The organism is Oscillibacter sp. MSJ-31 (genome assembly GCF_018918025.1).
Lineage (GTDB): Bacteria > Bacillota > Clostridia > Oscillospirales > Oscillospiraceae > Hominicoprocola.
Window position 1 is genome coordinate 1 of sequence record NZ_JAHLPT010000016.1, and the last position, 53,228, is coordinate 53,228.

48 protein-coding genes, 1 tRNA gene and 1 other RNA gene are annotated in these 53,228 nt (G+C 60.6%); 34 read left to right on the forward strand and 16 right to left on the reverse strand.

The genetic code is table 11. The features are described 5' to 3' along the window. From KQI17_RS10060 to KQI17_RS10090, 7 genes are all read left to right on the forward strand, one after another. Positions 1 to 288, forward strand: a 288-nt coding sequence (locus tag KQI17_RS10060) for a tyrosine-type recombinase/integrase (protein ID WP_216496053.1), incomplete at its 5' end; no start/stop codon positions are given. Positions 289 to 600: 312 nt separating this feature from the next. Then, positions 601 to 1,068, forward strand: coding sequence for a zinc-ribbon domain-containing protein (locus KQI17_RS13920; RefSeq protein ID WP_216496054.1), 468 nt, complete (start codon positions 601 to 603; stop codon positions 1,066 to 1,068). Further along, positions 962 to 1,972: a zinc-ribbon domain-containing protein gene (locus KQI17_RS10070; RefSeq protein ID WP_253285776.1), complete on the forward strand. Its 1,011-nt coding sequence runs from the start codon at positions 962 to 964 to the stop codon at positions 1,970 to 1,972. Before KQI17_RS13920 ends, KQI17_RS10070 begins: the two co-directional genes overlap by 107 nt. 52 nt (positions 1,973 to 2,024) lie before the next feature. Beyond that, the gene (locus KQI17_RS10075; RefSeq protein WP_216496058.1) at positions 2,025 to 2,213 is read left to right on the forward strand and encodes a hypothetical protein; all 189 of its coding nucleotides are present in this window, start codon (positions 2,025 to 2,027) and stop codon (positions 2,211 to 2,213) included. After that, positions 2,194 to 2,487 carry a sporulation initiation factor Spo0A C-terminal domain-containing protein gene (locus KQI17_RS10080; RefSeq protein WP_253285777.1) on the forward strand — a complete coding sequence of 98 codons (294 nt, stop codon included), beginning with the start codon at positions 2,194 to 2,196 and terminating at the stop codon, positions 2,485 to 2,487. Before KQI17_RS10075 ends, KQI17_RS10080 begins: the two co-directional genes overlap by 20 nt. A gap of 524 nt (positions 2,488 to 3,011) precedes the next feature. Then, complete coding sequence (locus tag KQI17_RS10085) at positions 3,012 to 3,194, forward strand: hypothetical protein (protein WP_216496061.1); 183 nt, start codon at positions 3,012 to 3,014, stop codon at positions 3,192 to 3,194. Between the two features lie 94 nt (positions 3,195 to 3,288). Continuing rightward, a complete protein-coding gene (locus tag KQI17_RS10090) occupies positions 3,289 to 4,935 on the forward strand; it encodes a recombinase family protein (protein ID WP_216496063.1) in 1,647 nt (548 codons plus the stop codon). On the opposite strand, the gene KQI17_RS10095 is transcribed toward KQI17_RS10090, so the two are convergent. Continuing rightward, positions 4,936 to 5,011: transfer RNA gene (locus KQI17_RS10095), tRNA-Ala, on the reverse strand. 373 nt (positions 5,012 to 5,384) lie between these two features. Here KQI17_RS10095 and ffs point away from each other — a divergent pair. The 3 genes from ffs (at position 5,385) to KQI17_RS10110 (ending at position 7,637) form a co-directional block, all read left to right on the forward strand. Beyond that, positions 5,385 to 5,484, forward strand: an RNA gene (gene ffs, locus KQI17_RS10100) — signal recognition particle sRNA small type. A 49-nt stretch (positions 5,485 to 5,533) separates the two neighbouring features. After that, positions 5,534 to 7,252 carry a DNA polymerase III subunit gamma/tau gene (gene dnaX / locus KQI17_RS10105; RefSeq protein ID WP_216496065.1) on the forward strand — a complete coding sequence of 573 codons (1,719 nt, stop codon included), beginning with the start codon at positions 5,534 to 5,536 and terminating at the stop codon, positions 7,250 to 7,252. 19 nt (positions 7,253 to 7,271) lie between these two features. After that, on the forward strand, positions 7,272 to 7,637 hold the full coding sequence (locus tag KQI17_RS10110; protein ID WP_216496067.1) for a YbaB/EbfC family nucleoid-associated protein: 366 nt from the start codon (positions 7,272 to 7,274) through the stop codon (positions 7,635 to 7,637). A 51-nt stretch (positions 7,638 to 7,688) separates the two neighbouring features. On the opposite strand, the gene KQI17_RS10115 is transcribed toward KQI17_RS10110, so the two are convergent. Together KQI17_RS10115 and prfB are read right to left on the reverse strand one after the other, a co-directional pair. Further along, entirely contained in the window at positions 7,689 to 9,068 is a 1,380-nt protein-coding gene (locus KQI17_RS10115) for an MATE family efflux transporter (RefSeq protein ID WP_216496069.1), read from the reverse strand. Positions 9,069 to 9,126: 58 nt separating this feature from the next. Then, on the reverse strand, positions 9,127 to 10,251 hold the full coding sequence (gene prfB / locus KQI17_RS10120; RefSeq protein WP_022019236.1) for a peptide chain release factor 2: 1,125 nt from the start codon (positions 10,249 to 10,251) through the stop codon (positions 9,127 to 9,129). A gap of 463 nt (positions 10,252 to 10,714) precedes the next feature. Between prfB and mnmG the strand changes: the two genes are divergently transcribed. After that, positions 10,715 to 12,601, forward strand: coding sequence for a tRNA uridine-5-carboxymethylaminomethyl(34) synthesis enzyme MnmG (gene mnmG / locus KQI17_RS10125; protein WP_216496071.1), 1,887 nt, complete (start codon positions 10,715 to 10,717; stop codon positions 12,599 to 12,601). Continuing rightward, positions 12,588 to 13,229 (forward strand): cyclase family protein, encoded by a 642-nt coding sequence (locus KQI17_RS10130; protein WP_216496073.1) that lies wholly within the window; start codon positions 12,588 to 12,590, stop codon positions 13,227 to 13,229. The genes mnmG and KQI17_RS10130 overlap by 14 nt, the downstream gene beginning before the upstream one ends. A gap of 137 nt (positions 13,230 to 13,366) precedes the next feature. Here the strand turns inward: KQI17_RS10130 and argF are convergent, their stop codons facing one another. Continuing rightward, positions 13,367 to 14,362, reverse strand: coding sequence for an ornithine carbamoyltransferase (gene argF, locus KQI17_RS10135; protein WP_216496074.1), 996 nt, complete (start codon positions 14,360 to 14,362; stop codon positions 13,367 to 13,369). Between the two features lie 274 nt (positions 14,363 to 14,636). Here argF and KQI17_RS10140 point away from each other — a divergent pair, with 274 nt between their 5' ends. The 8 genes from KQI17_RS10140 to KQI17_RS10175 all read left to right on the forward strand — a co-directional run bounded on the left by KQI17_RS10140 (position 14,637) and on the right by KQI17_RS10175 (position 23,628). Further along, on the forward strand, positions 14,637 to 15,893 hold the full coding sequence (locus tag KQI17_RS10140) for an AraC family transcriptional regulator (RefSeq protein ID WP_216496075.1): 1,257 nt from the start codon (positions 14,637 to 14,639) through the stop codon (positions 15,891 to 15,893). 330 nt (positions 15,894 to 16,223) lie between these two features. After that, positions 16,224 to 17,405, forward strand: a complete 1,182-nt coding sequence (locus KQI17_RS10145; RefSeq protein WP_253285779.1) for an ABC transporter substrate-binding protein — start codon at positions 16,224 to 16,226, stop codon at positions 17,403 to 17,405. A gap of 94 nt (positions 17,406 to 17,499) precedes the next feature. Then, positions 17,500 to 18,378: a branched-chain amino acid ABC transporter permease gene (locus KQI17_RS10150; protein WP_253285780.1), complete on the forward strand. Its 879-nt coding sequence runs from the start codon at positions 17,500 to 17,502 to the stop codon at positions 18,376 to 18,378. 15 nt (positions 18,379 to 18,393) lie between these two features. Further along, positions 18,394 to 19,404: a branched-chain amino acid ABC transporter permease gene (locus tag KQI17_RS10155; RefSeq protein ID WP_216496076.1), complete on the forward strand. Its 1,011-nt coding sequence runs from the start codon at positions 18,394 to 18,396 to the stop codon at positions 19,402 to 19,404. Further along, on the forward strand, positions 19,401 to 20,291 hold the full coding sequence (locus KQI17_RS10160) for an ABC transporter ATP-binding protein (RefSeq protein WP_216496077.1): 891 nt from the start codon (positions 19,401 to 19,403) through the stop codon (positions 20,289 to 20,291). The genes KQI17_RS10155 and KQI17_RS10160 overlap by 4 nt, the downstream gene beginning before the upstream one ends. Then, positions 20,284 to 20,994 carry an ABC transporter ATP-binding protein gene (locus tag KQI17_RS10165; RefSeq protein ID WP_371821987.1) on the forward strand — a complete coding sequence of 237 codons (711 nt, stop codon included), beginning with the start codon at positions 20,284 to 20,286 and terminating at the stop codon, positions 20,992 to 20,994. Before KQI17_RS10160 ends, KQI17_RS10165 begins: the two co-directional genes overlap by 8 nt. Positions 20,995 to 21,025: 31 nt before the next feature. Further along, entirely contained in the window at positions 21,026 to 22,450 is a 1,425-nt protein-coding gene (gene glnA / locus KQI17_RS10170; RefSeq protein ID WP_216496082.1) for a type I glutamate--ammonia ligase, read from the forward strand. Positions 22,451 to 22,551: 101 nt separating this feature from the next. After that, entirely contained in the window at positions 22,552 to 23,628 is a 1,077-nt protein-coding gene (locus tag KQI17_RS10175) for a M20/M25/M40 family metallo-hydrolase (protein WP_216496084.1), read from the forward strand. A gap of 119 nt (positions 23,629 to 23,747) precedes the next feature. On the opposite strand, the gene KQI17_RS10180 is transcribed toward KQI17_RS10175, so the two are convergent. From KQI17_RS10180 to nifJ, 4 genes are all read right to left on the reverse strand, one after another. Beyond that, the gene (locus KQI17_RS10180) at positions 23,748 to 24,452 is read right to left on the reverse strand and encodes a F420-0--gamma-glutamyl ligase (protein WP_216496086.1); all 705 of its coding nucleotides are present in this window, start codon (positions 24,450 to 24,452) and stop codon (positions 23,748 to 23,750) included. A 132-nt stretch (positions 24,453 to 24,584) separates the two neighbouring features. Then, positions 24,585 to 26,339: an NADH-dependent [FeFe] hydrogenase, group A6 gene (locus KQI17_RS10185; RefSeq protein ID WP_216496088.1), complete on the reverse strand. Its 1,755-nt coding sequence runs from the start codon at positions 26,337 to 26,339 to the stop codon at positions 24,585 to 24,587. After that, positions 26,333 to 28,168 (reverse strand): NAD(P)-binding protein, encoded by a 1,836-nt coding sequence (locus KQI17_RS10190; RefSeq protein WP_216496090.1) that lies wholly within the window; start codon positions 28,166 to 28,168, stop codon positions 26,333 to 26,335. The genes KQI17_RS10185 and KQI17_RS10190 overlap by 7 nt, the downstream gene beginning before the upstream one ends. Positions 28,169 to 28,365: 197 nt before the next feature. Further along, positions 28,366 to 31,989, reverse strand: a complete 3,624-nt coding sequence (gene nifJ / locus KQI17_RS10195; RefSeq protein WP_216496091.1) for a pyruvate:ferredoxin (flavodoxin) oxidoreductase — start codon at positions 31,987 to 31,989, stop codon at positions 28,366 to 28,368. A gap of 323 nt (positions 31,990 to 32,312) precedes the next feature. On the opposite strand from nifJ, the gene KQI17_RS10200 reads away from it, so the two are divergent. From KQI17_RS10200 to KQI17_RS10220, 7 genes are all read left to right on the forward strand, one after another. Next, on the forward strand, positions 32,313 to 33,836 hold the full coding sequence (locus tag KQI17_RS10200; protein ID WP_216496093.1) for a YifB family Mg chelatase-like AAA ATPase: 1,524 nt from the start codon (positions 32,313 to 32,315) through the stop codon (positions 33,834 to 33,836). Beyond that, positions 33,836 to 34,381, forward strand: coding sequence for a hypothetical protein (locus tag KQI17_RS10205; protein WP_216496095.1), 546 nt, complete (start codon positions 33,836 to 33,838; stop codon positions 34,379 to 34,381). Before KQI17_RS10200 ends, KQI17_RS10205 begins: the two co-directional genes overlap by 1 nt. After that, the gene (thiI, locus tag KQI17_RS10210) at positions 34,374 to 35,546 is read left to right on the forward strand and encodes a tRNA uracil 4-sulfurtransferase ThiI (protein WP_216496097.1); all 1,173 of its coding nucleotides are present in this window, start codon (positions 34,374 to 34,376) and stop codon (positions 35,544 to 35,546) included. The genes KQI17_RS10205 and thiI overlap by 8 nt, the downstream gene beginning before the upstream one ends. A gap of 11 nt (positions 35,547 to 35,557) precedes the next feature. Then, positions 35,558 to 35,683 (forward strand): hypothetical protein, encoded by a 126-nt coding sequence (locus KQI17_RS13800; RefSeq protein ID WP_256445995.1) that lies wholly within the window; start codon positions 35,558 to 35,560, stop codon positions 35,681 to 35,683. Positions 35,684 to 35,772: 89 nt separating this feature from the next. Then, positions 35,773 to 35,898: a hypothetical protein gene (locus KQI17_RS13805; RefSeq protein WP_256445995.1), complete on the forward strand. Its 126-nt coding sequence runs from the start codon at positions 35,773 to 35,775 to the stop codon at positions 35,896 to 35,898. 89 nt (positions 35,899 to 35,987) lie between these two features. Then, a complete protein-coding gene (locus KQI17_RS10215) occupies positions 35,988 to 37,229 on the forward strand; it encodes a competence/damage-inducible protein A (protein ID WP_216496098.1) in 1,242 nt (413 codons plus the stop codon). Between the two features lie 153 nt (positions 37,230 to 37,382). After that, the gene (locus tag KQI17_RS10220) at positions 37,383 to 37,793 is read left to right on the forward strand and encodes an ATP-binding protein (RefSeq protein WP_022018399.1); all 411 of its coding nucleotides are present in this window, start codon (positions 37,383 to 37,385) and stop codon (positions 37,791 to 37,793) included. Between the two features lie 45 nt (positions 37,794 to 37,838). Here KQI17_RS10220 and KQI17_RS10225 read toward each other — a convergent pair whose 3' ends face one another. After that, positions 37,839 to 38,879, reverse strand: coding sequence for an S-layer homology domain-containing protein (locus KQI17_RS10225; RefSeq protein WP_216496099.1), 1,041 nt, complete (start codon positions 38,877 to 38,879; stop codon positions 37,839 to 37,841). A gap of 230 nt (positions 38,880 to 39,109) precedes the next feature. Between KQI17_RS10225 and KQI17_RS10230 the strand changes: the two genes are divergently transcribed. Continuing rightward, the gene (locus KQI17_RS10230) at positions 39,110 to 40,324 is read left to right on the forward strand and encodes a hypothetical protein (protein WP_216496100.1); all 1,215 of its coding nucleotides are present in this window, start codon (positions 39,110 to 39,112) and stop codon (positions 40,322 to 40,324) included. Between the two features lie 58 nt (positions 40,325 to 40,382). On the opposite strand, the gene KQI17_RS10235 is transcribed toward KQI17_RS10230, so the two are convergent. From KQI17_RS10235 to KQI17_RS10245, 3 genes are all read right to left on the reverse strand, one after another. Further along, positions 40,383 to 40,817 (reverse strand): Lrp/AsnC family transcriptional regulator, encoded by a 435-nt coding sequence (locus KQI17_RS10235; RefSeq protein WP_022017969.1) that lies wholly within the window; start codon positions 40,815 to 40,817, stop codon positions 40,383 to 40,385. Positions 40,818 to 40,845: 28 nt separating this feature from the next. Continuing rightward, a complete protein-coding gene (hutI, locus tag KQI17_RS10240) occupies positions 40,846 to 42,072 on the reverse strand; it encodes an imidazolonepropionase (RefSeq protein ID WP_216496102.1) in 1,227 nt (408 codons plus the stop codon). A gap of 92 nt (positions 42,073 to 42,164) precedes the next feature. Beyond that, a complete protein-coding gene (locus tag KQI17_RS10245) occupies positions 42,165 to 44,186 on the reverse strand; it encodes a urocanate hydratase (protein ID WP_216496103.1) in 2,022 nt (673 codons plus the stop codon). Positions 44,187 to 44,366: 180 nt separating this feature from the next. On the opposite strand from KQI17_RS10245, the gene KQI17_RS10250 reads away from it, so the two are divergent. The 6 genes from KQI17_RS10250 to KQI17_RS10275 all read left to right on the forward strand — a co-directional run bounded on the left by KQI17_RS10250 (position 44,367) and on the right by KQI17_RS10275 (position 49,193). Continuing rightward, entirely contained in the window at positions 44,367 to 45,242 is an 876-nt protein-coding gene (locus tag KQI17_RS10250) for a LysR family transcriptional regulator (RefSeq protein ID WP_216496105.1), read from the forward strand. A 154-nt stretch (positions 45,243 to 45,396) separates the two neighbouring features. Continuing rightward, positions 45,397 to 46,308 (forward strand): glutamate formimidoyltransferase, encoded by a 912-nt coding sequence (gene ftcD / locus KQI17_RS10255; protein ID WP_022017965.1) that lies wholly within the window; start codon positions 45,397 to 45,399, stop codon positions 46,306 to 46,308. A gap of 174 nt (positions 46,309 to 46,482) precedes the next feature. Continuing rightward, positions 46,483 to 47,115, forward strand: coding sequence for a cyclodeaminase/cyclohydrolase family protein (locus KQI17_RS10260; protein WP_216496106.1), 633 nt, complete (start codon positions 46,483 to 46,485; stop codon positions 47,113 to 47,115). A 74-nt stretch (positions 47,116 to 47,189) separates the two neighbouring features. Next, the gene (locus tag KQI17_RS10265; protein ID WP_216496107.1) at positions 47,190 to 47,756 is read left to right on the forward strand and encodes a HutD family protein; all 567 of its coding nucleotides are present in this window, start codon (positions 47,190 to 47,192) and stop codon (positions 47,754 to 47,756) included. Positions 47,757 to 47,769: 13 nt separating this feature from the next. Continuing rightward, a complete protein-coding gene (locus KQI17_RS10270; RefSeq protein ID WP_216496109.1) occupies positions 47,770 to 49,038 on the forward strand; it encodes a folylpolyglutamate synthase/dihydrofolate synthase family protein in 1,269 nt (422 codons plus the stop codon). Beyond that, entirely contained in the window at positions 49,032 to 49,193 is a 162-nt protein-coding gene (locus KQI17_RS10275) for a hypothetical protein (protein WP_216496110.1), read from the forward strand. Before KQI17_RS10270 ends, KQI17_RS10275 begins: the two co-directional genes overlap by 7 nt. A 291-nt stretch (positions 49,194 to 49,484) precedes the next feature. Here KQI17_RS10275 and KQI17_RS10280 read toward each other — a convergent pair whose 3' ends face one another. From KQI17_RS10280 to KQI17_RS10295, 4 genes are all read right to left on the reverse strand, one after another. Continuing rightward, a complete protein-coding gene (locus KQI17_RS10280; protein ID WP_216496112.1) occupies positions 49,485 to 50,639 on the reverse strand; it encodes a tyrosine-type recombinase/integrase in 1,155 nt (384 codons plus the stop codon). An 82-nt stretch (positions 50,640 to 50,721) separates the two neighbouring features. Then, a complete protein-coding gene (locus KQI17_RS10285) occupies positions 50,722 to 50,979 on the reverse strand; it encodes an excisionase (RefSeq protein ID WP_371821986.1) in 258 nt (85 codons plus the stop codon). Further along, on the reverse strand, positions 50,933 to 52,234 hold the full coding sequence (locus tag KQI17_RS10290) for an FtsK/SpoIIIE domain-containing protein (RefSeq protein ID WP_216496114.1): 1,302 nt from the start codon (positions 52,232 to 52,234) through the stop codon (positions 50,933 to 50,935). Before KQI17_RS10290 ends, KQI17_RS10285 begins: the two co-directional genes overlap by 47 nt. Continuing rightward, positions 52,218 to 53,174, reverse strand: a complete 957-nt coding sequence (locus KQI17_RS10295) for a viral replication protein (RefSeq protein ID WP_216496116.1) — start codon at positions 53,172 to 53,174, stop codon at positions 52,218 to 52,220. The genes KQI17_RS10290 and KQI17_RS10295 overlap by 17 nt, the downstream gene beginning before the upstream one ends. Positions 53,175 to 53,228: the final 54 nt, after the last annotated feature.

Here is a 53,228-nt window from a genome sequence, read left to right on the forward strand (position 1 = left end):
ATCGCCCACGGCGAGATCTTTCTCACCACGGGCGGGAGGAGTATGGACCGGCGGCAGATATGGAGTGCAATGAAGCGCCTATGCCAAAAGGCGGGCGTCGCGCCGTCGAAGGTGTTTCCGCACAATCTGCGCCATCTGTTTGCCACGGCGTACTATCGTGTGTACCACGACATCGTGAAGCTCGCGGATATGCTCGGTCACAGCTCCATCGAGACGACGCGCATCTATCTCATTGAGAGCGGCGCGGAGCACCAGCGGCAGCTGGAGCGGCTGGGGTTAGTCAGTTAGAACGGAATCGGTATTCCGTCTAAATTATATCTCAGCATACATAGCACTTGTGTCGTTTTCTGCTGAAAATATAACATAATAGTCGGTCAAAATCAATAGTAAACCGATTAAGGGCATGGAAAAATCAGTCTCAAAAAACCTTATTTTTGAGACCTGTACTTCTATACGCAAAATTCCCCTTTCAGCAACTCTTTATAGCCACTTTAGGGCAATGTTGCATCGGTTCGGTCGTAGGGCGTAGAACGGAATACCGATTCCGTCTTTTTCATATAGAACAGAATACCGATTCCGTCCTATGTGGGAAGTGAAAGCATGGGGAAGAGCCTGCGCGAGTTCTGCACCGAGAACGGACGCGATGAGCTGCTGCGTCAATGGGACGCAGAGAAAAACGGTGACAAAACGCCGGATGATGTTTCCCGCGGCAGCTCCGCAATGATTTGGTGGCGTTGTGCTCGCGGTCACTCCTTTCCCATGCGTGTTGCGTTACGCACAGCGCGAGAGCAAGGCTGTCCCTACTGTTCGGGTCGAAAGGTCCTCGCCGGTTATAATGACCTTGCGACACTCGCGCCTGACGTCGCGAGCGAATGGCATCCAACGCTCAATGGCGAGCTGACGCCGGAAATGGTGACGGTTGGAAGCAGCAAGCCCGTGTGGTGGCAATGTCCGCGGGGCCATGTTTGGCGCACTCGTGTTGATACGCGCGCAGGCGCGCAGCACAGCGGCTGCCCTGTCTGTGCAGGAAATTGCCGAAAGCAGAAGAGTGTTCTTTATGGGAAGTGAAAAAAGAGGGAAAAGCCTGCAAGCATTCTGCGCCGAAAGCGGTCGCGGCGAGCTGCTGCGCGAGTGGGACACGGAGAAAAACAGCGGCAAAACCCCATCCGATGTGTCGATGGGCAGCCATCAAAAGGTCTGGTGGCTCTGCCCCAAGGGGCATTCCTACTGCTCCGTGGTCAAAAGCCGTACACAGGGGACAGGCTGCCCTATTTGTGCCGGACGTGTTGTGCTGTCGGATGAAAACTCTCTCGCGGCAAAGTATCCCGCGCTTGTTGCCGAATGGGATGCGGAAAAGAATGCTCCCCTATTACCGACGCAAGTTGCTTCAGGTACACAACAAAAAGCATGGTGGCTCTGCCCCAAGGGACATAGCTATTTCTCATCTATAGCATCCCGTGCGCGTGGCTCGGGCTGTCCGGTCTGCGCAGGGCAATCGGTCATCCCCGGCAAAAACGACCTCGCCTCACAATATCCGCAGCTTGCCGCACAATGGGACCGAAAGAAAAACGGCAAACTGACACCGGAGATGGTGGCACCAAAGGCCAACCGCCGTGTGTGGTGGCACTGTAAAAAGCGGCACTCCTTTTACTCCAGCGTTACACATCGCGTAAAAGATCAAAGCGGTTGCCCGTACTGCGCTGGTCGAAAGGTGCTCGCCGGTTTCAATGATCTCGCGACAAAAGAGCCGGTGATTGCCTCGCAGTGGCATCCAACGCTCAATGGTGAGCTTACACCACAGCAGGTAACATCTGGCAGCCGTCGAAGGGCGTGGTGGCTATGTGAGAACAGCCACGCTTGGAGCGCTGTGATTTGCAGCCGCACAGGAAAGCAAAGATGCGGTTGTCCGGTCTGTGCAGGTAGACCTTTGAGCCAATGTACAGCGATTCTAAGTGAATCTCCGGCAAAATGAGTATCCCAAACCGCGGGGAGCCGCGGAAAATATAAACTGTAGGAGGACCATTATGAAACATAAGCTACTATCCATCTTGCTGTCACTCTCTCTCGTGATCAGCTTGCTACCTACCGTCGCTTTGGCGGCAGAGGGTATAACAGAGGTTAAGTTCACACCTCATGGCGGTACCGAAGTTGCCTATATGAAGGCCGAAGATGCAAACGGCAATATTACGCTGTATGCTCGGCGCTTCTGGTAAGCTGGCAGGCTTTCGCCAGACAGCGTACATGATCGAACAGGCACGGGAGCACCCCGAATGCGTTGAACTCATTACCAAGCGTCTCTATCGGGATACCGCGCGGGTATTTCATACGTCGAGCAACTGCGTGGAGCGCAATTTGCGGACAGTGATTCAAACGTGCTGGAGGTATCCGGACCACAGTTTTCTGAACCTTATCATGGGCATCCCTTTGGTGCAGCCACCGACCAATACGCAGTTTATTGATATGCTGGCAGCATATCTCCGTGACTGATGCAAAGGGGAAAAGGCGGCAGGATGCCGCCTTTCCCGATAGGACCTTTCAATGTTGCCGCCGGTTGGCATGGGCGCACTATGAGCAATGCGCTCATGCGAGCTGGCGACAGCCGAGAACTGAATAGGTCAACCGGATACGTTTGATGTGCAGCCCGAAAGGGAAAAGCCGTGCGAAAGGGACAGGCCATGATCCCGCCGAGAAAGGAGGAAAAGGGGGAGCGGTCCTTTGACGCACAGCAGGCCGTGGCGGGCCTGTGGCGATGATCTGTACGTCAGGATAATGATACATTCGCCCAGCCACAGTCCGAGCGTGAAGCGGTCCTGACGGACCGTGAGCCGTCGCAGGCAATGGGGGCGATCTGCGAGAACCGCAGGGGGTGAGAGTCCCATGCAGGTGGTGCCAGCCGCCGTCCGGTCTGTTCCTGAAACCATGTCAGCAGTTTACAAACAATATTTCAAAACCGCGTCTGCATGAGGACGCGGTTTTTGTCGATTTCAGACGGTTTACATGGAGGACTCGAAATGAAGAAGAGCACAAGTAAGAAAAGCGCGCGTGTTCCAAAGAAAACTGAGCCGTTTTATATAGACGGCTGCAAGGTTATGGTGCGGTATCAGAAAGAGAATAATCCGCAAGTGGTACAGTCCGTTCGGTCGATTTTGGTATCTGCGGCCACCAGTGTCAAAAATTGTGGAAATTTGCAATAATTCTTCGATTATGAGATAATATAGGTGTAGATATGAACCTTGAAAATTGAATTGGAAGTCATATATACACCTTCGCCAAGAAAGCGAGGAATATATGATTTTATCGAACACAGATTTAGAGAAAAAACGTGTCTATTGCCTATATCGTGTCTCAACCTTAGAGCAGGTGGAAAAGGACGACATTCCCATGCAGAGAAAGCGCTGTCGGGAATACTGTCAGCAAATGGGAACGTGGGAGATCGTCAAGGAGTTTTCGGAAAAGGGTATTTCAGGTTTCAAGGTATCTGCAAAGGACCGTGACGCCATTTTGGAAATTCAGAAAGATGCCCTGCAAGGAAAGTTTGATATTCTCCTTGTGTTCATGTTCGACCGTTTAGGCCGCCGCGACGACGAGACGCCGTTTGTTGTAGAGTGGTTTGTCAAGAATGGCATTGAGGTATGGAGCGCGACCGAGGGACAGCAGAGGTTTGATACCCATGTGGACAAGCTCCTGAACTACATCCGCTATTGGCAGGCATCCGGTGAGAGCATCAAGACCTCTATCCGTACCAAGACGAGGATCGGTCAGCTCACCGAAGAGGGCCACTACACCGGCGGGATGATCCCTTACGGCTATCGCCCCATCAATAGAGGACGAACGAACAAGCGCAATAAGGAAGTTTATGATTTGGAGATCGTTCCGGATGAGGCGGAGATCGTGCGGCTTATCTTTCAGAAGTGCGTGTTTGAGGGCTATGGAGCGCAGCGCCTTTGCAATTTCCTGTCCGAACAGGGAATCCGTAATCAGCGCGGTGGAAATATCCCGACAACGACCATCAACCGCATTCTTAAAAATGTACTCTATACGGGAATTATCAGCAACGGCGAAAGCAAGTCCGAGCCTATTGAGGAACTGCGTATCGTTGATGATGATATTTTCCGCAGAGCGCAAGAGGTGTTGGAAAAACGCAAGACACACCACAATGAAGTCCCGCTCAACACGCGCGGGCAGTCCTTGCTGGTGGGAAACATCTATTGCGGTCACTGCGGCGGTCGGCTCACGCTGACAACGAGCGGCAGAAAGTATGTGCGAAAGGACGGCACCGTTCGCCGTGAGGTCCGCGCCCGCTACCAATGCCATTACAACAAGCGGCACCCTGGGGCGTGTGATGGGCAGTCTGGCTACGGTGTGACAAAGCTGGACGCCATCGTAGACCGTGTGATCCGTATGCAATTTGAGCACATCAAGAATGCCCCTGCACAAGCGATCGTTCGGGAACAGCAGGCGCGAGACGTTGAATTGGCTACGGCAAAGCTGAAACTGGCACAGGATAACCAGCGAAACAAAATGCGGGAGTACGAAGCACTAAAGGCCGAGGGTATCAAGGTTGCACAAGGCATCAGCAAGTTCAACGTGGACTTTCTCAACAGCCTTGTAACGGAAACACAGGCCGCGCTGAAAGCGGCTGAGACAGCCGTTGAAGAAGCGCAGCAGTCTCTTGAGCACTGCATCGCCAGTACACAGAGCATACAGGCCGAATACTCGCAAATCGTGAGCTGGGCCGAAATGTACGATAACTGCTCCTTTGAGGCGAAGAAAATGATCGTCGCGCAGTTTGTAAAGGGCGTGTATGTTCATAAGGACTATGAGATAGAGATAGAGTTTAACGTATCCTTTGAGGACTTCAAGGTGTTTACTTTGGAGCAGGAAACGCAAAAAAAGCAGAAGTCCGAAGCATCTCTGCTTCAGACTTCTGCTTGATGGTGGACCTGAAGGGATTCGAACCCACGACCTTACGGATGCGAACCGTACGCTCTCCCAACTGAGCTACAGGCCCGTAACTATACCGTATGGGATACCATACGAGTTACCTGACTAACTATTAAATTGAGATGTAACCCGAATGCGTAGCATTTGAGTTACCGGACCAAAAGTGGGGGCTAAAACCATACCGCTTGCGCTCCCAACTGAGCTACAGGCCCAAATATTAACTTGGCTGAAAATATCGATCATCAAGTGGGCCCGCTTTATGTCGGGATCGCCCTCCCAGACTGAGCTACAGGCCCATGAACTTTTCAGCCCGCATATCATACCACAGCTTTTCTCATTTGTGAAGTCCTTTTTTCACTTTTTTCAAAAAATTTTTGTTGCCTTTCCGAGAGCCGTATCGTATAATATCTTTTGTTATCCGTCCTCCGCATACAGCTGCGGGATCGGTCTTGCGCAATGAATGCCCGCGAACCATGTCAGGCGGGGAACCGAGCAGCATTAAGCGGGACCAGTCATGTGCCGCAAGGGCGCCGGTCACGCAGCTGTATACGGAGGACCTTTTCTATCCTCACGAAAGGGGCAATGTGGTATGTATCAGGCGCTGTACCGCAAGTGGCGGCCCAAAACCTTTTCCGACGTGGTTGGGCAGGAGCACGTCACCGAAACGCTGCAGCGGCAGGTCGCGGAGGGACGGCTCTCGCACGCCTACCTTTTCACCGGCACGCGCGGCACGGGCAAAACCACCTGCGCAAAGATCCTCGCCAAGGCAGTCAACTGCGAGCACCCCGAGAATGGTAACCCCTGCAACAAATGCCAGAGCTGCCTCGGCATCGAGTCCGGCGGCTTTCTCGATGTGATGGAGCTCGACGCCGCCTCGAACAACGGCGTGGACCACGTCCGTGCGCTGCGGGACGAGGCCATCTACTCCCCCGCGCAGGTGAAAAAGCGTGTGTACATCATCGACGAGGTGCACATGCTCTCCATCGCGGCGTTCAACGCGCTGCTGAAAATTCTGGAGGAGCCGCCGGAACACCTGATGTTCATTCTGGCGACGACCGAGCTGCACAAGGTGCCCGCGACCATTCTCTCGCGCTGCCAGCGCTTTGCATTCCGGCGCATTCTGCCGCGCGAGATCGTGGGACGGCTGAACTACATCGCAGAGCAGGAGGGCATCGACCTCCGGCCGGACGGCGCGGAGCTGCTCGCGCACATTGCCGACGGCGCGCTGCGCGACGCGCTGAGCCTTCTGGACCAGTGTGCGGCGGCGGGCGGGACCATCGACAGCGCGGCGGTGCTCGACGCGCTGGGACTGGCGGGCAACCTCCAGACCGCGCAGCTGATGGACTGCGTTCTGCGGCGCGACACAAAGGCCGCGCTGCTGCTGCTCCACCGGCTCTACGGCAGCGGCAAGGACGTGGGCGCGGTGCTCGGCGAGCTGTCCGCGCTCACGCGCGACCTGCTCATTTCCAAAACGGCTCCCGAGGGCGGCGCGGCGCTGCTCACGGGCGGCTACGACAGCCAGACGATGGACGGCCTTTTGCGGCAGGCTGACAGTGCGCGGCTCATCGCCATCTGCACCACGCTCCAGCGCACAGCGGCGGACATGAACGTGAGCGTCAACCGCCGCACGGATGCGGAGCTGTGTCTCCTGAAGCTCTGCGACGAAACGCTCTCCGGCGATTTGAGCGCCATCAACGCGCGGCTCGCACGGCTCGAACAGCAGATGGCCACGGGCGTGCGCTATTCCGCCGCAGAAGGCGCAGCGCAGGCGGAGAAGCCCGCTCCCGCAAAGACTGCGGCGAAGCCGACAGCCGTGGAGGACGAGGCACCGCCCCCGTGGGAGGACAGCGTGCCCGCGCCGGCGGACGGATCCTTTGACGACGCTCCCCCGCCCTACGGCGAGCCGGCAGAGCCGGAACGTCCGCAGAGCGCGACGCCGGCTCCTGCGCCGCAGGCCGCAGAGGCGAAGGCGGAAGCGTCCGCACCGACCGGTGACAGCGACATCTGGCTCGCGCTGATGGAGAGCTACAAAAACCGACTCACGCCCGACAAGCGTGCGTTCGTCGGTCAGGCGGACGGACGGCTCGCCAACGGCGTGCTGACGGTCTACTGTCCGACGGCGGTGACGAAGGCCATGCTCGATACCGAGGCGGTCGCCTCGGTGCTGCGCGAGGTGACGGGCCAGAGTGTCGGTCAGGCGATTGCCGTGCGCTTCGTGGTCGGCGAGCCGGAGGACGGGAAAAAACGCGACAAATTCCAGGACCTGCTGCGTATGGGCAGCAAGTTCGATAACTTCAACATCAAGTAACATCAGGAGGAATACGGATATGGCAAAGGGTTACAGCGCGCGCCGCGGCTTCTCGAACGGCGCGGGACAGGCGGCGCAGCAGATGCAGATGCAGCAGAAGCTCATGCAGATGCAGCAGGAGATGGCGAAGGCTCAGCAGGAGGTCGAGGAGGCCACCTTCACAGCGAGCGTCGGCGGCGGTGCCGTCAGCGCTGCGGCAAACGGCAAGAAGGAGATCACCGCGCTCACCATCAAGCCCGAGGCGGTCGATCCCGAGGACGTCGAGATGCTGCAGGACCTCGTGATCTCTGCGGTCAACGAGGCGCTGCGGCAGGCGGACGACGCGATGAGCAACCGCATGAACAGCTTCACCAGCGGTCTGAACATCCCCGGTCTGGGGCTGTAAGCGCAGAATACAGCAAGGAGACGCCATCCATCGGACGGCGTCTCCTGTTTTTTATTTTTGGCTCAGGCGTTCGCCGGCCGCGCGCAGCGTCCTGCGCAGAAAGATGGCCGAGAGCGTCAGACTCACGAGCTCGGCGATGGGGAACGACCACCACACCAGCTCCAGCCGTCCGGTCAGGGAGAGCAGATACGCCACCGGCAGCAGCACGCAGATCTGGCGGCAGACCGAGACGATCAGACTGTAAAACGGCGTGCCGAGCGCCTGAAAGACGCTGCCCGAGACGATGCAGAAGCCCGCGAGCGGGAACGTCAGGCCGATGATGCGCAGCGCGGTCCTGCCGATGGTCAGCATCTCCTCCGAGGGGGAGAAGAGACTGAGCAGCGTACCGGGGATGATCTCGAAGAGCGCAAGACCCACGCACATGATGGCAATGGCTGTGACAGCCGAAAGGCGGATCGTCCTGCGGAAGCGCTCCGGCTTGCCCGCACCGTAGTTGTACGAAATGATAGGCACCATCGCGTTATTCAGGCCGAAGATGGGCATGAAAATGAAGCTCTGGAGCTTAAAGTACGCGCCGAACACTGCCGTCGCCGCCTCGGTAAAGGAGATGAGGATCTTGTTCATGCCGAACACCATCACCGAGCCGATGGACTGCATGATGATGGACGGCACGCCGACCGCGTAGATCTCTTTGATCGTCGCGGCGTGGGGATGGATCTCGCGGCGGCGCAGATGCACGTCGGGATTGCGCGTGAGGTTGAGATAGAAGCCGATGGACGCGCCGACGAGCTGACCGATAACGGTGGCAATCGCCGCACCGGCGACCTCCAGCCGCGGGAAGCCGAGCAGGCCGAAAATGAGGATGGGGTCGAGAACGATGTTGGTGGCCGCGCCGGCGATCTGCGTGATCATGGAGAGGTTCGTGCGTCCCGTCGATTGCAGCAGGCGCTCATTATACATCTGGAAGAACAGGCCGATCGAGCAGCCGATGCAGACGGTCACATAGCCGCGTCCGTAAGTGATGATCTGCGGGTTGTCCGTCTGAAAGCGGAAGAACGGTCCCGCAAGCGTCCAGCCAATGAGGGCGAAGAGCACAAAATTGCACAGCGTGAGGAACAGGCCGACATTCGCCGCGCGGTCCGCGCCCGCCTGATTCTTCTCGCCCAGCGAGCGGGAGAGCAGGGCGTTCATGCCCACGCCCGTGCCGCCGGAAAAGGCGATGCACAGCGTCTGGAGCGGGAACGCGAGCGACACGGCGTTCATCGCGTCCTGACTGAGCTTTGCCACAAAGATACTGTCCACCACGTTGTAGAGCGCCTGAAACAGCATGGATACCATCATCGGCACCGCCATGCTGAAGAGCAGCCTGCCGACCGGCATGGTGCCCATTTTATTTTCCTGTAGGATCTCTTCTCTGATATTCTCGTCCATTTTCCGTATCTCCGTGCGTGAAAGGGTGCTCCGCCCGGCGGACAGAGCACCTTTTTCTTTATTTTTTCAGTTCGCCGTTCGCGGCCTTGGTGAGGTAGGCGTTGATGAAGCCGTCGAGGTCGCCGTCCATGACCGCCTGAATGTTGCCGGTCTCGTAGTCCGTGCGCGTATCCTTGACGAGTTGGTAGGGCATGAAGACATAGGAGCGGATCTGACTGCCCCATTCGATCTTGAGCTGCACGCCCTTGAGGTCGCTGATCTTCTCCGCGTGCTGCTGGATCTTCAGCTCCATGAGCTTGGATTTGAGCATCTGCATGGCGTAGTCGCGGTTCTGGAACTGGCTGCGCTGCGTCTGGCAGGCGGTGACGATGCCGGTGGGGATATGAATGAGACGCACCGCAGACGAGGTCTTATTGACGTGCTGGCCGCCCGCGCCGGAGGAGCGGTAGACCTGCATTTCAATGTCCTCGGGTCGAATGTCGACCTCGATGTCGTTGGGCAGCTCGGGCATGACCTCGAGCGCGGCGAAGCTCGTCTGGCGGCGGGCGTTCGCGTCAAAGGGGGAAACGCGCACCAGACGGTGGACGCCGTTCTCACTCTTGAGATAGCCGTAGGCGTTCTCGCCCTTGACCATGACCGTCGCGCTCTTGATGCCGGCCTCTTCGCCGTCGATATAGTCCATCATCTCGAACTCGAAGCCGTGCTTGTTTGCCCACTGCATATACATACGGTAGAGCATCTGCGTCCAGTCCTGCGCCTCGGTGCCGCCCGCGCCAGCGTGGAAGGTCAGAATGGCGTTGCAGTTATCGTACTCGCCGGAGAGCAGCGTCGTGAGGCGGACCTCCTCGATCCGCTTCTCCAGATCGGCGAAGCCCTCCTCCAGCTCGGGCAGCAGGCTGGCGTCGTCCATCTCGTTGCCCATGTCGATGAGGGCGAGCAGGTCGTCGCGCGTGGAGACGAGCTTTTCAAAGCGGTGGACCTTATTCTGCAGCTGCTTGGTGCGCATCTGATTGGCCTGCGAGCGCTCGATGTCGTTCCAGAAGCCGTCCTCATGCGCCTCGGCCTCGAGCCGCGCGATCTCGTGCTTGGAGGATTCGATGTCAAGCGCCTTCTGAAGGTTTTCAAACGTGTCGCTCATGGCGAGCAGCTTCTGCTTATAGGAATCGTATTCGATAACAGCCATGGTGATCTCCTCTTCTCATACTGCATTAGCCGAAAAAGTATATCATACCGCCGCGCGAAAGGCAAGAAAAATCCGCCTCGGCGGCGGATTTTCCCAATTTTTTATCGTCAACGGTGCAAACTGCCCCATAAAAACAAAAAATCCACGCATCCCTGCGTGGTTCCGTTTTGGTCGCTCAGCGCTCGCTGACGATCTGCTCCGTCGTGCCGAAGATCATGTCATCGACGTCGAAGCCCTTGAAGTTTTCAAACATCATATTGGTTCTCACGCTCCTTTCTCTTTTCAATTCCAAGAGTATGATACCACTTCTCTGTCAAGTGCGCAAGCGTGATTTTCCACATATTTCACAAAAATATTTTCGTCGTTTTGTGCTTTACGCTAATTCGTTTTGCTTGTTTCCGCTCAAAGCCCTGTGGTAAAATAATATATCCAATTTTGTTCTTCGGGAGGCGAGAGGACGCCTATGTACGAATTTTTTGCCGGCGACTACGACGTTGCCGTCATCGGCGCGGGCCATGCCGGCATTGAAGCCGCGCTCGCAAGCGCGCGGTTGGGACGGAAAACGGTCTGCTTCACCATCAACCTTGACGCGGTGGGCAATATGCCCTGCAACCCTGCCATCGGCGGCACGGGTAAGGGCCATCTTGTGCGCGAGCTGGACGCGCTCGGCGGCGAGATGGCAAAGGCCGCCGACCGCGCCTGCATCCAGTACCGCCTTTTGAACCGCGGCAAGGGCCCCGCCGTGTGGTCTCTGCGCGCGCAGGCGGACCGCCGCCGCTATCAGCAGATCATGAAGCATACGCTCGAGCGGCAGGAAAACCTGACGCTCCGGCAGGCGGAGATCGTGGAGCTGCGCGTGGAAAACGGCGCAGTCTCCGCCGTCGTCACCGCGACGGGCGCGGTGTTCGGCGCAAAGGCCGTCATCCTCTGCTCGGGAACCTACCTTGACGGGCGCACCATCGTGGGCGAATGTATTCAGTCAAGCGGCCCCGATGGGATGCACGCAAGCCTGCCGCTCGCGGAGCGGCTGCGCGCGCTCGGACTTCCTCTGCGCCGCTTCAAGACCGGCACGCCCCCGCGCGTCAACGCCCGCAGCGTCGATTTCTCCAAAATGGAGCGGCAGGATGGCGACGCCGAGCCGCTGCCGTTCTCGTTCACGACCGAGCACGTTCCCTGCAATCAGGCGGTGTGCTACCTCACCTACACGAACGAGGAGACACATCGCATCATCCGCGAAAATCTCGACCGCAGCCCCATCTACTCCGGTGTGATCGAGGGCATCGGGCCGCGCTACTGCCCGAGCATCGAGACGAAGATCGTCCGCTTCGCGGACAAGCCCCGCCACCAGCTCTTCATCGAGCCGATGGGGCTTGATACCGAGGAGCTGTACATTCAGGGCTTTTCCTCCTCGATGCCCGAGGACGTACAGGTGCGGATGGTCCATACCATTCCGGGGCTTGAGCACGCGGAGATCATGCGCCCCGCCTACGCCATTGAGTACGACTGCATCGACCCCACCGCGCTCAAGCCTACGCTGGAAACGAAAGCCATCGCGGGGCTGTACGGCGCGGGGCAGTTCAACGGCTCGTCCGGTTACGAGGAGGCCGCCGTACAGGGCTTTGTTGCCGGCGTGAACGCCGCGCGCAGGCTCGCGGGGCAGTCTCCCTTTGTCCTCTCCCGCTCGGAGAGCTACATCGGCACACTCATCGACAATCTTGTGACCAAGGGTACGAACGAGCCCTACCGCATCATGACGAGCCGCAGCGAATACCGCCTGCTTCTGCGGCAGGACAACGCCGACCGGCGGCTCACAAAGCTCGGGCACGACATCGGCCTCATCTCCGACGAGCGTCTTGCCGCCGTGGAGGAAAAGTACGCCGCCGTCGCGCGGGAGATCAAACGGCTCGAGCACACCGGCCTTCCCGCGAGCGAAGCGCTCAACGCGCTGCTGCGCTCTCGCGGCACGGCGGAGATCACGGACGGCAGCCCGCTCATCGCGCTGCTGCGCCGCCCGCAGCTGCGCTACAACGATCTGCGGGCCTTCGACGCCGGCTGCGCCGCCTGCCCGCAGGACGTCGCCGAGCAGGTGGAGATCACCGTGAAGTACGAGGGCTACATCCGCCGCCAGATGGCTGAGGTCGAGGAGTTTACGCGGCTCGAGAGCCGCCTGCTGCCCGAGGAGCTTGACTATTCCGGCATCGACGGCCTGCGGCTCGAGGCGCGGGAAAAGTTAGCCGCCATCCGTCCCCGTTCGCTCGGACAGGCGGGGCGCATTTCGGGCGTCTCTCCCGCCGACCTCGCCGCCCTGATGATTTTTTTGGAAAAGGAGAAGCGCCATGAAAATTCTTGACCTGACCCACCTCATTGAAGAGGCCATGCCCGTCTATCCCGAGACCGAGCCGCCGAAGCTCACGCCCTCGAACACCTTTGAGCAGCACGGCTTCCGTGAAACGCTGCTGACGATGGGCTCCCACACCGGCACGCACATGGACGCCCCCGCGCATATGCTGCGCGACGGCAAGACGCTCGATCAATTTCCGGCGGACAAGTACATCGGCACGGCCTATGTGCTCGACTGCTCCGCCCTTGCGGGAAAGGAGATCCCCAAAGCGTGGCTCCAGCTCCATGCCTCGGAGATCGAGGCCGCAGACTTCCTGCTCTTCTACACCGGCTGGGAGAAATATTGGGGCAGCGAGCAGTACTTCTCCCCCTTCCCCGTGCTCTCGCTTGAGGCGGCGGAGTACCTTGCCGCCTTTCCGCTCAAGGGCGTCGGCACCGACGCCATCTCCATCGACCCAATGGACACGGTGGACTATCCTGTGCACAAGATCCTGCTCGGCGCAGGCTTTGTGAACACGGAGAATCTCTGCAATCTCGCCTCCCTTGTGGGGAAAACCTTCCCCTACGCGACGCTCCCCCTGCGCTTCAGGAACGCTGACGGCTCGCCCGTGCGCGCCGTCGCCATGCTGGAGGATTGAACGAAAAGCTGTTCTGCCGTGGGCAGAGCGGCTTCCTTATATTATATAATGATGGAATGCGGCAAAGCCTCCGGTTTGCACCGGAGGCTTTGCCGTGAGTGAAGAAAAGATCGTCGCCCTTGAGCGAGTTGTTTCGATCAGACGTTGCCGATGGTGGCGACCATGACAGCCTTGATGGTGTGCATACGGTTCTCGGCCTCGTCGAACACCTTGGAGTTCGGGGAGAGGAACACCTCGTCGGTGACCTCGCGGATGTCGTAGCCGAGCTCCATCTGGCTCTTGGCCATGGTGGTGTCGAAGTCGTGGAAGGAGGGCAGGCAGTGCAGGAAGATGCAGTCGCTGTTCTCGGTGGCCTTCATCACGTCGCCGGTGACCTTGTAGGGGGTGAGCTGCTTCACGCGCTCGGGGATCTTGTCCTCCTCGCCCATGGAAGCCCAGATATCGGTGTAGAGAGCGTCGGCGCCCTTGAGCAGAGCCTTGTCCTCGCCGTACTCGACGACGGCGCCGGTCTCCTTGGCGACCTCGCGGCAATACTCCACGACGTCAGCGGCGGGAGCGAGCTCCTTCGGGCCCCAGCCGACATAGTGCATGCCGAGCTTGGCGCAGATGTACATCAGGCAGTAGGCCACGTTGTTGCGGGTATCGCCGCAGAAAACGAGCTTGCACTTGTTGAGGGGCTTCTTGGTGTTCTCCATCAGGGTGAGGATGTCGGCGAGCGCCTGGGTGGGATGATCGACGTCGGTCAGACCGTTCCACACGGGAACGCCGGCGTTGGCTGCGAGACCCTCGACGACCTTCTGGTCGTAGCCGCGGTACTCGATGCCGTCGAAGAAGCGGCCGAGGACCTTCGCGGTGTCGACCATGGTCTCCTTCTTGCCCATCTGGGAGGACTTGGAATCGAGGAACGTGACGTGCGCGCCTTCGTCATAGGCGGCGACCTCAAACGCGCAGCGGGTGCGGGTGGAGGTCTTCTCGAAGAGCAGAACGATGTTCTTGCCGGCGAGCAGGTTGCCGCGGATGCCGGCGCGCTTCTTCGCCTTCAGATCGGCGGCGAGGTTGAGCATATAGCGGATCTCATCGGGGGTGAAATCCTTCAGCGTGAGAAAAGAACGGCCTTTGAGATTAACAGGCATGGGATAGTCCTCCTTCAAGATAGTTCGCCCCCAATGGGGGAAATTGACTCATGTTCTGTACATAGCATACCAATTTTTGAAAAACGTGCTGGACATTTTCAGTTATTTTTCTTGTATTTAACGGCAAATTTGCGCGGCGCGCCCTTTGCCGCTCCGCTTCCCTGCGAGCTTTCCGGCACTTGCCAAATGGGGCGCCTCTACGGTATACTATATACCGAAACAACGCATAAAGCAACCCCGCGCCGTCCGGCGCGGGCCGAATGAGGTGACCGATATGAAAGACCTTGCCGCGATGCAGTCCTTTGAACGCTCCCGTCTCGACCGGAGCAAGCTGTGCTCGTTCGACAACGAGACCATCGAGGCGCCGACCGCGCCGCTGATCCATCAGGAGGCCCGCTTCCTCTACATCTGCGAGGGGCACGGCGTCATCCGCATTCAGGGGCACGACGTGGAGCTGCGGCCGAATACGCTTCTCTCCATCCTGCCGTGGCAGATCACGGCGGTGACGGAGGTCGCCGAGCCGCTGCAATATCACCTCGTGATCTACAACCTCCACACGCTCAACCGCTACATCCGCGCCTTCTCCGACGAGCGCGGCGACGCGGTGGATTGGCTCGCGCATATTGAGTGGCAGCCCGCGCTCTACTGCAACGAGGGACAGGCCCACCGGATGCAGCAATTTTTCCTCTCGCTGCGCGAGGAGGTGGGGCTGGAATCCATTCTCGGCGCGGCCCCGCCGAAGGTCCTCGGCTCGCTCGCCGTCGTCAACCGCCTCGTCGAGCTGGTGATCCTCATGGAGCGCTTCCGCGCCGAGCAGCCCGAGCCCGCCGCGGCCGACCGCGCCTCCGCCGCGCCGGACATGAGCGAGATCCTGCGCTACCTTTACTGCCACACTGGCGAAAAGCTGACGCTCAAGGGGCTCTCGCGCATCTTCTACGTCTCCGAGAGCAGCCTGAGCAGCTATATCAGCGGCATGACTGGGCTTTCGTTCTTTGACCTGCTCAACGAAATGCGTATCGGCAAGACGGCGAATTATCTGCTCTATACCGACCTCACGCTCGAGGAGATCGCCGCGGCGCTCGGCTATGTGGACGCCTCGCATATCTCCAAGGTTTTTTCCGCGCGCGTGGGAATGCGCATCAACGACTACCGCAAGACCTACCGGCGCGTGGAGAGCATCTGCCGCATCGAGACCGACCGGCGCGTCTACGCGCTGGTGGAGTATATCTGCCGCAGCTACAACGAGCCGCTCTCCGCACGCGCGGTCGCCGAAAAATTCGGCTGCACCGCCGCCGAAATGAACCGCGCGCTGATGCTGCAGGTGGAGAAGAATTTCGAGGAATTTCTCAACTACGTCCGCATCAACCGCGCCGCCGAGCTGCTGCTCACCACCGACCAGACCGTGACCTACATCGCCATGGAGGTCGGCTACGCCAACGTCAAGACCTTCAACCGCAATTTCCTGCGCTTCAAGGTGATGACGCCCGGCGATTTCCGCAAAAAGGTCGCGCTCCAGGAGAGCCGATTGTAATTTCTTTTTCGCCCGCCGCTCCGGCTGTTTTCGCGCAGTTGGAGCGGTTTTTTTGTCGCTTTCGGAGCGCTGTTCAGTTATTTTCGTCGATATGCACAAGAAACATACACTTCAAAAGTATTTCCTGATATGACTTGACAATAGCCGAATGTGATGTTATTTTGAACATAAGCCCACGCAATTCATTTGCCGCTCTCTTGCGTCATACACATCAAGTATGGACGGCATTGATGCAGGGGCCGGCTCCGCACGGCGGACATCCATCCCTGCAAGCCCTGACCGTTCCGGGAAAGGAAAACGGTCACAACAAATTGAAGGAGGATACAAACCATGCGCAAATCCATGAAGAAGCTCATTGCTCTCACCCTCGCCTGCCTGATGCTCGCGACACTGTTCGTCGGCTGCGGCAAGAAGGACGACGGAGGCAGCTCCGGCGGCGACACCATCAAGCTCGGCTGGATGGGCTCGCTCACCGGCGACCAGGCCGCCTACGGCACCTGCGAAAGCCAGACCCTCAAGATGATGGTCGAGGACCTCAACGCCAACGGCGGACTGCTTGGCAAGCAGGTCGAGCTGATCTGCTACGACACCAAGGGCGACGCGCAGGAGGCGGTCAACGTCGCCAAGCGTCTGTGCGCGCAGGATCAGGTCTGCGCGATCATCGGCCCGAACGCCTCGGGTCAGTGCATCGCCATCCAGTCCGTCCTCGACCAGTACAAGATCTCCGATATGTCCACCGTGGCGACCAACGAGAAGGTCACCATGCAGGACGGTCAGCTCAAGGAATACAACTTCCGCGTCTGCTTCCTCGATCCCCAGCAGGGCAAGATCGCCGGTTCGTTCGTGTATGATAACCTCGGCTTTGACAAGGCCGCCATCCTCTACGACGTCAACGACGACTACGCGCTGGGTCTGAAGGACAACTTCGTCAAGGTCTTTGAGTCCAAGGGCGGCACCATCGTCGCCGAGGAGGGCTACACCGCCGGCGACACCGACTTCACCGCGCAGCTGACCAAGATCAAGGAAGCGCAGCCCCAGATCATCTTCACCCCCATCTTCTATCAGGATTTCATCATGATCCACAAGCAGGCCCGCACCCTCGGCATTGAGGTGCCGATGCTCGGCGGCGACGGCTGCGCGTCCGAGGTCCTCTTCGACGCCGCCGACGCGGTGGACGGCTCCTACGTCATCAACCACGTTTCCCTCGTCGATCCCGCGGGCGACGCCTTCCGCAAGGAGTATGCCGAGAAGTACAACGGCGCGAAGATGGAGCTCAACGGCTACATGGCGCACGACGCGTTCCTGCTCTGGTGCGCGGCGGTCGAGAAGGCCGGCAGCGATGACCCGCAGGCCATCGCCGACGCGTACTCTCAGGTCGAGGTCGAGGGTATGGCCGGTAAGATCAAGATCTCTGCCGAGGACCACAACCCCGTCGGCAAGTCCGGCTGCGTGGAGCGCATTGACGGCAAGAACAAGACCTACGTCTTTGAGACCTACATCGCCGCAGACTAAGCACATTCCCAAAACAGAAAAAGCAAGCACCCTTTCGACACTCGGGCGCCCCGTGCGGGGCGCCCGAGGTTAACAGGACAAAAGGAGGCTATACATGGGTATAGAATATTTTCTCCAGCAGCTGGTCAACGGCATCTGCCTCGGCGGTATGTACGCGCTGATGTCGGTCGGCTATTCGCTGGTCTACAGCATTATGAACTTTTCCAACTTTGCCCACGGAGGCGTCATCATGGTCGGCGCTTATGTGGGCTATTTTGCACTCACGGCGCTGAACGTTCCGTTTCTTCCGGCGTTTCTGCTCTGCGGCGTGGGCAGCGGCCTGCTCGCCGTCATCATCGAGCGGCTGGTCTACTCGCCGCTGCGCAAGCGCCATGCCCCGTCCCTGTACTTCATCATCTCGGCGATGGGCGCTTCCATCTTCCTGGAAAATTTCGTCATCGCCACCATCGACGGCACCCCCAGAAACTACCCTCCGATCTTCGATAACCGCATCAACATCGGCGGGATCTCCCTTGGCGTCGACAGTCTGCTGATGATCGTGGTCTCGGCCGTCGCGCTGCTGATTTTGATGTTCATCATACAGAAAACCAAGGTCGGCCTCGCCATCCGCGCCTGCTCCTACAGCGAGAAGGCCTCGACCCTCATGGGCATCAACGGCGATCTCGTTATCTTCATCATCTTCCTCATGGGCGGCGTGCTCGCCGGCTTCGCCGGTATGCTCTACGGCATGCGCTTCATCGTCAAGCCCACCATCGGTCAGGTCACGAACAAGTCCTTCGTCGCGGCGGTGTTCGGCGGTCTCGGCAGTCTCCCCGGCGCGATCGTCGGCTCGGTGCTGCTCGGCATCATGGAGATCTTTGTCGCGTCCTTCAACTCCAACCTGCGCGACCTGTTCGTGTACGGACTTCTGATCCTCGTCCTCGTCATCAAGCCGTCCGGCCTGATGGGCAAGGTCGTGGAAGACAAGGCGTAAGGAGGGAGGAACGATATGTTTAGCTGGTATTACATCGAAGGCATCCTCATTCAGTCCTGCTACACCCTGCTGATCGTGCTCGGCCTCTCCATCCTCACGGGCTACACCGGTATGTTCTCGTTCGGTCACGCGGGCTTTGTGTGCATCGGCGCGTATGTTTCCATTCTCTGCACGATGGCGTTCGGCCTGCCCTACTGGCTCTCGCTCATCATCGCGGGCCTTGCCGCCATGCTGCTCGGCGCGGGCCTCGGCAAGATCACGCTGAACCTCAAGGGCGACTACTTCTGCATCGCCACGCTCGGCGTGGGCGAGGCGATACGATTGATCTTTAACAATTTGCAGCTCACCATCAATGTCGGCGGCAAGGACTTCCTGCTCGACGGCGCGAAGGGCGTGGCGAGCATTCCGCTCAAAACGACTCTGTTCGGTGACTGGAACGCGCTTTCCAACGGCGATGTCGGCACCTTCCTCTCCACGCTCTTTTCCTCGGCGCTGTTCATCGTCATTATCTTCCTCACCGCCACGGCGCTGCTGATGAACTCCAAGCACGGGCGCAGCATGCTCGCCGTGCGCGAGGACGAGCTGGCGGCGCAGATGAGCGGCATCAATACCTTCCGCTCCAAGATGCTCGCCATGTGCATGTCCGCGCTCTACGCCGGCATCGCGGGCGGCATGATGGCGCACTACTTCGGCTATCTTCAGCCCAAGATGTTCCTGATGACCAAGTCTACGGAGTATACCATCATGGTCATCTTCGGCGGCATGGGCTCCATCACCGGCTCGGTGCTCGGCACGGTGCTGCTCTGCGCGCTGCCGGAGCTGCTGCGCGCGGTCGGTGACTGGCGACTGGTCATGTACGGCCTCGCCGTTATCGTCATCATGATCGTCCGTCCGAAGGGTCTCATGGGCGGCAAGGAGCTGCCGGTCGGCAGGATCTGCCGTGCCGTCGGCCGCGTTTTCACCAAGAAGAAAAAGGACCTGCCCCCGCCTGACGGCGGCAGCGTCGGAGAGGAGGCGTCGGTATGAGCGACATCACCTTCAAGCACCACGACCCCAACGTCATGCTCGAGCTTTGGCACGTCACCAAGCGCTTCGGCGGCCTGACCGCCGTGGGCGACGTTTCCTTCAAGATCAAAAAAGGCGAGATTTACGCGCTCATCGGTCCCAACGGCGCGGGCAAGACCACCATCTTCAACCTTATTACGGGCGTCTACGCGCTCACCGAGGGCCGCGTCATTTTCGACGGTACAGTCGTCGGGCAGGGCGACGCCATCATCAAGGACGATATGCGCGAAACGGATGTCAAGCCCTTCCGCAAGCAGCCCTACGACATCATGTCCCGCGGCATGGCGCGCACGTTCCAGAACATCCGCCTCTTTAAGAGCGAAACGGTCTACAACAACGTTCTCACCGCATGCCACGCGGAGGCGGATTACAACATCTTCCAGTCGCTCTGGCGCCTCAAGGTCGGTCCCAAATGGCTGACGAAGTACTATTATCAGGAAAAGGCTCTGCGCGAAAAGACTGAGGAGCTTTTGAAGATCATGGGCATCTGGGAGCAGCGCGACATGATCGCCGTCAACCTGCCCTACGGCCAGCAGCGCAAGCTGGAGATCGCCCGCGCGCTTGCGACCGATCCCAAGCTGCTGCTGCTCGACGAGCCCGCCGCCGGCATGAATCCGGAGGAGACGCTTGCCCTGATGGACCTCATCCGCGAGATCCGCGACCGCTTCGACCTGACCGTGCTCATCATCGAGCATCACATGGACCTCGTGATGAACGTCTCCGACCGCATCTTCGTGCTCAACTTCGGCAAGCCTCTTGCCGAGGGAACGCCCGCGGAGATCCAGAGCAACCCCGAGGTCATCGAGGCCTATCTCGGAAAGGAGGACGACGGCGATGGCGATGCTTGAAATTCGTGACCTGAACGTTTACTACGGCGGCATCCACGCCCTCAAGGGCATCTCGCTCGAGGTCGAGGAGGGGCAGATCGTCTCGATGATCGGCTCCAACGGCGCGGGCAAATCGTCCATGATGAACGCCATCTCCGGCCTTGTGAAGTACAAGTCCGGCGAGATCCTCTACAAGGGTCAGCCGCTGCCGACCGCCGCGAACAAGGTCGTCCGGCTCGGCGTATGTCAGGTGCCGGAGGGCCGCCTGATCTTCGCGAACCTCACCGTTTACGAGAACCTGAAGGTCGGCGCGTATCTGCGCAGCGACAAGGACGGCATCGAGCGCGACCTCAAGCGCGTGTATGAGATTTTCCCGCGCTTGGAGGAGCGCAAAAATCAGATCGCCGGTACGCTCTCCGGCGGCGAGCAGCAGATGCTGGCGATGGGCCGCGGCATCATGTCCGCGCCCGACCTCATCATGCTCGACGAGCCGTCCCTCGGCCTCGCGCCGCTGCTGGTCAACACCATTTTCGATACCATCCGCGAGATCAAGGCCATGGGCAAGACCATTCTGCTCGTGGAGCAGAACGCGCTCAAGGCGCTTTCCGTCGCGGACAACGCCTATGTTCTCGAGCAGGGCCGCATCACCAAGTCCGGCCCGGGCAAAGAACTGCTCAAGGACCCCGCCATCGCGGAGGCCTATCTCGGCAAGGCGGCTCGCTGAGCCGAACCATAAATTTTGGAGGTAATTCCCAATGGCTAAAACGGCACAGGATGTCATGCAGCTCATTCGTGAGCAGGGCATCAAGATGGTCGATTTCAAAATGGTCGATATCAACGGCCAGTACCGCCATGTGACCATTCCCGCCCAGAATTTTACCGAAGCGACCATGACCGACGGCATCGGCTTTGACGCCTCGAACTACGGCTACGCCGTGGTCGAAAAGAGCGACATGGTCTTTATTCCCGACCCCGCTACCGCGCAGATCGACCCGTTCTGTGAGGTCTCCACCCTGTCGATGACCGGCAACGCCATGATCATCGACTACCCCCACAACCGCCCGCTCGACCAGTATCCGCGCAACATCGTGCTGGCAGCGGAGCAGTATATGTGTGATACCGGCATCGCCGACACGATGCTCATTCTGCCGGAGTTTGAGTTCTATCTCTTCGACGATGTAGCATGGAAGGTCGCGCCGAACGAGATCGGCATGAGCCTCGACGCCGAGCAGGCGCATTGGAACGGCGACATCAACGGCCGCGGCGTCATCGTCCCGCGGCAGGGCCACTACCACATTGCCAAGCCTCTCGACCGCACCTACGAGTGCCGCAGCGAGATGTGCCTGCGCATGGAGGAGGCCGGCATCCCCATCAAGTATCACCACCCCGAGGTCGGCGGCGCGGGCCAGTTCGAGATCGAGCCGAAGCTCGGCGAGATGAGCAAAATGGCCGACGCGACCATGCTCATCAAGTACATCATCCACAACACCGCCCTCAAGTACGGCAAGAGCGCCACGTTCATGCCCAAGCCCGTCTACGGCGAGGCCGGCAGCGGAATGCACGTCCATATGCTGCTCTTAAAGGACGGCGAGCCGGTGTTCTCCGACGACAACGGCTACTCGCACCTCAGCCGGGAGGCCCACTGGTTCATGGGCGGTCTTCTCAAGCACATCCATTCCCTCTGCGCCATCACGAATCCCAGCACCAACTCCTTCAAGCGTCTGGTGCCGGGCTTTGAGGCGCCCGTCACCGTCGGATACGCCACGAGCAACCGCAGCGCGGTCATCCGCATCCCCGCCTACGCCAAGACGCCGAATATGCGCCGCTTTGAGCTGCGCAATCCGGACGCCACCTGCAACCCGTACTTCTGCTACGCGGCGCTGCTGATGGCCGGTCTTGACGGCATTGAAAACAAGATCGACCCGCACGAAAACGGCTGGGGCCCCTACGACGTCAACCTCTACACCCTCTCCGACGAGGAGAAGGCCAAGCTGCAGGGGCTGCCCACCTCGCTTGACGCGGCGCTTGACGCGCTCGAGGCCGACCACGACTATCTCACGAAGGGCGGCGTGTTCCCCGAAGCGCTGCTCCGCAGCTTCATTGCCGCCAAGCGCAGGGAATGCGCGGCCATGGCCGCCATCCCGCATCCCGCGGAATTCGAACGCTACTACAACCTGTAAAAAACTGCGCGCATCCATCGGGGGACCGCCTTCCGGCGGCTCCCCCCTTTGCGCGCCCGAAACCACGCTCCGCGCCGCGCGGAGAGCCAAGGAGAACGATCATGGAACAAGTCCTGCTGGATCAGATCACCGCCCTGCGCGCACAGCTCCACGCCTGCGCGGAGGTCTCCGGCCGCGAGGTCGTGACAAAGCACACCCTGCTGACCTTCCTGCGCGAGCATACCTCGCTGGAGCTTCATGAGCTTGCGGGCGGCTTCTACGCCGCGCACCGTGAGCCGGAGGGCACAAAGCCCACAGTCGCGCTGCGCGCGGATTACGACGCGCTGGCGACGCCCCAGGGCGGCGCGGCGCACCTGTGCGGTCACGACGGTCATGCCGCGGCGCTGTGCGGCGTCGCGCTGATGCTCGAGGGGCAGTCCATCGGGCGCAGCGTGTTCCTGCTCTTTCAGGGCGCGGAGGAGACCGGTGCGGGCGCAGCGCTGTGCTGTGAGCTTTTTGACCGCGAGAAGGTCGACGAGATCTACGGCGCGCACAACCTGCCGGGCTTTCCGTTCGGCGCGGTGCTCACCCGCGCGGGCACCTTTGCCTGCGCCAGCCGCGGCGTGACTATTCATTTTGTTGGTAAGCCCGCCCACGCCGCCTATCCCGAGACCGGCATCTCCCCCGCTCCCGCAGTCGGACAGCTGTTGGTCGATCTGCCCGCGCTCGCCGCGCCCGAGCAGTACCGCGGCATTACGCTCTGCACCGTCATCGGCGCGCAGATGGGCGAAAAGGCCTTCGGCGCGGCGGCGGAGTCCGCCGAGCTGTGGCTGACGCTTCGCGGCGAGCACGACGACGATCTCGCACGGCTCCGCCGCAGTGTGCTCACCCGCGCGCAGGAGCTGGCCCACAAGAACCATCTGGAGTTTTCCTTTGAAGAACAGGACATTTTTCCCGCCACGGAAAACGACGCGCTCTGCGCCAGCCGCGTCATGCGCGTGTGCCGCGGCACGCTCCTGCACGACCCGATGCGCTGGAGCGAGGATTTCGGCCATTATCTGCACCGCTGCCGCGGCGCGTTCTTCGGCGTGGGCGCGGGCGAGGATCACCCGCAGATCCACACCGAGCACTACGAATACCCCGACGCGCTTCTGGAGCCGACCGTCGAGGCGTTTCGGGCGCTGCTCGCCAGCGAATGAGAAAAGACCTGCGCCGCGCGGCGCAGGTCCGTTCTTTTTGCTTGTTACGGCAATACCGCATAATGGAACAAGAGCGATTTGCGAGCAAAGCGCCGCGGCTTTCATTGTGCGGTGTTGCCTTAAGCCTTTTTGCGGATGAGGATGAACGGGGTGCATTGCCCCTCCTGCCCCGCGGGATTGTCGCGCACGATCTCACAGAGCTGCTCGTCCGTCAGCGTGACGTCGCGGCACTTGCCGAGGATCACGCAGTCGATGTCGCTCGCGTCGATGATCATAGCCTTCACGCCGGTCTTTTCGTAGATCTCATCGCAGACGCCGGAGGGGTTTTCGGGATTGAGAATACCGTAGTCCACATACTCCTTGAACGAAATATCGTAGTCGATCAGACCGTCGATGCCGTCCACCTCGTGTCCGCAGACCTTGTAGAACACGCCCTTCTTGCCGAAGAGCTTTGTCACCGCCGAGCAGAAGGCCGCCAGCAGCACGCGCGGCAGGCCGCAGATCATAATGATGAGCTGCATCTTGTGCGGCGTACCCGCGCCGGGACCCGCGGGCGTGACGTGTACGAAGCGGCACAGCAGCTTCGCCCAGAAGCCGGGGTGGATGTCCTTACGGTAGACGATGCGCTTCTGGCACAGGGCGATGACCTTCTCGCTGATGCTCAGCAGGTCGCCCTCCTCATAGAGCGGCTTGACGTAGCGCTCGATCAGGTCGATATAGTTCTCGCCGATCTGGACGAAATGCGTCTGAATGGCGTGGCGCTGATAGACGCCGGTTGAGGTCTCGATCTCAACCTTTTTGGACTCATTTGCAACAAATTCCATGAAAAAATGCCTCTTTCGTGCAGGATGATCAAGTGTGCATTTATTGTACCACAAAATCCGCAAAAAGCTACTGTTATTTGCAAAAAGATAAAAATTCGGAAAAGCGCGGCGAACGCCGCGCTTTTCGCTTGCTTATTGTCCTCTCTGCGCCTGCGGCATCTCCCATGCCAGATGGTCGGTGTGGAGCAGATGATGCGATTTCTCTCCGAGGGGCTTGCCGAGATAGTCGCGATAGAGCGCCTGCACGTCAGGATTTTCGTGCGAGAAGCGCAGCGCTTCGCCCTTGTCGAGCCGCCAGAGCACACCGCCGCGTGTCTCCGCCAGCTCCTGCCCGTCATGAATGGGCTGACCGCCTCCGCCCGCGCAGCCGCCGGGACAGGCCATGACCTCGACAAAGTCATAGCTGACCTCGCCCCGCTCAAGGGCGTTGAGCAGCTTCCGCGCGTTGCCGAGTCCGCTCACCACCGCGACCTTCACCTCGCCCGCCGTAGGAATGCTGAAGCTCGCCTCCTTCCAGCCGTCCATGCCGCGCACGGCGGTGAAGGCGTCGGGATCGGGGTTCTCGCCGGTCACGAGGTAGTACGCCGAGCGGAGCGCGGCGTCCATCACGCCGCCGGTCGCACCGAACACGACCGCCGCGCCCGTGCCGCTGCCGAGCGGGGAGTCGAACTCCTCCTCCGGCAGATGGACAGGGGAAATGTGGTTCGCGCGGAGCATGATGTCCAGCTCGCGTGTGGTGATGCTCACATCGACATCGGGAATGCCGTCCTCACCGCGCATGGTCGGAAGCGCACACTCGCTTTTCTTTGCGACGCACGGCATGATGGACACGACGAACAGCCGCTTGGGATCAATGCCGATCTTCTCGGCAAAGTAGGTCTTGGCAATGGCGCCGAACATCTGCTGCGGGGACTTCGCGGTGGAAAGCTCCTCTGTCCGCTCGGGGTACTGCGACTTGAGGAAGCGCACCCAGCCCGGGCAGCAGGAGGTGAACATCGGCCAGCGGTAGTCCTTTTTGTGCGTGAAGCGTTCGAGAAATTCGCTGCCCTCCTCCATGATGGTCAGGTCGGCGGCAAAGTCGGTGTCGAACACATAGTTGAAGCCCAGCTCGCGCAGAGCAGCCGCCATGCGCTTGGGCGTGGCAAACTCCGGCGAAAGGTTGAACTGCTCCGCCCAGGCCGCGCGCACCGCCGGTGCGACCTGCACGACCGTGACGGTGTTGGGGTCGTCGATGGCGTCAAAGACGATTCCCGTGTCGTCGCGCTCCCGCAGCGCCGCCGTGGGGCAATGCGTGATGCACTGGCCGCAGTAGGTGCATTCCGTATCCTGGATGCGGCGATTGCGCGAGGCGTCCACCGTCGCGCGGGAGCCGGTGCCGAGCAGATCCCATATCTTCACGGTCTGTACGTTCTCGCAGATCTGGATGCAGCGCATACACTTCACGCACTTGTCGTTCTCGCGGATGAGCGGCGTGGAGTAGTCCACCGCCTCCCGGCGCAGCTTGGTGGGATAGTGCTCGCCGCGCATATTGAAGTCGTTCGCGAGCGACTGCAGCGTGCAGTTGCCGCTGCGCGAGCAGCTCGTGCAGCTCGTGTCGTGCTCGGAGAGGATCAGCCGCAGGTTGGCGCGGCGCGCCTCGCGCGCCATGGGGCTGTTGGTAAAGACCTCCATGCCGTCCGCCACCACATTGTCGCACGCGGGGACAAGGCGCTCCATGCCCTTGACCTCCACGCAGCACAGACGGCAGGCAGCGATCTCGTTGACGTCCTTTAAGTAGCAGAGCGTCGGAATGTTGATGTTGAGCATTCGCGCGGCCTCGAGGATCGTGGTCGTCTCGGGCACCGTGATGCTCTTATGGTCGATGGTCAGCGTCACATTCTTTACCATTTGCCCTTCCTCCCTCCGCGGAAAATGCCGTAGCCGAAGTGGTCGCAGCGCAGGCAGCGGGACGCCTCGGCGTAAGCCTCCTCGTCCGTCAGGCCGCACTCGATGCACTTGAAGTCGCGCTTGCGCTCGTCGGCCTCGCGCTCGGTGGTGTTGATGCGGCCATGGGGCGGCTTGTTGTTCAGCCGTGCAGTTGGGACCTCCACACCCACGTCGATGACATGGTGATAGCCGAGGTATTCGTCGATGTTCGCCGCCGCGACCTTGCCCGCCGCGATGGCGCGGATGACGGTGGCCGGACCCGTGACGCAGTCGCCGCCGGCAAATACGCCGTCCATGTTGTCGATCTGGCCGCTGGCCTCGGCAACAAAGGCGCCGCGCTTGATGGTGATCTTGCTCTGCTCGAAGCCGTGTGTTTCCACGCCCTGTCCGATGGCGACTACGATCCCATCCGCCGCGATGCGCTTTTCAAAGAGCTTTGCCTTCTCCGGCTTGGGCCGGCCCTTATCATCCATCTCGCCGATGATCTGCGGCTGCGTCCAGAGCGCGACCGCATGGCCCTGCCCGTTCGTCTCGATGCGCACGGGGGCCTGCAATGTGACCAGTTCCACGCCCTCGGCGACCGCGCCCTCGACCTCCTCGGGCAGCGCGGTCATATCCTCCCGGCGGCGGCGATAGACGCAACTCACCTTACGCGCGCCGAGGCGCACTGCGCTGCGGCATACATCCATCGCGACGTTGCCGCCGCCGATGACCACGATCTCCTTGCCGCGGAAATCGGGCATGTGATCGTCGCCAATCTCGCGCAGCATCTCGACCGCGGACATGACGCCCTCGGCGTCCTCGCCTTCGATGCCGGTCTTTTTATCCGTGTGTGCGCCGAGTGCAAGATAGAGCGCGTCGTACCGGCTGCGCAGCTCGTCGAAGGTAATCTCGTTGCCGACGTCCACATTGACCTTCGCATCAATGCCGACGGAGAGGAGCGACGCGATCTCCGCGTCCAGGATCTCGCGCGGCAGACGGTAGGCGGGAATGCCGTAGCGCAGCATACCGCCGAGCTTCGCCCGCTTTTCATACACCGTGACCTTGTGGCCCATCAGCGCGAGATAGTACGCCGCAGAAAGACCGCTCGGCCCGCCGCCGACGATGGCGACCGTCTTGCCGGTCTCCTCAGCGCAGGCGGGATGGGGCACATAGCCCGCGTGGTCCACCGCGTAGCGCTTGAGTCCGCGAATGTTCACCGCGTCGTCGATCATGTTGCGGCGGCAGCGCGCCTCACAGGGATGCTCGCAGATGTACGCGCAGGCGGAGGGGAAGGGGTTATCCTGCCGGATGAGCCGCACAGCGTCCGCGTAGCGGCCATACTTCACCAGCACGGTGTAGCCCGGAATGTCCACGCCCGCAGGGCACAGCGCCACGCAGGGGACAGGATTCTGCATCCCGCCGAGGCAGCGGTGGCGCAGAACGTGCTCTTCATAGTCGTCGCGGAAGCCCTGGATGCCGTCGAGCACCAGCCGCGCCGCGTCGCGCCCGATGGCGCAGTCCGCGCTGTTGACGATCACGCGCGCCGTGCGCTCGATGAGCGCGATGGTCTCCATCGTCGCCTTGCCGTCGAGCACGCTCTCCATCAAATCGGAGAGCTGAGCGAGGCCGACGCGGCAGGGCACGCACTTGCCGCAGGTCTGCGCGTGGCAGAGGTTCAAAAAGTTCATCGCAAGATCCACCGGGCACAGTCCCGGAGGGCTGGCGGCAATGCGCCGCTCCACGTCGCGGTACAGTCCGTCGATCACGGTCTGGGCGCGCGACGGCGTCATAATGTCAAGTCTCGACAAAACCTTCACACCTTTCCGAATCGCAAAACGCGGGCACATCCTATGGCGCGCCCGCTGTCTTTTAATTATAGAACATTTCTATAGGTGATGTAAAGATAAATTTTTTATACAAATCGCCAAAAATGTAGGCTGTCTCTGCCTTTCTCCGCGCAAAAAGGAGGGCTGCCCTTCGGCAGCCCTCCTGAATGGGACCTTGCTTACTTCTTGTCGTACATATCAATGAGCTTGACGAGGTGCTCGTAGCGCTCCTTGGCGGCTTCCTCGTTGCGGGCAAACAGGGTGTCGGCGCGCTCGGGGAACTCGCGGGTCAGGCGGCTGTAACGGGCCTCGTTCATCAGGAACTCCTGATAGCCGCCCGCAGGCGCCTTGGAGTCGAGGGTGAACTTCTGCTCGGCAGCGGGGTTGAAGCGGAACAGGTTCCAGTAACCGCACTCGACGGCCTTCTTCATTTCCTTCTGGCAGTTCATCATGCCGCCCTTGATGGAGTGCATCTCGCAGGGGCTGTAGCCGATGATGAGGGACGGGCCGGGATAAGCCTCGGCCTCGCAGATGGCCTTGATGGTCTGCGCGGGGTTGGCGCCCATGGCGACCTGCGCGACGTAGACGTAGCCATACTGCATCGCGATCTCGGAGAGGCTCTTCTTCTTGGTCTCCTTACCGGCTGCCGCAAACTGCGCGACCTGACCGATGTTGGAAGCCTTGGACGCCTGTCCGCCGGTATTGGAGTAGACCTCGGTATCAAAGACGAAGATGTTGACGTCCTTGTTCTGGGCGATGACGTGGTCGAGACCGCCGTAACCGATATCGTAGGCCCAGCCGTCGCCGCCGAAGATCCACTGGGACTTCTTGGCGAGGTATTCCTTCTTGTCGAGAATCTCGGCGACCAGCTTGCAGGCGGCGCAGTCACAGAACTTCTCGCCCTTGGCCTTGAGCTCGGCGGCGTGCTCAGCAAACTGCGGAACAGCGGCAAGCTCGTCGACGGTGGCGATGCTCGCCATCAGCGCGGCAACATAAGCCTTGGTCGCCTCGGCGTTGGCCTTGCCGTCGGTGAAGGTGTCGAGCCACTTCTGCGCGGCTTCCTTGAGCTCGGGACGCGCCCACTCGACAGCGATCAGCTCGCGGGTCTTGTCGGCAAGATCCTCACGGAGCTTCTCCTGACCGATGAACATACCGAAGCCATGCTCGGCATTGTCCTCGAACAGGGAGTTGCACCACGCGGGACCGTGGCCGTTCTTATCCGTGCAGTACGGGGAGGTAGCGCCGGGGCCGCCCCAAATGGACGAGCAGCCGGTGGCGTTGGAGATGTACATACGGTCGCCGAAGAGCTGGGTGATGAGACGCGCGTAGCTCGTCTCGGCGCAGCCGGCGCAGGAGCCGGAGAACTCGAGCATGGGCTGCATGAACTGGCTGCCCTTGACGGTGGTATCCTGCATATCGGCCTTGGGCGCGACCTCGTCGACGCAGTAGTCGAAGACCTCCTGCTGCTTGAGCTCGCCCTCCTGCGGGACCATGGTCAGCGCGCCGACCGGGCACTGGCCGATGCAGACGCCGCAGCCCATGCAGTCGAGCGGGGAGATGGCCATGGTGTACTTATAGACGCCCTTGCCCTTACCGGCCTTGATGTCAACGATCTTGGCAGCGGCGGGAGCGTTCTTGGCCTCCTCCTCAGTGAGAGCGAAGGGACGGATGGTAGCGTGCGGGCAGACGTAGGCACAGTTGTTGCACTGGATGCACTTGGTCTCGTCCCAGGTGGGAACGGAGACGGCGACGCCGCGCTTCTCGTAAGCGGCAGCACCCAGCTCCCACTGGCCGTCCACGTGCGGCATGAAGGCGGAAACCGGCAGGCTGTCGCCGTCCATGCGGTCGATGGGGTCGAGAATGTCCTTGACCTGCTTGACCAGCTCCGGCTTACCCTTGAGCACCTCGGCCTTGTCCTCGTCCACGGCGTTGGCCCAGTCGGCGGGAACGTCGATCTTCTTGTAGGCGGTGGCGCCGAGGTCGATGGCCTTGTGGTTCATATCGACGATGTCCTGGCCCTTCTTCAGGTAGGAGTGCGTCGCGGCATCCTTCATGTACTGGATGGCCTGCTCCTCGGGCATGACCTTGGCGAGGGAGAAGAACGCGGACTGAAGGATGGTGTTGTTGCGCTTGCCCATGCCGATCTCGATGGCGAGGTCGATGGCGTTGATGGTGTAGAGCTGGATGTTATTCCTGGCGATGTAGCGCTTGGCGTCCGCGTTGAGGTGATGGTTCAGCTCATCGAAATCCCACTGGCAGTTGATCATGAACACGCCGCCGGGCTTGACGTCGTCGACCATCTTGAAGCCCTTGATGATGTAGCTGGGGTTGTGGCAGGCGACAAAGTCAGCCTTGTTGATGTAGTAGGGGCTCTTGATGGGCTTGTCGCCGAAGCGCAGGTGGCTGATGGTCACGCCGCCGGTCTTCTTGGAGTCATACTGGAAGTAGGCCTGAACGTACTTGTCGGTATGGTCGCCGATGATCTTGATGGAGTTCTTGTTCGCGCCGACGGTACCGTCGCCGCCGAGACCCCAGAACTTGCACTCGATGGTGCCTTCCGCCGCGGTGTTCGGGCAGTTCTTGTCCTCGGGGAGGGAGAGGCCGGTCACGTCATCGACGATGCCGATGGTGAACTGACGCTTCATCTCGTCCTTCTTCAGCTCGCTGTAAACGGCGAAGACGGAAGCGGGCGGGGTATCCTTGGAGCCGAGACCGTAACGGCCGCCGATGACCTGAATGTCGGTCTTGCCGGCGTTGGCGAGCGCGGTGACGACGTCGAGGTACAGGGGCTCACCCTGTGCGCCGGGCTCCTTGGTGCGGTCGAGGACAGCGATCTTCTTGCAGGTCGCGGGAATGGCCTCGATCAGGCGCTCGGCCTTGAACGGACGGTACAGGCGGACCTTGATGAGACCGACCTTTTCGCCGTGGGCGTTGAGGTAGTCGATAACCTCCTCGGCCACGTCGCAGATGGAGCCCATCGCGATGATGACGCGGTCGGCGTCGGGCGCGCCGTAGTAGTTGAACAGCTTATAGTCGGTGCCGAGCTTGGCGTTGATCTTGTCCATGTAGGACTCAACGACCTCGGGCAGCGCGTCATAATACTGGTTGCAGGCTTCACGATGCTGGAAGAAGGTATCGCCGTTCTCGTGGGAGCCGCGCATATGGGGATGCTCGGGATTGAGGGCGTGCTCACGGAAGGCCTTGACGGCGTCCATGTCGCACATCTCGGCGAGGTCCTTATAATCCCAGACCGCGATCTTCTGGATCTCGTGGCTGGTGCGGAAGCCGTCGAAGAAGTTGATGAAGGGGACCTTGCCGGTCAGCGCCGCGAGATGGGCGACCGGGCTGAGGTCCATGACCTCCTGCACGTTGCCCTCGCAGAGCATGGCAAAGCCGGTCTGGCGGCAGGCCATCACGTCGGAATGGTCACCGAAGATGTTCAGCGCGTGGGTAGAAACGGTACGTGCGGAAACATGGAACACGCAGGGAAGCTGCTCGGCAGCGATCTTGTACATATTGGGGATCATCAGCAGCAGGCCCTGAGACGCCGTGTACGTGGTCGTCAGAGCGCCGGTGCCGAGGGAGCCGTGCACCGCGCCGGCCGCGCCAGCCTCGGACTGCATCTCGACGACCTTCACGCGGGTGCCGAAGATGTTCTTCAATCCGTTGGCGCTCCACTGGTCAACAAAGTCGGCCATGGGGCTCGAGGGGGTGATGGGGTAAATCGCGGCAACTTCGCTGAACGCATAGGATACATGCGCGGCAGCGTTATTACCGTCCATGGACTTCATTTTTCTTGCCATAAATGAAACCTCCTGTTATATTCGCCGCCGGGGAGCGGCGTTTTTCGCGTCATTACGCAAAAACTGACGCTATTATCATAGCACGATTTTCACCCGCTGTAAACGTCACTTTCGCAAAAAACATTCATTTTTTTGCAGGATTTTATTTACATTTGGTAAGACTCTCCACATTTTTGCAATTAAATATTCAAAACATTTAATATTAACTCCTGTTTTGCAGGATATCATTCCTTTCCCCTCCGCGCCCCGCGCCGCGCTTGCCTTATGCGGCAAACTGTGGTAAACTGAAAATAAGAAAACAGGCAAGGAAAGGACGGCAGCGTATGGTCACAACGGTGCGTTCCCTCGGTTTGCAGGGCATTTCCGGTTATGAGGTCACGGTGGAGTGCTTCCTCTCGGGCGGGCTTCCCGCATTCGACGTGGTCGGCCTCGGCGACACGGCGGTGAAGGAGGCGCGCGAGCGCGTCCGCGCGGCGATCAAAAACTGCGGAGCGAAGTTCCCCGTCAGCCGCATCACGGTCAACCTTGCGCCCGCGAACCTGAAGAAAGAGGGCACGGTCTACGACCTTCCGCTGCTGCTCGGTATCCTCGCGGGCGAGGGTGAGATCGACGCGCCGGACCCGGCCTCCGCGTTCATCGGTGAGCTGTCGCTCACCGGCGCGCTGCGCCCCATCAGCGGTGTGCTGCCGATGGCGATGGCTGCGGCGCGTGCGGGCGTGAAGACCCTTTATGTCCCTGCGGCGAACGCCGCCGAGGCGACGCTGGCCGCAGGCCTGACCGTCTACGGCGTGGAAAACGCGCCGCAGCTTCTGCGCCATCTGCGCGGCGAGGAGCGGCTCTCCCCTGCGCAGCGCTGGGAGCCGACGGTCGAGGCGGACAGCGTTCCCGATTTCGCCGACGTCATGGGACAGGAGAATGTCAAGCGCGCGCTGGAGATCGCCGCCGCAGGCTCCCACAACGTGCTCCTCATCGGCTCGCCCGGTGCGGGCAAGTCCATGCTCGCGCGGCGTCTGCCCTCCATTCTCCCCGACATGACGCACGAGGAGGCGTTGGAGTCCACCGAGATCTGGTCGGTCGCGGGACTGACCGACAGCAAGCACCCCATGCTCACGCAGCGCCCGTTCCGCTCTCCGCATCACACGCTTTCCGCCGCAGCCATGTCCGGCGGCGGCAGGGCGCTCTCTCCCGGTGAGATTTCCCTCGCCCACCACGGCGTGCTGTTTTTGGACGAGTTTCCCGAGTTCCACCGCGATGTGCTTGAATCCCTCCGCGCGCCGCTCGAGGACGGCGAGGTGACCATCACCCGCGCCGCGGGCAGCGTCACGCTGCCGAGCCGCTTCATGCTCGTGGGCGCCATGAATCCCTGCCGCTGCGGCTGGTACGGGCATCCCTCCGGGCGCTGCCGCTGCTCACAGAAGGACGTGGAGAAATACGTCTCCAAAATTTCCGGCCCGCTGCTCGACCGCATGGACTTACAGGTCAGCGTCCCCTCGGTGGAGTTTGAGGCCATGCGCCGCCGCGAAAAGGCGGAGTCCTCCGCCGCCGTGCGCGAGCGCGTCAACGCCGCGCGGGACATTCAGAAAAAGCGCTTCGCCGGCACGCCCATCACCTGCAATGCCTACATGACCGCGCCGATGGTCGGCGAATTCTGTCGACTCGACGCCGCGGGTGAAAAACTCCTCAAGGGCGCGTTCGACCGCCTCGGGCTCACCGCCCGCAGCCACGATAAGCTGCTGCGCGTCGCGCGCACCATTGCCGACCTCGACGGCAGCGAGAGGATCGAGAGCTTCCACCTTGCCGAGGCCATCCAGTACCGCAACACCGACATTCTGAGAGGAGAAGGATAATGAAAAGGTACTATGCTATGCGTCTTTCCGGCACGATCCTGCTCGCCCACCTGGCGCTCTGCGCCGCATTCCTCCTGCTGCTTATCGCTGCATCCGGCTCAACATCGGCCTTTACGTTCCGCTCGCCCTACGGACTTGTATTGGGGCTGCTGTTCATCGGGTTACCGGCGTTTGCCTTTGGCTGGGGGCTGCGGTCGGCGAAGGACCCCTTTGACAAAAAGCTCTGCTGGAATGCCGCGATGGTGCTCTATGTACTTAACGCGGCCGCTTTCCTGCTTGCGCCGGAGTTCGGCACCGGGAATGTGATCGCTATGTGGTGGGGGATGCCGATGGCTCCCGCGCTCGCGGGACTGAACGCATTTGCCGCGCCGCAGTCCGCCCTCTATCTTTTCGGCGGCGCGCTGCTCGCCGCCGTCGAGCCGCTGTGTCTGACGCTCGGCCTGCTCTCCGGTAAGCGCACAGAGAACGAAATCAAAAATAATACCGGCGCTCCCGCCGAGGCAGCGGAGCACACGGACGATAAGGAGAAGAACCCCCATGCGTGAAATGATCTTGTGCAAGCTCGGCGAGGTGGTCCTCAAGGGCCTCAACCGCCGCAGCTTTGAGGACAAGCTGATCGGAAATCTGCGCCGCCGCACGGCGAAGTGCGGCAATTTCCGCATCTACTCCAAGCAGAGTACCATTTATGTTGAGCCGGTGAACGACGAGAGCGACCTCACCGCCGCCTACGCCGCCTGCAAGCAGGTGTTCGGCGTCATCGCCGTCAGCCGCGCCCTGCCCTGTGAAAAGGACGTGCAGGCCATCATCCGCACCGCCAAGGATTACCTCGCCTCAGAATTTGCCCGCGCGAAGGATTTCAAGGTCGAGAGCAAGCGTGCGGACAAAACCTTCCCGCTCACCTCCATTCAGCTCTCCCAGCAGGTCGGCGGCGCGCTGCATCAGGCGTTCCCGCGCTGCGCGGTCAACGTCCACGACCCCGAGCTGACGGTGTTTATCGAGATCCGCGACGACGCGGCCTACGTCCACGGACCCGCCGAGGCGGGTGCGGGCGGACTGCCCATCGGCATGGGCGGCAGCGCCGTGTCGCTCCTCTCCGGCGGCATCGACTCGCCCGTCGCCTCCTACATGATGGCAAAGCGCGGCGTATCGCTCGAAATGGTCCATTTCTTCTCCCCGCCATACACCTCCGACGCCGCCAAGGAAAAGGTGCTCGAGCTCGCGCAGCTGCTCACGCCGTGGTGCGGGCGGCTGACCGTCCACATCGTGCCGTTCACCGAAATTCAGGAACAAATTCGTATGAACTGCCCCGAGGACCATTTCACGCTCATCATGCGCCGCTTTATGATGCGCCTTGCCCAGCGCGTGGCAGACGAGGTGCGCGCCAAGGCGCTCGTCACCGGCGAATGCCTCGGGCAGGTCGCCAGCCAGACAATGGAGGCCCTGCGCGTGAGCGAGGACGTGGCGGAGCTGCCCGTCCTGCGCCCGCTCATCGGTATGGACAAGGAGGAGATCATCCGCATCTCCCGCAAGATCGGCACATTCGACACGTCCATTCTCCCCTATGAGGACTGCTGTACTGTCTTTACCCCGCGCCATCCCAAGACCAAGCCCCATGTGGAGGAGGTGCGCGAGCTGGAGGCCGTGCTGGACATCGACGCGCTGTGCGACCGCGCGATGGCGGGCCGTGAGCGCGTGCGGATCAAGCTGTAAGGAGGCTTCCCATGTCCCATACCGCTGAACTCATTGCCGTCGGCACCGAAATCCTTCTCGGCAACATCGCCAACGCCCCACGCGATCGCGGATCGCGCGGGGACCCCGATCTGAATAAAAATCCTCGGGCGAAATGAATTCGCCCTCCGGAAATACTTCGCTGACGCTTCGCATTTGCGGCGGCACTCGCCGCCGTTGTCCGTGTTGGCGATTTAGGAGGCTTCCCATGTCCCACACCGCTGAACTCATTGCCGTCGGCACCGAGATTCTCCTCGGCAACATCGCCAACGCCCCACGCGATCGCGGATCGCGCGGGGACCCCGATCTGAATAAAAATCCTCGGGCGAAATGAATTCGCCCTCCGGAAATACTTCGCTGACGCTTCGCATTTGCGGCGGCACTCGCCGCCGTTGTCCGTGTTGGCGATTTAGGAGGCTTCCCATGTCCCATACCGCTGAACTCATTGCCGTCGGCACCGAGATCCTTCTCGGCAACATCGCCAACACGGACGCGCAGATGCTCTCGGAGGAGCTCGCCGCGCTCGGCGTCAACGTGCTCTATCACACCGTCGTCGGCGACAATCCCACGCGCCTTGCCGAGGCATTGGAGCTTGCGCGCCGCCGCGTGGACATCGTCATTACCACGGGCGGTCTCGGTCCGACCTACGACGACCTCACCAAGCAGACCATCTGCACCGTGTTCGGGCGCAAAAACGTCTTTCACCCCGAGATCGCCGACGCCCTGCGCACGCACTTCGCCTCCATCGGGCGCGAGCTGACGGAGAACAATCTCCAGCAGGCCTACCTGCCGGAAAACTGCACCATTTTCCGCAACCACAACGGCACCGCCCCGGGCTGCGGCTTCTGTGAGGGCGGCGTACACGTCCTCATGCTCCCCGGTCCGCCGCACGAGTGCCGCAAAATGTTCCGGACCGGCGCGATCCCCTATCTGCGCGCGCTTTCCGACGAGATCATCGTCTCCCATTCCCTGCGCATCTACGGGCAGGGCGAGAGCCAGATCGAGGCAATGCTGCACGACAGGATCGCCTCGATGGTCAACCCCAGCGTTGCGCCCTACGCCAAGCCCGACGAGTGTATGCTGCGCGTGACCGCCAAGGCGAAGAGCGAGGCGGAGGCCGAGGAGATGCTGCGCGGCGCGATCGAAGAGGTCATGCCCGTCATCGGCGAGTGGGTCTACGGCATTGACGTCGGCAGCCTGGAGGAGGTCGTCTCCGTCCTGCTGCGTGAGAAGGGACGGACGCTCGCCGCCGCGGAGAGCTGCACCGGCGGCCTTATCGCCAAGCGCATGACCGATCTCCCCGGCGCGTCGCAGGTCTTCATGGGCGGCGTCGTGAGCTATACGAACTTCGTCAAGGCCAATGTGCTCGGCGTGCCGCAGGCTCTGCTCGACGAGCACGGCGCGGTCAGCGAGCCGGTCGCTCGCGCGATGGCCGAGGGCGTCCGCGCCGTCACCGGCGCGGACTACGGCATCTCCGTCACCGGTGTCGCAGGGCCCGACAGCGACGAGCGCGGCAACGCGGTCGGCACCGTCTACATCGGCCTTGCCGGCCCGGACGGGACGCTTTGCCGCCTCTGTCCTTTCGGCAAACGCTCGCGCGAGCGCATCCGCGGTCAGAGCGCCAACACGGCTTTCGACCTGCTGCGCCGCGAGCTTCGGAAATAAGCAAAAACGACCTCTCCGCCGCGCGCGACGGTGCAAAATGAATAAATTGCAAATTTTACTTTCCGCATTGCAAAGCCGATCATTTTGTGCTATGCTTGACGCAAGGATACCGTACCGCCGCGGTACGGATGTTATGCAAAGGAGTGATTTCTTATGGTCAGACTTATCATGGGTGAAAAGGGCACCGGCAAGACCAAAAAGCTCATCGAGCTTATCAACGCCTCTGCTGCCGAGGAAAACGGCAATGTGGTGTGCATTGAGGCCAAGTCCACGATGACCTTCGACATCCATTATCACGTTCGTCTCATTTCTGCCGACGAATATCAGATCACCACTTACGAGGGCCTGCGCGGCTTCGTCAGCGGTCTGTATGCCGGCAATTACGATATTTCCCACATCTTCATCGACAACCTCTTCAAGATCGTCGGCGGCGACTGCAATCAGGCGGCGGACGACTTCCTGGATTGGCTCAACCGCTTCAGCAACAACCACGGCGTCAAGTTCACCGTTTCGGTCTCCGGCGACCCCGGCCTTGCGACCGACGGAATGCAGAAGTACCTGTAACGCCAAAACCGCAAAGGGAGACGGCTTCTTGCCGTCCCCCTTTTTTTATTTCAGTACATAGACATTGCCGATGCCCAGCAGGCGGCACAGCTCCGTCTTTTCGGCGATGTCCGTCTCGCTCTCGTACCATACGACCGTGACCGAGCCGTCCTTCTCCGTGCGGTAGCCGCACGAGCTTTCGTGCTGCGCCGAGCGGTGCGTGCGCAGCGTGCCCTCGGACAGCAGCTCGATCAGCTCGCCCTCGGTCAGCTCGCGTGTGTCCGTTACCGCTCCCGCACGGGTCACCTGCAGCAGCGGCACGGCGCGCAGCGCCACGCTGCCGCCCTCACCCGCCCTGACCGCCGCCGTGTAGACCGCCTCCATCGGCGCGCGCGGACTGACCGGCACGCTGCCGGACTCCTCCGTGATGCTCCCGGCGGTCACGCAGCCGGACGGCGCGCTTCCGTCCGCCGCTTCCGTGACCTTGATCGCGGCGTGCAGCCGGTCATAGGTGCGCAGCAGCACGGCAGCCGCCTGCTCGCGCGTCGCTTCCTTTTTCGGCTCGAAGTTGTATGCGCTCACGCCCTTGATGATGCCCATGCGGTAGGCAAGCGCGACATAGCCCTGCGCCACGGAGACATCCGAAAACGGGCAGTCGTCCGCCGCCGCACCCGACAGCACGGCGAGCCCCAGCGCGCGCACGGTCATCTTCGCCATCTCCTCGCGAGTGATCGCATCATTCGGACGGCATTGGCGGCTCTCGCCTGTCAATGCGCCGTGGGCGTAGGCCGTCTCGATGGCGCTGTAATACCACTTCGCCGTATCCTGATTGTCCGTAAAGCTGCCCTTCTCCGGCGTGACGAGCTCCCAGCTCATCAGACGGCAGAGCGCCGTGGCGTAAGCCGCGCGGGTCATCGTCCGTCCGAGGCCGAACCTGCCTCCGCCGACTCCCTGCAGCAGCCCGGTCTGCGCGCAGCGCCGGATGCTCTGCGCCGCCCAATGGCTTTCCGGCACGTCGGAAAAGCCCGCCGTTCCCGCTGCGCCGACGCTCAGCGTCAGCAGCAGCGCCAGCACAAGTGCCGTCAGGCACCTCCAAAGACGCATCATATCTTGTTCCGTCCTTTCCGGTGTTCGTCCGCCCGCCGCCGGTCCGCGCCGTATCCACGCAGCGCGGGCGCTTAATGTCCGCAATGTGCTGTCATTATATGGGAATCGGGCGCAAAAAGCAATCTCTGTTTTGCTCTTTGCGCGTTCTTGACAGTCCTGCTTCTCCGGCATATAATCATCGCGCGGGCCGGCGGCCCGCCAAAACGCACTGCTTTCAAGAGGTATCACGCATGGATAAAGAGAGAGCCCGGCGGCTTTTTCTCACCGCCTTTTTCCTTTTCGCGCTCGCCAACGGTCTGAGCGGCTCCATCATCTCCAACTACTTCAAGGATGTTTTTCAGGTCGATTCCGTTCAGCGCGGCCTGCTGGAGATCCCGCGCGAGCTGCCCGGTGTTGTGGGCGTGTTCGTCATCGCCGCGCTCCCTTCGCTCGGCAACGTCTCGCTCTCCGTTCTCGGCTTCGCGCTGTACTGCGTCGGCCTGCTCGTGCTCGGCCTTTTCTCCCCGGGCTACTTTGTCATGCAGCTCTTCGTCTTCACCTATTCGCTCGGCGACCACATGGTCATGCCCATCCGCGACGCCATCGCCATGGACCTCGCCGACGAGGGCAAGACGGGTACATTTCTCGGACGCTACCGCGGCATGATGACGCTCGGCTCCATGCTGGCCTCGGCGCTTGTGTTCGTGGGCTTCCGCGTCGGCTTTTTCTATTTCCGCACCGGCGTCATCCCCTCGTTCTGCGCTGCGCTGGTATTTCTCATAGTTGCGCTCGCCCTTCTCTGCCGCCTGCGGAAAACGCTGCCCGCGCTGGATGTGCGCAAGCGCAGCGGCGAGCGCAGGAGACTTCCCGTCCGCCGAAGGTACCTGCCCTATTACATCGTCACCGCCGTCTACGGCTTCCAGAAGCGGATGCGCCTTGTCTTTGCTCCATGGGTCATCATCGAGCTTCTCTCGATGGGCGCGGACACGGTGGCGCTGCTCGGCATCGCCGCCTATTTCTGCGGCGGCTGGGTCGCCCCGCTCATCGGAAAGTTTTTAGATCGATACGGTGTGCAGAAGGGGCTCGTGCTGGAGTCCACCGGCGTTGCCGGGGTGTTCCTCTTTGCCGCGTGGGCCGCTTCCGGCATCGTGAACGGCTCGCTGCGCGGCTGGGGCGGCATGGCCGCCGCGTTCGCCTCCTACATTCTCATTTTCCTCACCGACCATTTCAATTCCGTCCACGTCATGCTCATGCGCGAGCTGAGCGAGTCGCCCGCGGACGTGATGGAAAACCTTTCCTTCGGCCTGAGCGTGGACCATGTCCTCGCCGTCACCGTCTCGGGCCTGCTCGGCGCGGTGTGGAAGTATGTCGGACCCCAGTATGTGTTCCTGCTCGGCGCGGCGGTCTGCACCGTCCACCTCGGCGTCGCGCTGTGGCTGAAGCGGCAGCGCCGCGCCGCCGTCTGAGCCTTCTTGATACGTCAAAAGCGTCCCGCCGTCGGCGGGACGCTTTTGTTCTCTTTTCTTACGGCAGGGGGATCTCCTTGATGTCAAAGAGCGTCTTGAGCTCTACCGACGTGCGGGAGTCGCCGTAGGTCTTGATCTCGGCGAGCAGCGCGTCCAGCTCCTTCGTGTCGCGCACGGCGAACTGGAGCAGTGCATTGAACACGCCGATCACATGGTGGTGGCTGATGACCGCGGGGCTCTGCTCGCAGAAGACACAGAACGCAGCGTACTTCTCCGGCTCGAGCGACACGGAGATAAAGCCCGTGATGTTGCAGTCCAGCCGCGTGCGGTCGATGTCGATGCGGTAGCTGCGGATCACGCCGCATTCCTCCATGCGGCGGATGCGCTCGGAGACGGCGGGCGGCGTCAGCCCCACCTGGTCGCCGATGTGGCGCAGGGTGCAGCGGCTGTCCGCCTGTAGGATATTGAGGATCTGATAATCGGTTCGATCCATAGCTTTCTCTCTTTCTCCCTCTTTGCTCTTACATCACGCGGCCACGCTTGATGACCTTCTTGGCAAGGTTGCTGCCGAAGCGGTAGCAGATGTAGTCCAGATCCGGCGCGTCCCAGATGACGAGGTCGCCGAGCTTGCCCGCCTCGACCGTACCGACCTTGTCAGCCATGTCGATGGCCGCGGCGCCGTTGAGCGTTACGGCGGTCAGCACCTCCTCGGGCGTGAGCCGATACTTCAGGCAGCCGAGGTTGATGACGAACTGCATATTCAGGCACGGGCAGGAGCCGGGGTTGAAGTCCGTCGCCATCGCGACGGGCACGCCCGCGTTCACCATGTCGCGCGCGGGCGCGAACACCGCGCCGAGGTTGAAGCTCGTCGCGGGCAGCAGGCAGGCGATCACGCCGCCCTTTGCCATCGCCTCGATGCCCGCGGGCGGGCAGACGATCAGATGCTCCGCGGAGATCGCTCCCAGCTCGCCGGCGAGCTGGCTGCCGCCGATGGCCTCGATCTCGTCGGCGTGGATCTTGGGACGCAGACCGTACTTGAGGCCCGCCTCGAGCACCTGACGGGACTCCTCCACCGTAAAGGTGTCGGCCTCGCAGAACACGTCGCAGAACTTCGCGATGCCCTGCTCCTTAACGAGCGGCATCATCTCCTCGCACACAAGGCGGATGTACTCGGCGCGGTTGGCTTTGTACTCAGCGGGCACAAGGTGCGCGCCCATGAAGGTCGCGACCATGTCCATCGGGTGCTGCTCGTCGAGGTCGCGGATCACACGCAGCGCCTTGAGCTCATGCTCGGTGGCAAGACCGTAGCCGCTCTTGGCCTCGCAGGTGGTCGTGCCGAAGGCCATCATCTCGTCGAGCGCCTTCGCCGCCTTGGCGGTCAACTCCTCCTCGGTGGCTCCGCGCGTGGCGTTGGTGGTGGACTGGATGCCGCCGCCGGCGTTCTGAATTTCGAGGTAGGTCTTGCCGTACAGCTTCATGCCCAGCTCGTTCTGCCGCCAGCCGCCGAAAATGAGGTGCGTATGGGCGTCCACGAGGCCCGGCGTGACGAGCTTTCCCTCGGCGTCGACGATCTCCGCCCCCGCGGCTGCGGGAGCCTCGCCGGTGCCGACGGAGGCGATCACGCCGTCCTCAATGAGCACCCATGCGTCCTTGAGGAATTTGATCTTCCCCTGCTCGCTGCCGCGATGGGCGCTTTTGCCCTCGGGCGTTGCGAGCAGGCCGATGTTTTTCACCAGAAGTTTTTTCATAATATGGCTGTTCCTTTCTTACTGTAAAGGGACCGTTTCCTTGATGATAGCACAAAAAGGGGCATATTGCTATGCCCCTTTTTTGAAATATTTTAGTGCTTCATGCCCTTGACCGCGTCGGCAACGATGGCGTCGTCCGCGAGGTACGGCATGGTGATGTGATCCTGGCCCTCGTACATCTTGTTGTACTCGGCCACGGTGGTCATGGCGTTCTCATTGCGCGCCCAGCTGCGGCGGGCCACGCCGACCATGGTATCCCAAGGCATGGACATACGCAGGATGGTATCGACGCGCTCGGAGCCGTCGAGCACCATGCCGAAGCCGCCGTTGATGGCACGGCCGATGCCGGTGCCGCCGCCGTTGTGCAGCGCGATGTAGCTCATGCCGCGAGCCGCGTTGCCGGCGTAGCACTGAGTCGCCATCTCGGCCATGATGTTGGAGCCGTCCTTGATGTTGCTGGTCTCACGGAAGGGCGCGTCGGTTCCGCCGGTATCGTGATGGTCACGGCCGAGGATGACGGGGCCGATCTCGCCGTTGCGGACCATTTCGTTGAACTTGAGCGCGAGGTTCATGCGGCCCATGGCGTCCTGATAGAGGATGCGGCACTGGGTGCCGACGACCAGCTTATTCTTCTCCGCGTCGCGGACCCAGACGTAGTTGTCGTAGTCCTGATAGCGGCGGTTGTGCGCCTTGATATACTCGGCGGCCGCCATATCGGTCTTGTGCAGGTCCTCGGGGTTGCGGCTCAGGCAGCACCAACGGAACGGGCCGTAGCCGAAGTCGAACAGGCAGGGACCGAGAATGTCTTCGACGTAGGACGGGAAAATGAAGCCGTCGAGGTCGTTCTCGCCGTTCTTGCAGATGCTCTTCACGCCGGTATCGTACACGGCCTTGAGGAAGCTGTTGCCGTAGTCGAAGAAGTAGGTGCCGCGCTCGTGGAACTTGCAAATCATCTCATAGTGATGCTGCAGCGTCTTGTCAACGAGCTTGCGGAAGCCCTCGGGGTCCTTGTCCAGCATCTCGGTGCGCTGGGCGAAGGTGAGGCCCTGCGGGCAGTAGCCGCCGTCGTAGGGGACGTGGCAGGAGGTCTGGTCGCTCATGAGGTCAACGTGAACGTTGTGCTCATAGAGGTACTCGAGCAGATCGACGATGTTGCCGCAGTAGGCAACGGCGCAGGGCTTGCCCGCCTTCTGGTGCTCGAGGGCGATCTTGGTCGCCTCCTCGAGGGAGTCGGTGCGGTGGCTGACCCAGCCCTGGGTGTAGCGGGTGTCGATACGGGAATCGTCGACCTCGGCGATGATGGACGCAGCGCCGGCGATCTCGGCAGCCTTGCCCTGCGCGCCGCTCATGCCGCCTAAGCCCGCGGAGATGAACAGACGGCCGGCGAGGTCCTTGTCGTTGGGGATGCCGAGCTTGAGACGGCCGGCGTTGAGCAGCGTGTTGAACGTGCCGTGGACGATGCCCTGAGGGCCGATGTACATCCAGCCGCCGGCGGTCATCTGACCGTAGTTGGCAACGCCGAGCGCGGCGGCGCGGTTGAAGTTCTCCTGATCGTCGAAGGTGCCGACCATCAGGCCGTTGGAGATGATGACGCGGGGCGCCATCTTGTGGGAGTGGAACAGGCCCAGAGGATGGCCGGACATGACGACCAGCGTCTGCTCGTCGGTCAGCTCTTCAAGGTACTTCTTGATGAGGCGGTACTGCATCCAGTTCTGGCAGACCTGACCGGTCTCGCCGTAGGTGACCAGCTCATAGGGATAGAGCGCAACGTCGAAGTCGAGGTTGTTGTCGATCATGACCTGAATGGCGCGGCCCTCGATGCACTTGCCCTTGTACTCGTCGATGGGCTTGCCGTAGAGCTTGCCCTCGGGACGGAAGCGATAGCCGTAGATGCGGCCGTGCTCCTCGAGCTCGGCGGCGAACTCCTTGGCCATCTGCTCGTGATGGTCGGGGTGGATGTAGCGCAGAGCGTTCTTGATGGCGAGCGCCTTATCGGCCTCGGTCAGGTGGGATTCGCGGCGGGGTGCGCGGCGATAGCAGGATTCCATCTTCGGGTACTCGGGAAGATCGTAGTCCAGCTTGATCGTCATGGCTTCGTCAGCGAGATTGATCATGGGGTGTTCCTCACTTTCTAAAATTTTTCGATTTCTCTCAATTTTCGGTTTTATCTCAAAAGAATCTTGTGCAATTTGCTTTACATCTTGTATTATAGCAAGAACCTGCTATAATGAAAAGAACTTCTATTATATTGTTATCATACTTTTTTAGTATAGCTTGTCAGGAGGCGCATTTCCATGACCATTCGTCAGCTCGAATACTTCTGCGCGGTCGCGGAGGGGCGCAGCATTTCCGCCGCCGCCCGCGCCCTGCACGTCGCCCAGCCGCCCATCTCGCGCCAGATCGCCCAGCTTGAAGCCGAGCTCGGTGTACAGCTTTTCGCCCGCGAGAGCCGCGGCATGAAGCTCACCGAGGCCGGACAGGCGCTCTACCGCCAGAGCCGTTCGCTTTTCCTCAATCTCCGGCGCGTGGAGGAGAACGTCCGCAGCATCGGTGCTGGCGAGGGCGGGCGCATCAACGTCGGCGTCATCTACTCCGCCATGCCCTATGCCCTGCATTATTTGGAGGCGTACCACGCCCGCTATCCCAAGGTCGAGTTCTACATCCGTCTCGGCTCCCCGCAGGACCTTTTGAACGACCTGGACCGCGGCGAGCTGCACGTCCTCTTTCTCCGCCGCTCCACGCAGGAGTCCGGCAGCCTGCACGAGCGCATCCTCGGCGAGGACGCGCTGGAGCTCATCATGACCGCCGCGACCGACCCCGCGCCGGAGCTGGACGCCGTGCCCATCGAGCGGCTGCGCGGCGTGCCGATGTGCCTGCTGCGCTCGGACGATCTCTGGGGCTACAACGATTATCTGATGAAGGAGTGCCGCCGCAGCGGCTTTGAGCCGAACGTGCCCTGCCAGTGCTACGATACGCCCATGGCGATGCAGCTCGTGCGCTCGGGCTTCGGCATCAGCTTTCTGCCGCATTCCATCGTCGAGACGCACCCGAACTCCGGCATCTACGCCAAGCCTCTGCGCGGCATCCCCGCCAAGTCCTACCCCGTCCTCGTCTGGAGTGACGACGTGCAGGGCGCACCCTGCGTGCAGCGCTTCATCGCGGAATCCTGACCGGCGCGGCTTTACTTAAAAAAATTAAGCGCCCCGAAACAAAAGAGAAAGAAAACCTGTTTACGCCCGCCCGGGCACACGGTATAATGACAGCGTAAGCATCAAAATACAGGTCGGAAATTGTCTGACCTGACAAAAACGGAGGAAACTTATCATGGCACGACTGATCGAATGCATCCCCAATTTCAGCTGCTCCAAGGAAAAGGACGAGGCCACCTATAACGAGCTCGTCAAGACCGCGCAGAGCGTCCCCGGCTGCACCCTGTTCGACGCTCAGACCGACGGCAACCACAACCGCTGCGTCTTCACCCTCATCGGCTCCCCCGAGGCCATCGAGGAGGTCGCCTTCCAGCTCACGAAGGTCGCCACCGAGCGCATCGACATGAACAAGCACCACGGCGAGCACAAGCGCATGGGCGCGACCGACGTCATCCCCTTCGTCCCCCAGATGGACGTGACCGTGGAGGAAGCCGTCGAGATGTCCAAGCGCGTCGCCCAGCGCATCTGGGACGAGCTGAAGGTCCCCTCCTTCCTGTATGAGGACAGCGCCACCCGTCCCGAGCGCCGCAACCTTGCCACCTGCCGCAAGGGCGAGTTCGAGGGTATGCCCGAGAAGCTGTTGCAGCCCGAGTGGGCGCCCGACTACGGCGAGCGCAAGATCCACCCCACCGCCGGCATCACCGCCATCGGCGCCCGTATGCCGCTCGTCGCGTTCAACTGCAACCTCGAGACCAGCGACGTTGAGGTCGCCAAGAAGATCGCCAAGGTCATTCGCGGCTCCTCCGGCGGCTTCCGCAGCTGCAAGGCCATGGGCTTCATGCTCGAGGACCGCGGCATCGCGCAGGTCTCCATGAACATGGTCAACTATGAGGATACCCCGCTCTACGTCACCTATGAAATGATCAAGGCTCTGGCCGAGCGCTACGGCACCCGCGTCATCGAGAGTGAGATCGTCGGTCTGACTCCCGCCAAGGCGCTCATCGACTGCGCCGAGTTCTACCTCAAGGCCAAGGACTTCGACTGCAAGAAGCAGGTCATGGAGTATCATTTGATCGACATGGAGTAAAAGCTTCAAAAAAGCGGTTATGCCGCTTTTTTGAGAAAGGCTTCAGCGCGCGGCGCTCACCGCGCCGTGCACTGCAAGGTGTCGCTGCGGACGCGCGCGAGCGCCCTCCGCGACAATCCCACTTTGTTTCGCGCCTGCGGGCGCGAAATGCCACAAGGAAGGACATTGAATTTTATGAAACTTGCTGAACTGACCGTTACCGGCTTTGCCGACATCGTTTCCTCCGACGCGCCTGCGCCGGGCGGCGGCTCCTGCGCCGCGCTCTACGGCGCCATCGGCGCTGCGCTGACCGCCATGGTCGGCGGTCTGACCCAGGGCCGCAAGAAGTACGCCGAGTACGCCGAGCACGCCGCCGAGGTCGAGGCCAAGGGCAACGAGCTCAAGACCCGTCTGCTCGACGTGATGGACCGCGACACCGATGCGTTCAACGTCGTCTCCGCCGCCTTCGGTATGCCCAAGGACACCGACGAGCAGAAAGCCGTGCGCTCCGCCGCCATCCAGAACGGTCTCAAGGGCTGCACCAAGACGCCCATGGAGATGATGGAGCTGATCGACGAGACTCTTACCCTCGCTCACTCCCTGCTCGGCCGCTTCAACGACACCTCCGCGAGCGACCTGGGCGTTGCGTTCCTCTCCCTCAAGGCCGGTATCCAGGGCGCGTGGCTCAACGTGCTCATCAACGTCGGCTCGCTGAAGGATCAGGAGTTTGCCGCCGAGTACCGTGCCCGCGGCGAGAAGCTGCTCGCGCACGCGCTGCCTCTGGCGGACGAGTGCTACGCCGAGATCGTCAAGCTGATCGACGGCTAAAATTTATCTTGCCAAACGCAAAAGGCTTCGGTATCATCGTACCGAAGCCTTTTCGGCAGAAAGAAGGTCCTTTTATGACGCTCACCCATCTGACCCCCGCCGATTATGTCACCACGCAGTGGTCCGGCGGCGCGACCACCCAGCTCGCCATCGCGCCGAAGGGCGCGGTGTATGCCGACCGCGATTTTCTCTGGCGGCTGAGCTCCGCGACCGTCGAGCTCGACGAGTCCGACTTCACGCCCCTGCCCGCCTATGACCGCGTGATCTCCACGCTGCGCGGCGATATGATCCTCGCGCACAACGGCGGGGAACGACTGACGCTCCACCCCTACGAGATCCACGATTTTTCCGGCGCGGACGATACCCACTCCTGGGGCCGCTGCACGGACTTCAACCTCATGCTGCGCCGCGGACAGTGCCGCGGCTGCGTCACCGCGCATTTCCCGCACGGCACGGAAACGCTTGCTCTCCACGCGGGCGAAACGGCCCTGCTTTTCTGCGGTGAGGGAAGCGTCACGCTCCACGCGGGCACGGAAACGCTGACGCTCGCCGCGCACGAAAGCGCCCTGATCGAGGACGCGCCCGCGCAGCTCACCGTCGAGGGCAGCGCGAAGCTGATGCTTGCGCAGATGTACCGCTGAGGGAGGGAGCTGCATGACCGGAGAAGACGTCGCCGCGCGCGTCCACGCCTACGCATGGACTGACCGCAAACCGGGGCTGGAGCGCACCCGCGCTCTGCTCGCCGCGCTGGGAAACCCCGAAAAAGCCCTCAAATTCGTCCACATCACCGGCTCGAACGGCAAGGGCTCGACCGCCGCGATGCTCGCCACCGTTCTCGCGGCGGCGGGATACCGCACGGGACTGTTCACCTCGCCGCACCTCTACCGCTTCAACGAGCGCTTTCAGGTGAACGGCGCGCCCATCCCCGATGCGGCGCTTGACCGCCTCGCGGAGCGTGTGCTCGCTGCGGCGGACACGCTTCCGGAGCATCCGACCGAGTTTGAGCTGATGACCGCCATCGGCTTTCTCTGGTTCGCGGAGGCCGGCTGTGACCTCGTCGTGGTCGAGGTCGGTCTCGGCGGGCGGCTGGACTCCACCAACGTCATTCCCGCGCCTGAGGCGGCGGTCATCACCAACATCGGGCTGGAGCACACCGCCATCCTCGGCAGCACCCTCGCCGCCATCGCCGCGGAGAAATCCGGCATCCTCAAGCCCGGCTGCCGCGCCGTGCTCTACGGTCAGAGCCGCGAGGCGGGGGAGGTCGTTGCCCGCGTCTGTGCGGAAAAGGAGATCCCGCTCACCGTCACGGACGCCTCGCAGCTCACGCTGCTCTCGTCCGGTCTCGACGGGCAGCACTTCACCTACCGCGGCAGCGCGCCGCTGCTCCTGCCGCTGCTCGGCGACTATCAGCTCCGCAACGCCATGACCGTGCTCGACACAGTGGATGCGCTGCGCGCGCAGGGCCGGAATATCTCCGCCGACGCCGTTGCGCGCGGCCTTGCCGCCGCACGCTGGCCCGGACGGCTGGAGCTGGTGCGCCGCCGCCCCGATCTCATCATCGACGGCGGGCACAATCCGCAATGCGCGCAGGCGCTTGCCGCCTCGCTGCGCGGGCTCTACGGCGAAAAAAAGCTCATCTTCCTCATCGGCGTGCTCGCCGATAAGGACTGGCAGAGCATGGTCGGCAAGGTCCTTCCGCTGGCCAAGGCCATCGTCACCGTCCGCCCCGAAAGCGAGCGTGCCAAGGATGAAAACGAGCTGGCCGCGTGGGTCCGCGCACAGGGCGTTCCCGCCGAGGCGCACGCCTCCATCGGCGAGGCGCTGGACGCCGCGCTCGCTCTCGCGGGTCCCGAGGACGCTGTCTGCTCGTGGGGCTCGCTCTACAGCGTCGGCGAGCTGCGCCATTGTCTCGGCCTGTGCTGAGATTCGTCCGCGTGATGTTCGGCATTCTCGGCGCGCCGCTGTTCCGGGAGCACACTTGCATGGACGGCGGCTATTGCGACTTCAAGCTAAAGCTCGGCGCCGAGCCGCTGCCCCACTGGCCGCCGGTGTTCACGCAGGCGAACGACTACCGGTAAATCGACGGTGAAAATCCCCGATGCCCGCTTGTGCGGGCATCGGGGATCTTGTTTATTGTGGCTGCTTTGCGGTGTCTCTTAGTACATGCCGTCCTTCAGAATCGCAACTTTTTGAAGCAAAACGAATATAACGGAAAACGTAGATTTTCATAGAGTTATCAATGCTTTGAGCCGCTTTTTGAAGTCTCCTTGATTTTAAGAAAATTCACACATTTCTACGCAAATCTACGCCACTTGGCAGGGAATTGGCGTAAGTTGTGGCGTAAGCCAGCCAACTTCGTACAATGAAAATTACAGGCTGCTGGCGATCTGTTCAAAGGCTCTCTCGACAGAATCAAAGCTGCTGTGGGTGTAGACATCCAGCGTCACGCTGGCGTTGGAATGTCCCATCAGATATTGCAGACTTTTAACATCAAGCCCAGCCTGCTGAACGTTGGTGCAGAAGGTATGCCGCAGCACATGAGGCGTGATCCGAGGGACAGGCTTGCCGTATGCCTTTTCAAATCGCGCTTGCAGACCTCGCATATAGTTCTCCAAGTGCATAGCGACCTTCGGCATCCCGGACTTGTCCAGAAAGAGGAATCCGCTGTGACCGTCCACCAACAATTCCGCCTTAGGGTGTGTTCTAGCTTTCACCACTCGCATCAGCGCCATGTAAACCGCGTCCGTCATGGGGACATTTCGGATGCCGCTTTTGGTTTTTGGCGGTGTGACGAAATAGGGCTTCTCCGCCGTTCGGCACAACTGCCGCCGCACATGGATACAGCGCCGGTCGAAATCAATATCTGCCCGTGTCAGGCCGTATAGCTCGCTCACGCGCAAGCCGGTTCCAAGCAGGATCACAATGTCATCATAGTAATTCCCGCCGCAGTCCTGCACGAATTGCAGATATTTTTCCTGCTGCTCCTTGGTCAGCGCGTCGCGCACATAAGCATCCTTCGGCACCACGTCGGACAGCTTGAACTTGAACGGATTCTTGCGGATGATGTCATCGTCCACCGCCATTTCAAACGCCGGTCTGACGACGCTTTGCAACACACCGATGGTGTTTTGCTTGATGCCGCTGTCGTGCAGGAACACAAGCCAGCCCTTTGCGTCGGATAGCTTTACAGTCTTGATTGGCTTCTGCCCGAATGGGTCGGCATGAATCCGCTTGACCGCAGAACCATAAGACCGCAGGGAGTTTTGCTTCAAGCCCCGTTTCAGGTTCATGTAGCGGTCAACCAGCTCCGCCACGGTCATTTCACCCGCTGCGTAGTCGATGCCGTCCGCCATGTCGCGCCGCAGCTCGTCCTCTTTCTTTCGCAGCTCTGCCAGAGATTTGGCGTAAATACAACGCCGTTTCTTGTGTATATCGGTATAACGATAGTCATAGGTACCGTTTGCTCTCTGGCTTTCGCCGTCCTTCAAAACGCGGCCCTTGCTATCCTTGCGCTTTTCAGACAATCTCAATTACTCCTTTCCAGCGAAAAGCGCATGTAGGGTTTGTATTAGTATACCATACCCCACACGCGCTTTCCACATATTTTTATATCGAATAGGACGAATCCAAAAACCTTTCAAATGCTCTACGCTTAATAAGGCGTTTGTTTCCGTTCCACAGTACAAACGGGCAGTTATTCTCGTTTGTCATATCTCGCAGTTTGTTGATGCCGATTCCAAAGTAGGCAGCAGCTTCCTCAAGGTTAAGATTCGCTTTTTCCCATATAGGGACACTATTGACCGCCACGAGGATCACCTCACAACTGCTCCTCGTCGAACAGATAGCCTTGAAATACCGTACCATCCCCAGTGATGAAACGGCCCCGTGCGTCCTTGGGTATCTGTTCGGCGGCGCTGGTGTTGTCGAGAATGATTTGCGAAAGCACGCTGTCCGCCCTGCCGCAAACACGGAAATCCATGTTGTTGCGTATCTGGCCGGGGATGATCGTTGCATCCGGCCTCTGCGTGGCAAGAATAAGGTGGATACCAAATGCCCGCCCTTGCCGTGCGATAGTGGACAGCCTGTTTTCAATTTGCGCCAGCAGCTTCTTCCGCTCATTGTCGGCTCCGGTCTTGTCCAACATCTCCGCCACCTCGTCACAGGCAAATATGAGCCTTTGAAGGGGACGCTCCGCAATCTCGTTGTAGGCGTCGATGTTCGGGCAACCAAGCGCCTTGAATGCGCTCTTGCGGCGTTCCAGCTCTTCCACAAGCCGGTCGAGGGTATCGCATAAATCTTCCTCCGTGAAGCACATCCGGCATTTCTCATGCCAGGCCTTGGGAAAGTCCACGCCGCCTTTGAAGTCGGCAATGTAGACCTCTGCGCCCTTATGGAGCGCCTGCATGAGCAGCAGTTTCAGCAGGACGCTCTTGCCGCTGCCCGTGGAACCTCCTAAGAGGATATGCGGAATGTGCGCGAGGTTGACTGTCACAGGGCCGGTGTAGCTTTCCCCCAACACCAGCACAAAGCTCTTAGGGGAAAGATAGCTGTCTTTCCATTTCAGAACTTCCGGCAAATCGTCATCAGCAGAGACAGAATACACCAGCACACGACTCTTGCCCTTGGCGTAGGCCAGCTTGACAATGGTGATTCCCAGCGCCGTTTCGATGGCAAGGCATTTCTTTTCCCATTCTTGTAGAGAGATGCTCTGGTTGCGGAACTCCCATATTGTGACACGGGGATTATCCTTGTCGCGGTGCTTGCGGAGCAAATCGGGCGGCATCCCCGCGTGGTTTATGAGGCCGATACATTGAAGCTGGTCTTTCGCTGCTCGTCTGCCAAAGGGATAGAGCAGGAGCGTCAGCAGTGCCAGACCTCCAACAAACAAATAGGCTGTTACAGCGTGTTCCATTGCGGCCTTGAGAATGGGGGAAATTAACTCGATATGCTTCACCTGTTCGCGCAATATGGCCTGCCTTGTGGCAACGTACACAGCGCCAACAAGAAAAAGCGCAAGGAAGAAAAGCTTGACCGGAAAATCAGGGGTACCGCGAAGCTGACGAAGGAGGTCATGCCAATAGGCGCGGCGCTCGATTTTTTTCTTATCTTCTCTTGTCATGGAAAGGCACCTCCCTCGGCGGTTTACCCTTGCGAAACTCCTTCACGCAGCCGATACGCCGCAGGAATGCCCGCCACGTCTCCAGCTCAGAGCGCTGAACTTCCGTATACTGTTCGTCCAAAGAGATATTGGAAGTGATGTAGACAGTGGTATAGCAGGCCGTGCGGTCGTGGTATCGCGCTGGGAGCTGCAAAGGGTAAATATCCAAATAATTGAGCATGGCGGCAATTGGGATCTGACTGTGAAATTCTTCAAACACCAACACGGGCTGTCCGTGGTAGGCATCGAATTTCGTGCCATTTTTGCCACCGTAATCGGTAATACGGCAGATGTCCTCTGGCTTGTGGGATGCAAAAATGCTTCGCGTCTTTCCGGTTCCGCTGTCACCATAGAAATAAAGCACCTGAACGGCTCGATTTTCCTTGATATATCGCTCTGCCTGCAGGGTATCCCGCATCTCGTCAATGCCCTTGAGCCGAAATGCATAGGACGGCTTCTGCCGAATGATTTCGGCATTGGTCATACCCTGTTCCACACAGCCCATGAGGGCATACATGGAGGGGGAATCCTCCTCGGCTTCTGTGGGAATATCACCAAACTCAAAGAAGGTTCCCTCGACAGAGGTTTCCACCTTTTTCGTGTCAGCCCATTTCCCGCTTTTGGTGATGTAATCTCTATTTGCCACGGAGCCTTTCATGCTCTTTTCGATGTGAGCAGGTGGAAAGCGGTTCTTTATGGTACTGAATCGAATCGGAGAATGGGAAAACAGATAGATATGCGTATGATAGGTCCCGCTCTCGCCAATCTCGTCTGCGAGGCAAAAATACCTTGGATGAAACAGATGCAGCCTTTCGATGATCGTATCATGGTCAAGGCCGCAGTCTTTTGGATTGTTGATGGTCAACGACCATCTGCGGCTTTGTGGGTCTTGTGCAGCCATGTCATGGTCTCCTTTCTTTGCTACCGCTACCTTGCTGCCCCACGGTAATACTTA

What these genes read in the sequence shown, in the direction of transcription:
- KQI17_RS10155 (WP_216496076.1), top strand. Translation starts at nt 18,394, where the DNA reads ATGTTTAGCTGGTATTACATCGAAGGCATCCTCATTCAGTCCTGCTAC.
- KQI17_RS10185 (WP_216496088.1), bottom strand. Translation starts at nt 26,339, where the DNA reads ATGGTAAAGAATGTGACGCTGACCATCGACCATAAGAGCATCACGGTG.
- KQI17_RS10200 (WP_216496093.1), top strand. Translation starts at nt 32,313, where the DNA reads ATGGTCACAACGGTGCGTTCCCTCGGTTTGCAGGGCATTTCCGGTTAT.
- KQI17_RS10080 (WP_253285777.1), top strand. Translation starts at nt 2,194, where the DNA reads ATGCTCGGCGCTTCTGGTAAGCTGGCAGGCTTTCGCCAGACAGCGTAC.
- KQI17_RS10160 (WP_216496077.1), top strand. Translation starts at nt 19,401, where the DNA reads ATGAGCGACATCACCTTCAAGCACCACGACCCCAACGTCATGCTCGAG.
- dnaX (WP_216496065.1), top strand. Translation starts at nt 5,534, where the DNA reads ATGTATCAGGCGCTGTACCGCAAGTGGCGGCCCAAAACCTTTTCCGAC.
- KQI17_RS10220 (WP_022018399.1), top strand. Translation starts at nt 37,383, where the DNA reads ATGGTCAGACTTATCATGGGTGAAAAGGGCACCGGCAAGACCAAAAAG.
- KQI17_RS10245 (WP_216496103.1), bottom strand. Translation starts at nt 44,186, where the DNA reads ATGATCAATCTCGCTGACGAAGCCATGACGATCAAGCTGGACTACGAT.
- KQI17_RS13920 (WP_216496054.1), top strand. Translation starts at nt 601, where the DNA reads ATGGGGAAGAGCCTGCGCGAGTTCTGCACCGAGAACGGACGCGATGAG.
- KQI17_RS10215 (WP_216496098.1), top strand. Translation starts at nt 35,988, where the DNA reads ATGTCCCATACCGCTGAACTCATTGCCGTCGGCACCGAGATCCTTCTC.
- KQI17_RS10250 (WP_216496105.1), top strand. Translation starts at nt 44,367, where the DNA reads ATGACCATTCGTCAGCTCGAATACTTCTGCGCGGTCGCGGAGGGGCGC.
- KQI17_RS13800 (WP_256445995.1), top strand. Translation starts at nt 35,558, where the DNA reads ATGTCCCATACCGCTGAACTCATTGCCGTCGGCACCGAAATCCTTCTC.
- KQI17_RS10070 (WP_253285776.1), top strand. Translation starts at nt 962, where the DNA reads ATGTTTGGCGCACTCGTGTTGATACGCGCGCAGGCGCGCAGCACAGCG.
- KQI17_RS10130 (WP_216496073.1), top strand. Translation starts at nt 12,588, where the DNA reads ATGAAAATTCTTGACCTGACCCACCTCATTGAAGAGGCCATGCCCGTC.
- KQI17_RS10270 (WP_216496109.1), top strand. Translation starts at nt 47,770, where the DNA reads ATGACCGGAGAAGACGTCGCCGCGCGCGTCCACGCCTACGCATGGACT.
- KQI17_RS10260 (WP_216496106.1), top strand. Translation starts at nt 46,483, where the DNA reads ATGAAACTTGCTGAACTGACCGTTACCGGCTTTGCCGACATCGTTTCC.
- KQI17_RS10175 (WP_216496084.1), top strand. Translation starts at nt 22,552, where the DNA reads ATGGAACAAGTCCTGCTGGATCAGATCACCGCCCTGCGCGCACAGCTC.
- KQI17_RS10075 (WP_216496058.1), top strand. Translation starts at nt 2,025, where the DNA reads ATGAAACATAAGCTACTATCCATCTTGCTGTCACTCTCTCTCGTGATC.
- KQI17_RS13805 (WP_256445995.1), top strand. Translation starts at nt 35,773, where the DNA reads ATGTCCCACACCGCTGAACTCATTGCCGTCGGCACCGAGATTCTCCTC.
- KQI17_RS10110 (WP_216496067.1), top strand. Translation starts at nt 7,272, where the DNA reads ATGGCAAAGGGTTACAGCGCGCGCCGCGGCTTCTCGAACGGCGCGGGA.
- KQI17_RS10225 (WP_216496099.1), bottom strand. Translation starts at nt 38,879, where the DNA reads ATGATGCGTCTTTGGAGGTGCCTGACGGCACTTGTGCTGGCGCTGCTG.
- glnA (WP_216496082.1), top strand. Translation starts at nt 21,026, where the DNA reads ATGGCTAAAACGGCACAGGATGTCATGCAGCTCATTCGTGAGCAGGGC.
- KQI17_RS10090 (WP_216496063.1), top strand. Translation starts at nt 3,289, where the DNA reads ATGATTTTATCGAACACAGATTTAGAGAAAAAACGTGTCTATTGCCTA.
- argF (WP_216496074.1), bottom strand. Translation starts at nt 14,362, where the DNA reads ATGCCTGTTAATCTCAAAGGCCGTTCTTTTCTCACGCTGAAGGATTTC.
- thiI (WP_216496097.1), top strand. Translation starts at nt 34,374, where the DNA reads ATGCGTGAAATGATCTTGTGCAAGCTCGGCGAGGTGGTCCTCAAGGGC.
- KQI17_RS10115 (WP_216496069.1), bottom strand. Translation starts at nt 9,068, where the DNA reads ATGGACGAGAATATCAGAGAAGAGATCCTACAGGAAAATAAAATGGGC.
- KQI17_RS10140 (WP_216496075.1), top strand. Translation starts at nt 14,637, where the DNA reads ATGAAAGACCTTGCCGCGATGCAGTCCTTTGAACGCTCCCGTCTCGAC.
- KQI17_RS10230 (WP_216496100.1), top strand. Translation starts at nt 39,110, where the DNA reads ATGGATAAAGAGAGAGCCCGGCGGCTTTTTCTCACCGCCTTTTTCCTT.
- mnmG (WP_216496071.1), top strand. Translation starts at nt 10,715, where the DNA reads ATGTACGAATTTTTTGCCGGCGACTACGACGTTGCCGTCATCGGCGCG.
- KQI17_RS10150 (WP_253285780.1), top strand. Translation starts at nt 17,500, where the DNA reads ATGGGTATAGAATATTTTCTCCAGCAGCTGGTCAACGGCATCTGCCTC.
- KQI17_RS10295 (WP_216496116.1), bottom strand. Translation starts at nt 53,174, where the DNA reads ATGGCTGCACAAGACCCACAAAGCCGCAGATGGTCGTTGACCATCAAC.
- KQI17_RS10285 (WP_371821986.1), bottom strand. Translation starts at nt 50,979, where the DNA reads ATGGTACGGTATTTCAAGGCTATCTGTTCGACGAGGAGCAGTTGTGAG.
- KQI17_RS10165 (WP_371821987.1), top strand. Translation starts at nt 20,284, where the DNA reads ATGCTTGAAATTCGTGACCTGAACGTTTACTACGGCGGCATCCACGCC.
- ftcD (WP_022017965.1), top strand. Translation starts at nt 45,397, where the DNA reads ATGGCACGACTGATCGAATGCATCCCCAATTTCAGCTGCTCCAAGGAA.
- nifJ (WP_216496091.1), bottom strand. Translation starts at nt 31,989, where the DNA reads ATGGCAAGAAAAATGAAGTCCATGGACGGTAATAACGCTGCCGCGCAT.
- KQI17_RS10180 (WP_216496086.1), bottom strand. Translation starts at nt 24,452, where the DNA reads ATGGAATTTGTTGCAAATGAGTCCAAAAAGGTTGAGATCGAGACCTCA.
- KQI17_RS10265 (WP_216496107.1), top strand. Translation starts at nt 47,190, where the DNA reads ATGACGCTCACCCATCTGACCCCCGCCGATTATGTCACCACGCAGTGG.
- KQI17_RS10085 (WP_216496061.1), top strand. Translation starts at nt 3,012, where the DNA reads ATGAAGAAGAGCACAAGTAAGAAAAGCGCGCGTGTTCCAAAGAAAACT.
- KQI17_RS10205 (WP_216496095.1), top strand. Translation starts at nt 33,836, where the DNA reads ATGAAAAGGTACTATGCTATGCGTCTTTCCGGCACGATCCTGCTCGCC.
- KQI17_RS10145 (WP_253285779.1), top strand. Translation starts at nt 16,224, where the DNA reads ATGCGCAAATCCATGAAGAAGCTCATTGCTCTCACCCTCGCCTGCCTG.
- prfB (WP_022019236.1), bottom strand. Translation starts at nt 10,251, where the DNA reads ATGGCTGTTATCGAATACGATTCCTATAAGCAGAAGCTGCTCGCCATG.
- KQI17_RS10235 (WP_022017969.1), bottom strand. Translation starts at nt 40,817, where the DNA reads ATGGATCGAACCGATTATCAGATCCTCAATATCCTACAGGCGGACAGC.
- KQI17_RS10290 (WP_216496114.1), bottom strand. Translation starts at nt 52,234, where the DNA reads ATGACAAGAGAAGATAAGAAAAAAATCGAGCGCCGCGCCTATTGGCAT.
- hutI (WP_216496102.1), bottom strand. Translation starts at nt 42,072, where the DNA reads ATGAAAAAACTTCTGGTGAAAAACATCGGCCTGCTCGCAACGCCCGAG.